Below are 45,934 nucleotides of genomic sequence, written 5' to 3' on the forward strand. Positions count from 1 at the left end.
AAAGAATATTTCTCTCTTTCCCCCGATATTTCAACAAGGGATCGAGATGGAATTCATAAAACATTTTCTGGTTTGATGAAAATACTTTTTCCTCACGGTGAAGCTACTAAGGAAGAGATTGAGGAAATTTTAAAATTTGCAATTGAAGGCCGAAAACGCGTTAAAGATCAGCTGATGAGAATCGACACGACATACGGTAATGTTAGCTTTTACTATGCTGACATGGAAGGAAATAAGAAGTTCGTTAGTACACTCGAAGAGGAAGAATATCCTAGTTACTACAATAAAACTATTGATGAGGATGTTACTGAGGAAAGTCCATATATTGAACAACCACCAGTTCCTTCAAAACCTTCGCCATCTGCCCTAAAAGCCCCCCTAGAACAGCATCTTATCATTAAGGAAAACCAAAAAGGTATATCTTTTGATTCTCTGCTAGGAGCCTACATAAAGGGAGCATCGGCCATTACCGTTACAGACCCTTACATTCGTCTATTTTATCAGATTAAAAATTTCATGGAATTTTTAGAAACATTGGTCAAGCTTAAAGCCCAGGATGAGGAAATTTCTGTTCATTTAGTTACAACCGAAGATGATTTCAAAGGGGAACAACAAAAAGAACATTTTGAGAAGATACAAGAATCTGCCAGTTCAGTTGGCGTGATGTTCACCTGGGAGTTCGCGGATGCTGGCTCTATCCATGCTCGTCATATCGTTACTAATCATGGTTGGAAAATCTCCATGGATCGTGGTCTTGATATATTTCAGCACTATGAGATAAACGATGTTTTCACCTTTGCTAATAGGTTACAGCAATATCGTCCGTGCAAGGCATTCGAAGTGACATTTATTAAACATATATCAGAAAGGGCTGATAATAAATAATTAAGCTTACACTGAAGGCTCTGGTTGTCACATTAGCTTTATTTCACCATGTCTTGCCAAGCTTCTACAATCATAACCATAGCTAATGTATCCAGCTCGCAATATTGTAATAAAGCTCTTTTGAGTTCTTCTCGTTCAAAGTTACTCATATGAGTGAACTGTAGTTTGGCATAAGCGATGGTTGCAGCTCCGCCTTCTTTTAAGTATTCATCATCAAACAATAAGTTAACTTCTTCTTCAGGTAATTCCTTATTGATGGGGGCCAAAAGAGAGTAAGGATCTTTTATGCCCTCATCCTCAAACACAATCCAGCACTTTTGATTAAAATTTTTGCTTATTATGCCTTGTTTGCAGCCATAAATCGGTTGACTATATTTTTGTTGAAGGTATTTTGAGCGATTCAAAATAGCAGGAAGCACTTTCTTGATTGAATTTGATCCATTGGTTAATGGATCATAATAAAATCGCTTAACGAGCTCACATAAATCAACCATACACCGCTTACCAATCCATTTGTTACGGCTATCTGACGGAGATTTTGTAATCGACTTAATAAACATCACCAGATCATCAAGATCTTCTGGAGGCTCTGGCAACTCGAGCAATTGCCCCAATATCATATTCAAATATGTGTTTTCATGATTGCTATAGCGAAAAATAGTTCCAGAGTCTTTTTCAAGTTCAGACTTTAGTGCGCGAATAAAATCAATTGAAGGGTCGATACCTGGAACAGTATTGAGGTATTCACCAACGTGCGCCACATTGCCTTTCTCATCCATGATATGGTGGGAGAATTGAAAAGCTATGCCTTGATATGGATGAGCACCTTTTTTAAAGGGTATAGGTAACATTGCTGTTTCAAAATCAATAAAATGTAAGGGGTATACCCAGGATTGCATTTCATCGCTTAAGCCCTGTTTGTCTAACCAAACGGTATTATCGTTGTTTTTAGCTTTTTCAATTTGCAGCCATTGGCGTTGACTGGCAGATAAACCTGGCTTGCCATCATCTTTGGTGGGTAAATCATCTTCATCAAAATCCTGTAGTTTTATTAACCCTTTTTGTAGGCATTTTTCCCTGTCACGAAAATTCCATAAATCCAAAACAGTAGCATCGAGAAAATCATTATCGTTGTATCCAAGTGCCTCGCGCCAACATTCCTTAAAACCTGAACGGAGTCCCTTTGCTTCATCGCTAGGTAATGTTTTGAATTGACAAGCAGCGCATTCTTTTTTAGGGCGAGATGGTGATTTTAATCCATTAAAATATTGTTGGCTGAACTCGTGGAAGCTATCAATAAAAGGCCGCCCAGAGGTATCATTTTCAGACCATATTTTTTCCGTTAAATGATCGACATTAATTTCTTTTAGCAGGCGAACCGATAGATCTTCAGAAGATAGTGGTTCTAAAATTTTAACCCTCAGTTTGCCGGATTTATCCTTGGTTAGAAAAAACTTGCGGTTCAAGCCATCGGTGGGGCAAATACTGTCTTTATCAACAAGCATTAGATAACTTGAAATACGGTAATTTGGGAAAGCATGCTGAAGAACCCATTTTTGAAAAGCAACATCGGCAATGTACGGCTTCCATTTTGCATTGATAGTTCCATCTTTCTTTACAATTGTTTGGATTTCCTCATTGCCAATAGATTTAGCTTTGATTTCTATTAACTTCAAGTGGTTCTGATGTTTTATCAAAATGTCCGTGCGAATTAAGTATCTTTGGTGTAATACTTCTGCCTCGAATAGGGTAATCGATTCTTTTGTCAGCAGTCGCTTTGTCGCATCTAAGCCTGATTCGCCATGACTGGTTTTAACAAATATACCTTCTGGGAAGTAACAGCGAGCAAGAGCTTCTACTTGATACCCACCTTCAGCCAACGCTTTTAGAAATGAATTTTCTGCCTGTTGGTTGGCATATTGGGGCTTATCTATATAATAGAGTTTGGTAGGGCACTCCAAGGCCAGTTTAAACTTAGATTTGGTAAGTTTGTTAGTCGACACTTTTACCCTTTGCAAAATTGCATTCAATCTAAGTATAGCAATTACAATTAAGCTGTGTGACACCAGTAACTAGCGGAAAGACCTGTGATTCAGTAGCTAATTTTCTGATGTTTTTTTGTGGTTAGTAAATGATGGGAATATACTATGCTGTTAGAAATCGAAACTCAACGCACAATATTGCGCTTGATTAGTGAAGAAGATCTAAACCTTGTGGCTGAATTAAATTTAGATCCAGAAGTTAGAAAGTATTTTCCTGATGGAGTCCAATCGAAGGAGCAAACTAAGAAAAGAATTAAACAGTTCATAGGTTTTTATAAAGAACTTGGACTTCCTTGTTTTGTCATCTTTAATAAGGAATCTAATGAATTTATTGGACGCTGTGGTTTTGGTCCTATAGAGACTGGCGAAATTGAAGTTGGATATCTAATCGCAAGAAAATTTTGGGGCATGAATTATGCCTCAGAAGCTTTAAAAGGCCTGCTTAATTGGAGTAAAAAAAATATTAAAGCTGATTTTATTATTGCTTTTGCTCCCATAGAACACAAAGCCTCACACCGCGTGATGGAAAAGTGTGGAATGCATTACTATAAAGATGGGACTGGGCATGGTGTAGAATGTAAATTTTATCGAATTAAGAACACTGATTAGTGTCGTTGCATTAGCGGGTTGAATGCGCCAAATTATTGATTTGAATAAACCGATTTCGATAGACTATGGCGGATACCGCCGGATACCGCCGGATACCGCCGGATACCGCCGGATACCGCCGGATACCGCCGGATATTGATTGCTCGTTACTTATTGATCAATTGCCATTTTGTTGTTCTAGCTTTGCCAATGGAAGTGACTATCCCTTTGATTTTTAGAACATTTAAATTTTCACGAATGGTTCTTTCGGCAAGCAATGCAGGTAGTTGTAATCTAATTTCTTTTAATGAAAGAGTGTCAGCGGTCTTTAATACTTCAATAATTTCCAGTTGGCGCAATGATAAATTAGAAGTTTCTTGTAAAGAAATCCCCGTATTCATTACTTCCTTAAAGCTAAAAATAACCGAAAAACCATTAGAACTGTCAGTGAATTCAGGTTCGGGGGTATTATTTGCTCTACAGTATTCTATCATTCGCGTTGTGCCTGTTCCCCATTTTTCTATCCAGCCTCTTTTATAGAATACGTTGGCAATCAATTCATTTCGTGGGTATGAGTTATGCGGGCCTTTGAGCTGATCCAGTTTGATAGCAGGGAGTAAACCGCCTGGATTCCATAGCTCTAATCGATCATCATAAATTGCAAAACTTGTTGTGGATGATCGAACATTATAATCTCTATGGCAAAAGGCGTTGATTAATGCTTCTCTTAAAGCCAGTTGTGGTACGGCTGGTTCATCTACTCTCTGTAGCTTTCCGGGTACAAAATAGCTCGCAATGGGTAAGTGGCGGTTGGCGAAATGGTGGGCAAGCGTGATGAGTTGAAAAGCATTGCCTCTTTCCATTTGGTTATCAATAAAGCCTTCCAGTTTTGTACGTCCTCTAAAACGAGCCATTTTAATTTCACATCGTGAAAAGATCTTTTCCGTGTTTTTTGCAAATAAAACTACTGCTGCATTGGTGAGTCGGCCATCTTTGATTAATTTAAAATTATCTAGGATTTGCTCAATACTATGTTCAATTGCCTCAGGGCTAATACGATTCTTGTTAATACCTTCTTTAACGGTGTTCATAATTTCTTGGTGATCAAGATCATCTATTGCAAATTCATCCGTTAAATGTACTTCCCAGTCATGATTGAGATAATTTCGTTTAATAATCAATTGCTCATACTGATGTTGAGTCATTCTTGATGTGGTTGAGGCAACACGTTCAAAAGGGCGGCCATCATAAATATAGGGAACATGTTTTCCTTCAGGAATATCTAGAAGGATTATCTGCTTTTCATCATCTAAGGGGAGGTAATGAATACCAATAGATACATGTGGCTCGATTTTCCTGATTTCTTTGGCAATTTCTTGTTTCGTATTGTCTGATACATTTTGGCCAATGAATTCACCATTGTTTTTGACTCCAAATATGATAAATCCACCCTTTAAATTTAAAAACGCACATGCCGTTTCAAGAGCAGGTTTAAGCTGGCTGGTAGAGTTTTTGAATTCCAGATGATCTGATTCGCCTTGTTTTACAAGTTGCCTTAGTTGATCGATGTTCACGGAATCGTATCCTTTGATTAGTTGGTTGTATGGTAACTTTTGTCCTCAGAAGAAACCAGATTTGCGATGAATTTTGCCCACTTATCCAATGCTTCCTTGCGCTCGGGTAGCATTTCATTTTTATTGTAGGTTGCCATGATCTTGGGCATTTTATGACCTAAACATTTCTCAATCACAACAGGATCAATTCTTAGCGTTTCACCCAGCTGTGTGGCGAAGGTGCGGCGTAGATCGTGAGGTGTCCATTTTTCGATACCGATTCTATCTTGTAAGCGGATAACAGCTTTGGGTAAGGCGCGGTCGGAAAGGGGGCTTTGGCCATCTGCGCCGCTTATGACATACTCACCCATGCTGCAGTTGTATAACTCTCTAAATAGTGATTTGACTATGTCCGTTAAATGGACTCGCATGGTTATACCTGTTTTGGTGTTGACAGCGGGGATCGTCCATAGGGAGTTTTCGAAGTCAATCTCATTCCATTGGGCAATCCTAAGTTCCCCAGTACGAACGCCTGTTAATAGCAAAATCTTGATGGCATTGGTTATTTGTAATGAGACATGATGCTTGCCATTGCTGAGAAATTCCCATAGTTGCTTAATTTCATCAATGGTTAGGTACCGCTCTCTGGGTTTTTCGATACCTCCGATGTCTCTGGCACGAATATAGATTGCTGGATTTATCTTAAGCTCGCCTCTGCTGACTGCATAATTAAATGCCTGCTTAATAGCGCTTAACACTTTATTCGCATGCACATTTGAACCGCGAGCAACAATTGTATCTAATGCTCTTGTGATATCTTTGGCTTCTATTTCATCAATGTATTTCTCACCTATAAGAGGAATAATATCGGCATTAATGAGCTGACGGATCTGCAGCGGTTGCTTTCTATGCTTGGAGATATAATTGTTATACCAACGATTAACCAGCTCTGTAACAGTATTTTTATCTTCTTCAATTTCGGGCGATAAAACTTGTTTAGGATTGATAGATTGTCGTTTTAATTCCTTTAATTGAATAAATTTTGTTTTGGCATCTGCCAGGCTCATCTGTGGATAATGACCTAAACTGACTTTTTCAGTTTTATCATTTATCTTATAGCGATAAATCCATGTTTTCGTTCCTGCAGGAGAGACCTTAATACCAAACCCTTGACCCTCGTATTCTTCATACTGCTTATTTGGACGAGGCTTTAAGTTTTTAATAAAGGTATTGGTAAAGTTGCTCATAACAAGAATCCGTTTTAGGTACACTTTTAGGTACACTTTTTTGTATTCTTGAATGATATTCGATGTTATCATTTGTTACAAGATAAATGAAATAACTCTTTGTATGTATGGACTTTCGAAGGGAAAAGATGTAAAAATGTAATTTCAATTAGTATTGATATCAAGAGAATGGGGTGCTAGTGGTCGAAGGTTCAAATCCTTCCGTCCCGACCAATAGCGGTGAGAGTTTTGGGCTCTTCCCCAAATCCGGGGGCACTAGTCAAGAACACAAAACTTTAACCCTTACCCTATAACTTTCAAAATTTCTAAATCCATAAGCACGACGTTGAATCAGTTTATTTGGGGTAGAGCCGTTTATTTTAAAGTAATTAAAAAAAGATAGGGATATAAGTGTTAAAAAATTCAATCATCAGCAAAGTGAAAAATCGGGCAATAAGTTTAATTACTTTTAGAAAAATTCGTGAAAAATTATATGCGCGAGATAAGGAACTGGAAGCGCTTAAGCTACAATTAAAAGCAAACGATAGAGAATTAGAAGCCCTCAAGTCCTTACATTCATGGTTCAGATGGTATTACAGTGAGTATGCCTCTACTCTAAGAATGATTCAGTACAATAAAAAGACACTTGATATTAATAATCGGTTAATTGATTATGCTAATGAATTTATACCCATCGAAGATGTCACTCAAAAATTGATAGTTCCTCCTCCATCTAACGGCCCTTTGACCAGAGAATATATTTTTTTTGCTGCAAGATATCTATTTCTGCCTGATAAAAACAATAACAGTATTCAACTCTATTCTATGTCTTATTTAGGTTATGCAGATTTTATTCACTCACAGCAAGTCTATGATGCTTTTATTGATTATTCTGCCCTTACTAGTTCTGAAGAGATAGTTGAACTGACTGATGATGCTGCTGGTCTTCTTACAAAGTTTGCCCAAAGTGATAGGTTTGAGGGAATGGAATATGTTTATTCTGGAGAAAGTAAATATTTTCGTCCCTTTGCTTATAATACGGGTGATCTTGACCAGGACGGCAAAGACGATTTTATGCTGGGAGGAAAGTTGCTCTTATCTTCGAATAATTATGATCCAGAGAAAAGTTACCATCTACCGCAGGAATCTATTTTTTTGGAAACACATAAAGAAACATTACTCGTATCTCTTGAAAATAGCTGCATAACAATTAATTGTTATCGTAATAATAAATTGCAACAAATATGTAGTACTGCCATAGATACAATAGTTTATAAAAATATCCCGCATGTACTCTATCCTTTACCTTTAAATACAGATCATCCTGCAATGTTTTCCATACGTTCAGAGCGAGGATTGGATATTTATATATTAAATGACTCCATGGTTCCGGAATTAAAGTGGTGGATAACAGGCTTAGTTGAAAAGGAAGTGCTAATCGGTGCTTTTGGAAATTTTATAAATAAGGATTTTAGCGATTTCTGGATTTCTCAAGTTGCAACTGGAACTGAAAGAAAAGCTTGTGTTGATCAATTGGTATTAATTTCTTCTCAGCAATTGCTTAGCTTTCCTCAAGGCGAGGTTCCACTAGGTGATGTGTTATATTTTACTGTAAAAGGAAGTGATAAGTATTCTGATTATGATGGAATATCTTCATCCTTATCACCTATTGCAGGGGATATTGATGCTGATGGAAAACCAGATTTATCATTTGTTGGCCACCGTCATATGAATGAAGCCGGAGCATTGTATATTTTGTTAAATGATAACATCAAAAAAGGAGGGGTACTTAATATTACGGATGAGAAGATAATTAAAATCCTAGGAAAGCCTATGAGCCAGCTTGCTCCTCCATATGTTCATTGGGATGCGACAGATCTTACTGGCAACGGTCATTGTGATATTATTGTTTCAGCAGATAACGATTTGTATTCGGGGCTTCATGCGGGTGCAATTTATATTTTAGATAGTAAAAAAATACTACAAGCTTGGCATGAAAAGTGTAGACCTTGAACTGTTTTATTTCCCTGTATTTCTATAGCAAGTGGCCTTGATGGGTGAAGCGCAATCAAGGTTTTCTGACGACTTTATCTTTCCAAGCTCACAAAGTTTTGCCTTTCATATCCAAAATAAAACCTGGTTACGCCTCCGGCTACACTAAAGTTTGCTGGTTCGCTATTTGTCTTAAATAGTGTTTGCGCATAGTTCTATTCAATCAATTATTTGTCCTGTCTTAGTTTAATGTTAGTTGAGTCAAAGAGAATCGTTATAAGACAGGTATATTTCTGGTATCTTTCTTGGAAGCATCATTAGTCAATGCTTAATAAATACACTCAAGATACATCTGCGAGTGTTGAAGCGTTCAATAGGTTATCCATGGTTACAGACGATTGTCCCTCACAAAAATCTGCGTGTAATAAATCCATCCCTTTGCATCCTGAACGATACCAACCCCGGTTAAATTATATCGACCCTCAATATTTCTTCTATGCCCCCGGCTGGTCAACCATTTCTGCACGACTTGTTTGGGAGGTAGTTTAAAACAGGCAATATTTTCCGCACCGCCTGCAAAGTCAGGAATACTGGCTTTAATATGGGTGACGCGCTTGTCAAAATCCTGATGACCAAATTTCATGTTCTTCTCAGCCATATCCAGACTATGTTGTCTGGCCTCTTTCGAGATATCTTCATTTAACGCTAGATTGTTCAGTCCTTTGGATGCACGGTAGTGGTTGACTTCATCCAGCACCATTTTCTGGAATTGCCTTTCTTTCTCAGGCGATAGGGGCGCAATCGTTGCGAATGATGGTAGACTTAAAAGGAAAGTGAGAATAATCGATGTGATGAGACTTGTAATTTTTTTCATAATACCACCTTGGTAGTGAGAAGGGATGTATTTTAACTTAGTGGTTAAGATATAACCACAGTGGACTGCTATATTTCTTGGATGTTTGGCAATTCTGTATATGAGACTTATCTTTCAAAATTACTGCCTTAGCAGGATTTTTAATTGTTTTAAGCAAATTAAAAGACATTAATTTTTAAAATCATCATAAAATACTGCTAAGGCAGTAATTTTATTCAATTTCAGCTATAAAGTAACTTGTTAAACCTTGAGTAACCTCTGCTACTCTACTTTAATTTCTCGGGCATGGCATTGTTTTAAAATATTAACAGCTTCCTGGGTTTGTTCTTCGGAACTAACCGTGACCCATAAAACATAGCCACCCTTTTTTTCTTGTTCGGTTACTTTTTTCAATTGATGTTTCCTCATATAATTTGCCAGTATGCCTCCGATAATGGCACCAACGATTGCGCCAAGTATCCCATACACTAAATTATCGTGAGGAGAGCGAACATCGCCAATAATAAAAATGGCAATCACAACACAAATAAATACCGGGATGGAAAAAGAAAATCCTAATACCCAGCCAAAGTCATCTCGGAGAAAATGTTCTTTTTTAGGGGGAACCTTACTCTCCTGAATGGTGTCAGGACTGACATAGGGGGAGCCAAATTTGCTGCTCATTTTTTCCGGAGAACCTTGAATACTGATATCATGACGGGCGACTGTTTTTTCAGTCAGTTTATTAATGACGAACTCGAGTCTTTTTTCACTGCCAACGATGGCGCTTACTGTTTTAGTTGGTGTGCTGGCCATTATACTGTCTCCTTGTATCCTGAGTGAAACTCAAAAGAAGAATTTCAACAACTATTTCAATGGGCTATATAGTAAGCATAGCTGTTTTTGAAGGTGTCAAGAGCCTGTAGTCTGGGTTACATGATTCATTTGATATAAGGAAGAGCCTCGTTTTTAGAAAATAGGCGACTATTATTAGATTATATCTGTCAATGGATTTCAGTGTTCCAAGGAGAGAAGATGACTCATGGAAATTACAACGTTGAGCGGCTAAACAGGGGGGAGATGGAGCACCTCATCGCATGGGCGACCAAAGAAGGATGGAATCCAGGGCTTTATGATGCTGATTGCTTTTATCAGGCTGACCCTCATGGTTTTTTTGCAGGAAAATTAGATAATCAAATTATCGCTATGGGCTCTGCAGTAATCTATGATGAACAATTTGCATTTTGCGGTTTTTATATTGTTGATCCAGATTACCGCGGGCAAGGCTATGGTTTGACTCTAACCAGGGCACGTTTGGCCTATGTTGGACAGCGAAATGCAGGGATTGACGGGGTCGTCAATATGGTTGATAAGTATGCTCGCCTGGGCTATAAAACCGCGCACAGGAATGCTCGTTATAGAGGATTCAAATCCCCTTTTATTAGAAAAAATAAATCGCTTGTGCCATTGGGTGAGGTTAACTTCAATTTATTAAGCTATTATGATCGGCAGCATTTTCCTGCGGCACGTGAAGACTTTCTAACATGTTGGATTAATCAGCCTGGAGGATTAAGTCTTGGTTATATAAGCCAGGGAAACTTGTCTGGTTATGGCGTAATAAGGGCTTGCCAAAAGGGGTTCAAAATAGGTCCTTTATTTGCAGATAAGCCTGCTATTGCAGAGGAGCTGTTTGTAAACCTGGTTTCTCACGCACAAGGCAAGGATTTTTATATCGATATACCAGAAAACAATCCACATGCCAGAGAGCTGGTCAGGCGATACCAATTAGAAAAAATATTTGAGACGGCTCGCATGTATTTAAAAAAGCCACCTCAGTTACCTGTTGAGCAGATCTATGGTATTACAACCTTTGAACTAGGATAAAATCATGGCTCGGGATATGGTAGGCTATGGAAGAAATCCTTCCCGGATTCAGTGGCCAGGCAAGGCAAAGCTTGCGATTAATTTTGTGCTTAATTATGAGGAAGGTGCTGAACTCACACCGCTTAATGGTGATAGGTTTTCGGAAGTTTATGGTGGTGAATTTCCTTTAGTGGCCAAACCAGAAAACATGCGCAACCTGAGCATGGAATCTTTGTTTGAGTATGGGAGTCGTGCAGGGGTATGGCGCCTGGTCCGATTATTTGAGAAGGAGCAGATTCCGCTGACTTTTTTTGTAACCGGGTTGGCGTTGGTAATGAACCCGGAATTTTGTGACTATCTAAAAAAATCAAAGCATGAAATTGCCGGACATGGCTGGCGGTGGATAGATTATTCTCAGTTAGCTCGCCATAAGGAAAAAGAGCATATAATCAAGTGCATAAAAACAATTGCAAAATACACAGGCCAGCCTCCCCAGGGTTGGTATACTGGCAGACGGAGTGAAAATACACGCCCGTTGTTATTAGAGATTGGCGGCTTTCTTTATGACTCGGATAGTTATGCTGATGATTTGCCTTATTTTGAGGCTGATCATTTGATTATCCCATATACGTTGGATTGTAATGATTTTCGCTTCTCTACTTCGCCTGGTTTTTCAACAGCCAATGATTTTTATATGCACCTGAAAAATACCCTGGACTTTCTCTATCAGGAAGGAGGACCCGCTCTGATGACTATAGGTTTACATCCCAGAATAAGCGGCAGGCCAGGGCGTTGTATGGCTATTAAACAGTTTATTGATTACCTTAGACAATTTCCTGACATCTGGTTAACTCGTCGAATAGATATCGCCAATCATTTGATTGCGACTTCAGCTCTAGCATAGTTTGGCCAGGCAGGGTTGGAAAGGCAGGAGAGTTTTGCCTTTCCAGATCGGGTTACTGTCCCGTAGCTGTACTGGCTTGTGTAGTTAATGTATCAGGTTGTGAGTTACGGACATTCTGAATGAGCAGCATGGTATTGGTGAGCAGGAGGCGCTCTTGCTGCTGGCGATTTAAATAGAGCTGGTAGTTAATTTCAGCAAGCAGGACGGCAATTTCTTTTTGCATTGTCGCAGCAGAGGCTTGATTAATCTGGCTTAGCCATTGTGTATTCTGTGTACGGTCAGGATTGTAAAGTCGCCAGGTTGCCATGGTAAATTCACTAAGTGCCTGACTTGTTGTGCTGGCTTGGTCCGGGGTGCCGCCAGGGATTGGTTGAGGCATTCTTTTTGACAGGATGTAATAGAGGTTGCTGATTCCAACAGAGCTTTGTGCTGCGTAAATTCTTAAGTTGGTAAGGTAGCTCGCAAGTATTGATTGAGCCCGGAATTGCTCCAGCCTGGTGTAACTGCCGTCTGAATTCAGTGCTTTTACAAACAATGCATCATACTCCTGGCGGTTAGGAAGCGCCATTGGCGCCACAATGCCGGTTGCATAACGGATAAAGTTAGCCGCTTGCTGGGCTTGATTTTGTGCTGTAAGGCCTGCTCCTCCAATAGCAGGAGTAGGGGAGGAGGTGGTAACAGTAGTTGTTTCAGTGGTATACATTAAAGGTGATATCAGACTATTTGTGTTAAGTTGTGAAATAAAGGGCTGGTTGTAATTATAAGTAAAATAGGTTTGCGTATCGGGGATGCGGTTGATGCCAACGACATTTTGCATGACCTGGCTCTCATTTTTGACACCTGATGGATAAGTGCAGGTGGCCAAGGCCGTACCATCGTTATTTAAGCAATAGCTGTAATCAGGCGTTGCTAAAATATTTAATACTGACTGACTGACCGGATCCTCCTGGTAGGTGGGTTGATCGATTAATGGCGAAATTGAAATCTGGGAAGCCGAGGGGCTGGAGTATGCGGAAGAATTAAATGTACTGTTGGCGAAAGCATTGATGGAAGTGTAGGCCTGAACGGTATTAGGGACGAATTGTGTGGTAATCTGGGCGGCGGTGGTGACAGGCAAGGCACCAAAGACACTGTCAAATAATGCGAGCATGACCCCTTGTACTGCTTGTGTTGTCGAGGGAACCAGGTTTTCGCTGACCGTTCTGCCTTCTGCTGGTGCACTGGGATCAACTCTCAGGTTATAGCCCAGATACTGGCCGAGGTTGAGTATGTAAGTTGTGAGCTGACTGAGCGAGTTATCCCATGGGTCATGTTGATTGTTGGGGTAGCCACCCTGTGAGGCAAAGCTTGATGTCATAGAAAGTAAAAGGCCAGATAAAGCCAGGCGTCGACCAAATGATTTCATTATTCTTCCCCTTCAAGAGCACGAGCGACAAGTTTCAAACGATATTCAGAAAAAACACGGGCAAGCAAGCGCAGGCGTTCAAAAACGATGTTTCTTTTGAGAAAAAAACCGGCAGGATCATGGCTGCCTGTGCTGGTTTCTTCTGCATGGATTAAAATTCGAGAAGCACTTCCGGGATGAACTGTATCAATGGCTTGTAGCAGCCGCAGACCCCTGCCGGATTTTATATTGGCAACCAGACGGATAAACGTATCTTCATGGCCTAACGAGCCGATATCGATTTTTTCAATATCGTCCAGCTCATTAGCTAATCGGGTAATTGCCTCTTCTAACTCAGGATTGCCATCCAATGTCCAGTCTTCTACACTTTCCATAAATGTAATGACACGATAAATCATCGGGTCGACATACTCATACCAGTATTGTGCTGAGGCTTCATGACTAAGATCAGGCATTTTTTACTCTTTTTTTACCATTAATGGACTGCGTATAAATAACTACTATAGTATAGTATGAAGAGTAAAAGTCCATTGCCTGAAAGTAAATTTTATGAAAATCAAAAAAAGCACCAAGTTAGTTGGTATTTTCAAACGAATTTTTAATGTACGCGCATGGTTTGATTTTGACCGTTTAAGCGCATTTACAGCTTACCTGGTCGGTGGTTTCAAGACAATGTTTATACCACAAAAACAAACTGGCCAGGGAGAAAGTTTTGAGGCTGCTGTAGCAAGAATGCACCTCAGCGAAAAAGATCTTATTGCCAAGCAGAAAGCGTTATATCGCTTGAGTATTTTGATGTGCGCTGCGGCTGTATTTATTTTTTCTTATTCTCTATATCACCTATATTACGGAACTTACAGGGCCGTTATCGTCAGTCTGGTGCTTACATTAGTTGCCCTGGTCTTAGCCTTTCGTTACCACTTTTGGTATTTTCAAATTAAAGAACGAAAGTTAGGCTGTTCAATAAGCGAATGGTACAGGCAAGGTCTTAAAGGTGATAAGTAATGAATAAAACAATAGTTAGCTTGCTGTGTATTTTATTTCCTTCGCTGGTGTTGGCTTCCGAGGGTACTTTTACCTTTGCACCCCCTCCGCAAGATTATTCTGTGGTTTTTCTGGGTAATATTTTTGGTGTTGTTGATGGGGTTTTACATGGAACAGGTAGCCAGATTATGGGCGCCATGTTTGGTGTCTTTAACTCGGCGGTTCTTGCGCTTGGCGGTATGATCATTATGTACACCCTGTTAGTGTCAACAATGAATACGGCACATGAAGGACAAATGTTGGGGCAAAAGTGGTCGTCTATCTGGGTTCCCATGCGCTCAACACTTGGTCTTGCCTTGTTAATCCCCAAAGCCTCCGGTTACTGTTTGATGCAGATATTTGTCATGTGGATTGTCGTTCAGGGCGTTGGTGCTGCAGACAAGGTATGGGAAGCAGCGTTAAGCTATTTGAATCGCGGGGGCGTTATTGTTCAAACGCAAATGGAATCAGTTAATAACATACTTGGCAATACGGGGTCGGTAGAGGCATCCACTGGAGCCGCCCATATCCTTACCGGACAAATTTGTATGTTAGGGATACAGACAATTTTAGAAAACCAGCGCCAAAGTTACCTTTCCAGTAAAGAAAAGAATTCAGGACCTTGTTCGGGGACTCCTTCTGATGCCATGCAAAAATTTTGTAATACCGCTGTACCTGATTTCCTGAGCTCTGTTAATGCGGTTAATATCCAAAGCCAAAGCACTGTTCCTCCAACTACCGCTACTGTATACGCTGCACCCATGCCCAATTTTGATTCCAGCTCACCTTATGCAATCCTTAATGGTATTTGTGGGCAAATCAGATGGAATCAATTTACCGCTGCCAATGATCTTCACGGCATTCAACTTTCTGCAGGGGAGCTGCAAACAGCGCAAATGTCGAGAGCCATAGCCATTCAGCAAATGTATATGGACCTGTCCAGTATTGCTCAGATTATGATTAGTAATGATCCTAGCCTTAACCCTAAACAGGATACTGACGATACGCAGACCAGGTTCTCAATAAATGCCGTACAGCAGTTTGGTGTTCCCCTAACGGCTGATAATCAACCTTGCGACAGTAATGCGGATGCGACATTCTGTAAGGCTACAGGCTGGGGGCAGGATCCTTCCGGTACCTCCGCACCGCTTTTCAATGGGACGGAATTCCAGGGTGCGGTTCTTGACTACAATGCAATCATGCTACCTACGTTAAACCTGGTCAGTCAGGCGAGTCATGCAAAAAAAGCGCAAGACGAACGCGATTTCATTGCAGAGGCAAATCGTTATGGCTGGATAATGGCAGGCAGTTACTTCTTTAATTTGGCGAAGCTTAATGCCTCTACGGAAGGCAGCGCAAACCAAACCGATGCTGGAAATGGTTTAAGTCAGAGTTCTTCCCTGAAGCCAAAGACACTGCAGACTATCTTTGCCAATAATCAATGCAGCGGAACCTATGGCTTTTTGTGTGAATGGCTAAATAAGAATGACAGTAAAATTCTCGCCTTGATGGGCTTGATTAATGGTGCCAATATGGGAACTGATACAACCAGTTTTCCCCAGCCGCGTGCCAATATCAGTGCTCCAGAATATAAAGTTGCCAGAGGAAGCCTTTCCTCAACAGTTTACGGGTTTATCAATAATTCCATGCTTGTCCAGTTGCCTGGCCAGCCAGGGACAAAACCCCCTGAATTTGATATCAAGTTCAATATTAATATCGATCTTGGGAAGTTTTCCTTACCTTCTATAGATTTTCCTTGTGGAAAACTAAAGATCATGACCTGGAGTACATGCCTGGGTTCAATGATGGCAGATATTTTTTATAACTTTATTATCAAGAATATGTTTAATTTTTTCTTGCATATGGTCACCTCTATTATCAACAGTGTGGTGATGTTGTTTCTCTCGGTGCCATTAATGGGCATTGCCTCTATCTTCAAGACAGGGGTGGCAATTATTGAGCAACCAACCGTTAATCCGGTGATAGCGCTTGCCAATATGGGGGTTAATTACATTAATTTTGCCAATGAGATATGGATTCTTTTATTGACTGTGGCAATCACAACCTCCCTGATCCCTATTTTTGGTTTATTTATCTATGCTCTGATCATGATGGTGTTCCCGCTTCTTTCAGCATGGATGAGCGTGATGTTAAGTATTGGTTTCATCACCGCTTATTATATTCCCTTTTTGCCCTATATGATCTTTACCTTTGGCTCCATTGCCTGGCTGATGGTGGTTATTGAGGCAATGGTTGCAGCACCGATTGTTGCCTTGGGGGTAACCCATCCAGAGGGTCATGAAGCATTCGGTAAGGGTGAGCAGGCGATTATGATCTTGCTGAATGTTTTCCTGCGGCCGTCGATGATGATTATCGGCTACATTGCAGCAATTGCCTTAACTTATGTTTCAGTGTGGGTAATCAACGCAGGTTTTGCCAATGCTATGGCTTTCATTCAGGGAAGTACGTCGGGTACAACCTTCTCAATTCATGGGGGCACATCAGATGCCATGAAGCAGGCTACCCATATTGATACAACCCAGGGTTATACAGGCTGGGCTGGAATTTATGGATTCTTTTTCTCTATTCTCATCTATACCACGATGTACCTTATTGTCGTTCAGCGTTCATTTACTCTAATCACGTCCTTGCCGGATAAAGTATTACGCTGGATTGGGGGGCAGGCTGAAAGTGCCGGCCAAGAGGCTGCTCAATGGGCTGAACAAGGTAAGGAACAGGTGCAGGCTGGTGCTAAATCCACCCAGCAGGCAGCTCAACAGATTGATTCAAAATTGTCAGGTTATGGCCAAAAAGCCATGAGTAAAGCAAAAGGCGCCAAATCTTCTGATATGTCGGCTAAAGGAGGAGGTTCCGGCACAGAATCTACTGCATCACTCCCTGAGGATGCGGCAGAATAAGCCATTAGCCAAAAAAAGAGCAGCTTAGCCTGCTCTTTTTTATAGATGGGGGGTTATATTTGTCAATTCTCCAGTATTGATAATCGAGAAATTTTTTTAAAACGGTTTCAATTTATGCCTGTCTTTCATGTCCTGCTTTACGAGAAGTACGAGCTTATTCGCGCTGGTATTCTTTGGTACCGGCAATGATCAGCTTATAGGTTCTTTCAGTGATTAACCCTTGCTCGAATTTACTGCGCGCATCAACAGTCATCAGTTGGCCTTTTTGACGAACAAGTTTACGGGTCATTGAAGTGACCTCATTGGGATCACCTTCTAACAGAATATCCCGGACTTCCTCATCAAAAACCAGATATTCACGAAGCGCTACACGTTTGCCATCGACTGTAGGAACCAGTTTTTGCCAGATGCAAAGACGAATTGTTTCCAGAATGTCAATCGTGCGGCCAAGCCGCTCTTCACCAGCAAAAGAGGTCACTAAACGACGCATGGTTTCTGCCACACCGGAGGTATGCAAAGTGGTGTAAACAGGGTGCCCTGTCAGTGCCGCTTCAAGTGCGGCGCTGATTGTTTCTGCGTCCCGGCACTCACCAACCATGATTAATCGGGGTTTTCGCCGCAGGGCATTTCGTACGCCATCAGCAAAATCAGGTAAATGGCGTGGTATCTCAGATTGGCTAACCACAGCGGAGATGGTTTCAATTTCATCATAAACAAACTCAATAGGTGCTTCATAGGTTAACACTTTTCGGTTTGACTCTTCTTTTTCTATCAGTTCACGAATAATCGAAGCCAGTAAAGTTGATTTTCCCGAACCTGTTGCACCGGTTATAAATACGATGCCTTCCTGGGGTGCTATTGCCTCGAGAATATTGTCAGGCAAGCCCATGGTTTCCAGTTTGGGGGGTGTAGTAGGGATAGTCCTTAAGGTAATTTGTATTGCATCATGGCCTTCGACAAGACAAGAGGTCGCATTGACCCTATACCGGTAACGCACGCCGCGGTTTGGACGGAACTCATAGTGGGTATCGATATCTTTACCGGATAAAAGCTGGGTGGTAGCGTTAGGGCCATAAATCGCATTAATTAAGTCCCCCAGCTCTGTATTCGACAGCCGCCGATTAGTCATTTTGATTAAACGGCCATAGACCTCCGCGTAAATGGGTTCGCCGGTTTGGATTGTAATATCAGAAGCGCTTAATCTTTCCGCATGCTCCAACATTTTATCCATGAAAACAGGTGAAAAACGGGTGGGTTCATCCGGCATTAAGTTAATGTGCTCACTATTACTGCTCATAGTTCTCTACCAATTAAAAAGTTATCTATTCAGGAGCCTTATGGGAATCCAGACTTATAGCAATCCCAGGGAATAAACACGGCGATTACCTTGTGCTATTCTCTAAAAAATTCCTGCAAATAGAGGGAGTTATTCATTAATCGGGGCAATGACTGGTTGCCATGCCTTACTTGTAATAGTAATTTTAGCGCTTTGTGCCAATTTTTCCATATTTCTGAATTGTTCCAGCGCATCTTCATCTTTGGCAACCGCAGCCACCCATTCCTTACTGTTAACATTAAGTGCAGGCAAGGCAGTTATTCGCAACACCCGGTCATCAATATGAATTTCAGAAGCATCTCCGGTGACCCCCAGGTCAGTATGGGAAACAAAAGGTGGGGATACCATATTCATAGCGAGCAACTTACGATAAAGAATCATACCGGCAAAATCTTCTTTTATACGCGCAACGCTTTCTTCAAGAATAATACTGGCCTGTTCAATACCGTTTCTCCAGCCTTTTTCGACATAATAACACCAGAGCTTTCTCTCCTGTTTGGTTTTTGGCAAAAGCGAGGTATGAGGTGTTTCGGGCTTTTTATAATCCATCCACAAATATTGTCGCCAATTAGGGGGGGTGGTAATAAAACGTGCCTGCTTGGCCACCTTATAGGTGCGATCGGAAATTCGGATGGTTTGCGTGTCAGCCAGATTCAAGGTGTTACGTCCCTCAAGTAACACCGGGGGCAAAATATTATGCTCCAGCACAAGGGCATTAAAATCAAAGACTGCATCAAGGTTGCGGGCCTGTTTAGTGAGGTGTTCGTCAATGATCCTGGCTCGCCAGGCCAATCCGGATTGAGCGCCCAGACTCAAGGCAGTTTCTTTCAGCGCCATTTCTCGAATTTTACCCATATTGGCTTTGCTGCGCGCTTTTTTGCTGTTGACATTGGCCATGGCTTTTAGCCCTGCAAGTGAGCTGGTATCGCCTGTCATCCGATGGGAGGAGCAAGCAACTAACAGAGCCATGCATGTAATTAAAACACTAAGAATAAATTTTGGCATAGCGCAATTCAACGACCTGACTGTTAGGGTAAACATAAATAGAGGCTTTTTTCCCAGCCTGATAATCAATATCACGTAGAATTTCAGCCAGACTTTGATCTTTTGCATTTATACTGATTAGAACTGGAACGGCTGGCTCCTTGCCTAATACCCGCAGACGAAAGTGGGCTGCCCGGGCGATACGTAACGATAATTCTTCAATAGGGCCGGACCAGTCAACAGAAGCACGGGCCTGTAAATTATAGGCATTAGGTATGGTTAATGTGTTGTCTTTCGTTTGTGGGATAATCACTTTTTCAACACGTGCCATTTCCAGCATTGAATCGCTGACAGAAGAGGCTGCCTGAGCGAGTTTAATTGTTGCATCGTCACTGGGATCATTAACAGGGGGTTTCATGTAGATGCCGCCACGACAACCTGCCAGCAGGACTGCTGCGGCAATGAGCACTGCAAATTTGTTGATCATTTCTTTGATTTTACGATGAATAGGCACTGCCTTGATTGAAACAGGAGCCTGACGCCTTGTCAAGGAAAAGAAGCGCCCCTTTAGTGTGTTAACTCTTTTCATAAAGGCCATAGCTCACTTGTCCTGCTTGTTTGAATTTTTTTTCTTTCCAGCAATCTGGATTCAATGAAAGTCTATCAGGGGATTCAGTATAAACCAAGCCACCCTGCACTAATAAATTTGAATGAGCCAATAAATTCAGGCATTCGGGAAGAATATTTTTAGCGAAAGGCGGGTCAAGAAAAATGATATCGAAAGTCTCTTTGCTATTGCGAAAGTAGTCTTCAGCTTGGCCATGAATAACATTTATTGTGGGTGAATTAAATAAGGCTGCAGTCTGTTTCAAATGAGCATAGACCTTTGCTGAGGATTCAATTAGGACTACATGGCTGGCACCACGAGAATGGGCTTCAAAACCAAGGGCACCGCTGCCAGCAAAGGCATCAAGGCAGTTTGCACCGCGAATCTCATGCATTAACCAGTTGAACAGTGTTTCTTTTACCCTGTCTGGGGTTGGTCTTAAGCCTTCGATATCGGGAAAAGAAATTTTCTTGCCCCGATACCTGCCACCAATGATGCGCACAGTCTGTTTCACATTTTCCCCACAGAGACTAATAACATTACGTCAGGTTGTACCTGTTCCTGAAACGCTTTTTTTATCTTCTCGGTGGTAACCGCACTGATATTTGCCATATAGGTATCCAGGTAGTCATCAGGTAAATGAAAAAAGGCGATGCGGAGCAACATGTTGGCAATGTTGTCGTTACTGGCCAGGGATAGTGGAAAACTGCCTGTCAGGTATTGTTTGGCAGCGATAAGTTCCTGTTCATCAGGACCTTGGCGAATAAATTTGCCCAGGGTATCTTCAGTAACCTTTAATGCTGTGCCTGCTTGTTTATTTTGAGTTGACAGGCTAATCAAAAACGGGCCGTCTCCTGGCATGGGCATGAATTGACTGCTCACCCCATAAGTCAGACCTCGTTTTTCTCGAACTTCATTAGCTAACCTTGAAACTAATGCTCCCCCGCCTAAAATATAATTCCCTACTGTCAAGGGAAAATAATCAGGTGTATGGTGGTCAATCCCTATCTGGCCTAATCGTAATACAGTTTGTGAGGAAGGGAAATGAAGTGCTATTTTCTCACTGGTTTTCAATTTTTCAGCTTTGGGAATTGCAGGCGCAGGCTGGCCTTTGGGTAAATGTCGTGTCAATTGCTCTGCCAACTGACGCGCTTTGTTTTCATCAATAGCGCCGACCATAACAATGACTGCATTGGAGCTTACAAAATAGCGTTTATAAAAGTTGCGGATATGATCTATTTCCAGAGCCTTGACACTTTCTTCGGTGCCATTTACGGGGTGTCCATAGGGGTGGTCGCGGTAGAGCGTCTTGAAAAAAGCAATATTGGCGACGTTGTCAGGCGACTCCTGGCTTTGAGCAATCGTCATTAACTGTTGGCTTTTTTCGCGTATAAAGGCTTCCTGGAGAAAATCAGGTTTGCTGATGAGAAGGGTAAAAATGTCGACTGACTGCTTAAGCGCTTCCTGGCTGGTGAGTGTTTTAAGGCTCAACATGACCATATTACGGCTGCTTTCGCCGTTATATTGAGCGCCTGTGTTTGCCAGTTTTTCAGCAATGGCAGTTGCGTCCAGTCCGGCACTCCCCTGGTTCAGTAATTCGGTAGTTAAAGCACTTAGGCCAAATTGCTTGCCATCATAGGCTGAACCGGCAGCAAAGGCTACCTTGATATCAAGCATGGGCACTTCCATGGCTTGGTAAAAAACGATGCGGGCTCCGTTTGCTGTCTGCCATTTTTTAGTGATAAAAGAATTGGCCTGTACCGTTTGTGGCAAGCTGATAATCAGCAAGACTGCGAATGCAAACAAATTTCTCATGCTCTTTCCTCTTGAGGGACAGGGATTAATAATGTTTCTGTTTCGGCATCCTCTTTGAAATATTGCCGGGCTGCCTGCTGTATCTGCTCTGGCGTAACGCTATTGATTCTGTCTGTATAACTGTATGCGGTTTGCCAGCCAAGTCCTATGGTTTCTACTAATCCCAGTTCCATGGCTTGACCGAAGATGGAATCTTTTTCAAAGGTTTTCTGAGCGATAATCTGGGTTTTGACGCGTTGTAATTCTGTTGGACTGACCAGGTTGTCTTGCAGGCTTTCTATTTCTTTGAGCATGGCTGTTTTAAGTTCATCCACAGTACGGGATTGGGAGGGTGTGCCATAAAAAACAAATTGAGTTTGGTAGCGTGAATATAAATTATAATAAACATCCACGCCGCTGGCCACATGGCTTCCACGCACGAGATTTTTGGCGAAGCGGGCGCTTTCACCTGCATCGAGGATGCCGGCAATAATTTCAAGGGCATAAGGTTCCCAGGCGTTTTTTGCAGTTGTCACGCCAGGAACAGTGTAGCCGAATATGAGCATGGGCAATCTGGCCGGAGCAGAAACCTGAACCGACTTCTTGCCAAGCGCAGGTGGCTCTGTTTGTAATTTGCGGACATGGTTAGAGTGCTTTGTTATCTGGCCAAAATAGTGTGAGGCCAGTTGATGGACTTCTTCAGCGTTTACATCGCCAACGACAACCAGGGTTGCATTATCAGGAGTATAAAATTGCTGGTACCAGGCTCTCAGATCATCGACACTCATCTGATATAAATCACTCATCCAGCCAATGACAGGGTGGTGGTAGGGCGGGGTTAGGTGGGCGGCAGCAAGATAGCGTTCAAAGGCCAATGCCTGTGGATTATCGTCTGTGCGTAAACGACGCTCCTCGCGAATAACTTTAATTTCCTTGCTGAACTCTTCCTTTTCCAGCAGTAAATTCTGCATGCGGTCAGCTTCCAGCTTAAAGGCAACAGGCAGTTTGGAAGCGGCTATTTTTTCAAAATAAGCCGTATAGTCATAATTGGTAAAGGCGTTTTCCTGTCCTCCGATAGCAGCAATCGTTTTTGAGAAGACACCGAGAGGATACTGAGGAGTTCCTTTAAACATCATATGTTCCAGTGCATGAGAAACACCGGTCAAACCACCAGGCTCATCCGCTGAACCTACATTATACCATATCATTGAGACCGCTACCGGTGCTCGATGATCTTCTTTTACCAGGACTTTTAAACCATTGTCCAGTTTAAATTCCTGGACCTGGCTGGCAACCTGACAGGAGAAGACAGCCAGGAAGATCATGAAAGCAACACGCATGGATTAACTCCGAAGCAAAAAAAGTGATAGAATTCCACATTTCCTTTGTTTTGTATACTTATGATTAAATGGTTTAAGCGAAATCAGAATGAAACGCAGCCGACTCCCTCATCGGTCAAAGACCCCCTTATACCTGTAGATGTCCCACAGCAGGATGAAGATAAAGAACCTGCCAGACAAGGTTTTTTTTCCCGTTTTAAGCGGGGTTTAACGAAAACACGCCAGCAGTTTGGCGACAGCATTGGCCGTTTATTATTGGGTCGAAAAGAAATTGATGCGCAGTTACTGGAGGAACTTGAAACCATTCTGTTAAGCGCGGATCTTGGAATTGATACCTCACAAGCTATTTTAAAACAGCTTGGTGAAGATCTGGCAAGGGATCAATTAGCTGATGGTAATGCAGTTTTCCAGGCACTTAAAAAACGGCTGGAAGAAATTCTGGCAGGCTGCGAGAAACCCTTGAATCCGCACACTTCTACTCATACCCCCTTTGTTATTTTGACAGTAGGGGTCAATGGCGCAGGGAAAACCACTTCCATTGGCAAGTTAGCCAAATTATTTCAACAGCAAGGCAAGAAAGTAATGCTTGCCGCCGGGGATACCTTTCGTGCGGCAGCCGTTGAGCAGCTTCAGGTTTGGGGAGAGCGGAATCAGATTCCTGTTGTCGCTCAACATACCGGTGCTGACAGTGCCTCGGTAGTTTATGATGCTTTACAGGCAGCAAAGGCTCGTGGTATTGATATCCTCATCGCCGATACTGCCGGGCGCCTGCATACTCAAGGGAGCCTGATGGAAGAATTAAAGAAAGTTAAGCGGGTATTGCAAAAAATTGATCCAGAGGCGCCTCATGAGGTTATGTTGGTTCTGGATGCAAGCATAGGACAGAATGCCCTTAACCAGGCTCGCCAGTTTCATCAGGCAGTCGGACTGACTGGTATAACGATGACCAAACTTGATGGAACCGCAAAAGGGGGTATCCTGTTTGCAATTGCCAATGAATTAAAAATACCCTTTCGATATCTTGGAATTGGCGAAGGAATTGATGATTTACGCCCGTTTGAGGCATCACAATTTGTCAGAGCGATATTTAATGATGATTAAATTTGATCAGGTGAGTAAGCGTTATCCTGGCGGCTTTGAAGCATTAAGTCAGGTTAACTTTGATTTGCAAAAGGGTGAAATGGCTTTTCTTACAGGGCATTCTGGCGCAGGAAAGAGTACCCTGCTAAAGCTAATCGCCATGCTTGAATCCCCCTCCTCGGGTCAGATCATTGTCAATGGCGTGCGCTTGAACCAGTTAAAGAAAAAAGATATTTGCGCTTATCGCAGCAGCTTGGGGATCACCTTCCAATCGCCTAATTTATTAACTGACAGGACAGTTTTTGATAATGTGGCCTTGCCACTCCAGATTCATGGTTGCAGCCCCCAGATGATAACTAAAAGAGTCCATGCTGCTCTTGATATGGTTGGCTTGCTAACCAAGGAAAAAATGCTCCCGGTTCATTTGTCTGGCGGGGAGCAACAGCGAGTGGGTATTGCTCGTGCCGTGGTGCATAAACCTGCCTTGCTTCTTGCCGATGAGCCCACCGGCAATCTTGACCCTGGCTTGTCAGCAGAAATTATGAAACTGTTTGACCAATTCAGCCAGGTTGGAGTCAGTATCCTGATTGCTACTCATGATTTGGCGTTAATTGCCGGTATGAAACGGCGCATTTTAATGCTGAAAGGGGGGCGGATGTGTTAAAAGAGCTTCGTTTATTAATTTCCTACCATATTCAGGCAGCAAGTAATAGCCTTAATCTGCTTTGCCGTAAACCGATGGCCACTATGATGACAGTCATTGTTATTGCCATTACCTTAACTCTACCGGCACTATTTTGGGTTTTCACCGATAACCTGCAGAAACTGTCGGGCAATTGGCAACGTAGCGGCCATATTTCCCTTTATCTTAAAACCTCGCTGTCTTCTGCAGAAGAAATCTCGGTGCTTGAGCAGGTACAGAACACAGAAGGAGTAGGAAAGGCCAGTTTAAAGCCTGCGGCAGAAGGGTTAGCTGAGCTGCAAGAACAGGAGGGAATGCATGATATTATGCGTTATTTGCCGGAAAATCCTTTGCCAGCGGTTATTGAGGTGATTCCTGCGTTAGCATTCAATAAACCCTTTCAGATAGAGCAACTATATATTAAACTAAAATCATATCCACAGGTAGAACAAGCCAAGCTGGATATGGAGTGGATAAGGCGCCTCCATGCAATCCTTGGTTTTGTGGCCAAGGCGGCACATGCTGTAATGACCTTGTTGGCTTTCGCTGTAATTTTAGTCATTGGTAATACTTTGCGCCTCGCTATCCACAATCGACATGAAGAAATTCAGGTATTAAAGTTAATCGGTGCAACCGATCCCTTCATAGCCCGGCCTTTTTTATACTCTGGTATCTGGTATAGTCTGGCTGGTGCCATATTGGCAGTGCTGTTTGTTAATATCTTTATGTTAAGTTTTGCTGTGGCGATAAAACAATTGGCTTCCGTTTATCAGATGCGTTATCCGATGATGGGATTAACAGTAAAACAGGCTTACTTGTTAGTATTGGCTTCCATTATATTAGGGTGGGTGGGTGCCAGGTTGTCAGTCAAGCGGGAACTTGCTTCTATTGAACCTTATAATTAGGTATAATGGCCTGCGTTTTTACTAAACTTGCTTTGATTGAAATCTTCATGGTGTTGGTAATTGGAGGATGTATATGAATCAGCAGTTACAATTGGCGTCATTTAATTTGCCTATCGGCAGTCTTGATGCTTATATCCATCGCGTTAATCAAATCCCGATGCTGTCTGCTGAAGAGGAATATAATTATGCTGAGCGCTTTCAGACCGAAGGTGATCTGGATGCTGCGCGCTATTTGGTTCTTGCTCATTTACGTTATGTGGTACGGGTTGCCCGGGGGTATTTAGGTTATGGTTTGCCGCTTAATGATTTAATCCAGGAAGGTAATATCGGCTTGATGAAAGCAGTAAAACGATTTGACCCGAAAATAGGTGTTCGTTTGGTATCCTTTGCTGTTCATTGGATTAAAGCTGAAATCCATGAATTTGTTTTACGTAATTGGCGTATTGTTAAGATTGCCACCACTAAAGCGCAACGAAAGCTATTTTTTAACCTAAGACAAATGAAAACCCGTTTAGGCTGGTTTAACAGCGAAGAGGTTGATGCTGTTGCCAAAGACTTGGGTGTAAGTCGTGAGGATGTTTTGCTCATGGAGCAACGCCTTAATGCTATGGATGCTTCTTATGATGCCCCGGTTTCTGATGACGACGATGAGGCATTTAAATCGCCTGCTCATTATTTACATGATGTGAATAATGATCCGGCTTATTTGATTGAGAAAGAAGTCAGTGGTGAACATGGACGGGAACAGTTATTTCTTGCCTTGGAACAATTGGATGAGCGTAGTCAAGACATCTTGCAACAGCGTTGGTTGGCAGATGAAAAGGCTACTTTGCATGATTTGGCGGATAAGTATGGGGTATCTGCTGAACGCGTCCGCCAACTTGAGAAGAATGCCATGAAAAAACTTCGCCAATATATGGAAGAAGTGGCTTAAATCAACCAAGGGCGCCTGCCCTGGTGTGAAGTTTAGCGGATAATTAAACTGCGGTTGAAGATAGTTAACGGTAGCCCGGATGGAGCGCCAGCGAAATTCGGGGCATATGTTTACTATCAAGCTCGGATCGCTGGCGCTCCATCCGGGCTACAATTTTCAGGAAAAAACCGCAGCTTTATTTGCCCCCAGGTTTAGGATAGTGGTTGGCTTTCTTGAATTCATCAAGGTCAATTTTACTATCTTCTGGTTCCAGCATGCCTTGTAAATTTCCTCCCCAATAAGGCATTTTCCCATTTTTACGAGAAAACAGACGAGGAGAGCTCAGAGAGGAAATACTTTTGTATTTTTCGGTCAATTGCTCAGGTTGTTGCCGTCGCTTATCCAGGCGCTTCTGCAATAATTCGCTTAAGTTAGGTAGCTCTTTTGAATCAAGGATAAAAGAAGTGAGGACTTCAGGGCTTCTAAAATCATTATCGCCCTCACTATCTACAATGATATCCCAAATGCTGTTCTCTTCTCGTCTTATGCTTTCATCCTTGGAGGATATTGGGTCACGATAATAAACTGAACTTTCCTTACCTAGCTGCCTGAACAACTCTATAACAGGCTTACTCAGGAAATTACTGGCCTCTTGTTGCCAGGCAATGGCTAACCATTGAATCAAATGAGCAAACTCACCATGCCGTGTATCACCAACGGCAGCGTCTTTTAACAACAAGCCATGTGCAATTGCGGCGCGGAAAATTTCTGGCCTGACGTTCTCGAGAGTTTTCCCAAAATGAGGGTTAAATCCATTTTTTCCCAATTCGTCTTCCAAGGTTTCTCTTAGTATTGATACAGAAAGTTCAGCATTGGGGACTTGTGACTTTTTTGTTCCCAGTAAATTATCAAGCGCCTTTAAATGCTGAAGTACGGCTTGCTTGTCCATGAGAAAGGCTCCAATCCTGGCACAGGCATGCATGAATTCCTCATCGGGTCTTACGGCTTTTACTTCTCCTAAGCTTAGATCGATTAAATTACTTTTAGTATTGTTATCAAATCGATAGTTAATAATATTCTCTACTTTGCTAATTTTTTCCTCATCAGGCTTCCATTGTTCAGGATTTACAGCTGTCGGTGGGCTAAATTTTCTATATCTTCGCATGGAATCAACCTTTACTTGTTAGAACAACTGGGTGAGAGCATTATCATATCACAAAAAGGTAAATATTTAATCAGATACGGCAATCAAGCAAACAGTTAGTACCGTTTCCATTTAGTTTTGACAGGTTGTTTGTCATTCCCGCAAAGGCGGGAATCCATTTTTAAGACGCTCCGTGCTATATCCTGCATGGATCCCCGCCTTCGCGGGGATGACAAGAAAAAGAACAATCTGCACAAGACAACCTGTCAAAACTAAATGGAAACGGTAGTAGTTTGTTCGTGTAGCCTATGTTTTCTTGTCAAATGTCAGAATTTTTTAATCCATTGATTTTTATCGAGAAATAATTAATAATCCTCGCTGCAAGTACCAACAGCATGAATCATCATGCTGGCTAAATGGATTAATACAGGTTCCAACCATTAAAATGGGGTGATCAGGATGAAAGCGCAGTTTCGTGTTAGTCAATACCTCAATAATTCACAGATTTTCATTAGGTTAAACTTATGGAAAAGGTTTGTCTGTTGTTTCTGTCTGGGGTTATTTTGTTACAGTGCGGCAAGTTATAGCCAGGAGCAATACTTTCTTTGCGGTCCAGATGAAGACGGTTGTTTTGAAGACGTTTACCAGTATTGTGCCTGTATTCCTTACAATGAAAAGGAAGCCAATAAACCTTACTGTCTTAACTTTGATGAATTAACATGCAATCCCTTGTCTCAAGTTCCAGATTGTGATCCAGGTTTTGTTTATAGGGATCAGGGAAGTTGTCTTGCGGTGATTTACCAAAGCATTGCTGAGCCTCCTTGTCCCCTCACCACAAAATCATTTTGTCTGGAGAATCATACTTCCATATGCAATGAGGATGGCCGCCCGGAAAGCTGTCATTAATCTGGATGCCGGGTTTCATTACAAGACGGAGGGATGGTGCAGCAAGCTACTTTTGCAAGGGTAGCTTGCTTTTTCTCTACTAATCTTCCAGATGCTTTTTAAGCTTTATTTTTGTTTCTTCATTAGCAAATGATGATTCAATTGCCATGGCTGTAAACTGTTTCATTTGATCATTAGTATATTGGTAGCTTTCCTGTACCCGTTGATATTCTTTAGCCAAACTGGTACGAAAAAAAGGTGGATCATCCGAGCCGAGGCTGATGGTAATATCCGCAGCCACAAGTTGAGGCAAGGGATGGTGTAATAAGTCTTTGAAAAGCCCAAGTGCAACGTTACTGGAAGGACATACCTCTAATGCGATATTACGATCTTTAAGTTGGGCAATCGTTTCCGGCGAATTAAAGGCTTGCACACCATGACCAATGCGCTGAATGGGTAAATGATGCATGGCTTCGAGCATGCCGCTGGCTGGAGAAAATTCACCGGCATGAACAGTGCAGCCAAGGCCGCCATCGGCAGCTATTTGATAGGCTTCAACAAATAATCCTGGGGGAAAGTTGATTTCATCACCACCTAACCCAAAGCCGACAATACAGGAAACCTTTTCTTTTAAAGCCTGTGTTGCTACCTTGACGGCGGCTTCCACACCAAAATGACGTACGGCAGTGACAATAATGCGGCCAATAATATTGTATTTTTCTTCTGCATCCATAATTGCCTGCTGAATGGCCTGTAAGTGTTCAGCCGATGGGATATCGCTCGACATTTCTGCATGATCAGGCGAATACATCATTTCCACATAGATAGCATCTTCTTTAGCACGGGCTTTCAGGTATTCAAAAGTGATGTCGTAATAATCATCTGGCTGTTTAATTACCGCAGCCACGCTATCATAAGCCTTCAGGAAATCGAGAAAATCAGTATAAGTATAACTTTCTCCATCTTTGGCTATTAAAGTCTCAGGCAAGGCTAGTTTATTGCGTTTAGCAAGCTTTATTGCCAGATCAGGCATGATAGTGCCTTCAAGATGAGTATGTAATTCCGCCTTTTTTATGGTCATAAAGTATTTTTCCTAATGCTGTAATTCTTGGATGGTAACTTATCATAAAACCCGATAAAATCGCATAATAAAAGATTATATACCAACCAGGATTATTCATGAGTAAAATTGATATCGACAAAGCCTATGTAAGTCCTTACGATAAGTTTCTTTTTGAGTTTGACTCAACTCATGCAAAGTCAGCATCGCAGATGAAAGAAATCAATAAGCATAAGCGTATTGCTTACCTGCGTGATAATGCTGAGCCTAAGGATTCTCGGGAGGAAATCTGGGAGGATTTTTAGCTTCTGATATAATGCTGTCCCTATTTGATGGTAATTAATGACCTGGATGGCGCGCCATCCAGGCTACCACTTTCAAGGAAAAACAGGGTTTTAATCGCACTTTCCAATATTAGCCTACAATAAGATGTAATACTTTGTAAGCTATTATAGTCAATAGTGATGCTGCAGGTAATGTCAGTATCCAGGATGTAAAAATATTGCGAATCACAATGAGGTTTAAGGCGCCAATACCTCTGGCTAAGCCAACACCCAGTACTGCTCCCACCAATGTTTGTGTCGCTGAGACAGGAATGCCTATACTGGTAGCAAAAACCACGGTAGTTGCTGCTGCCAAGGTTGCAGCAAAAGCTCGGCTTGGGGTCAATGCTGTAATAGAACTGCCCACGGTTTCAATTACTTTTTTACCATACATGAGGAAGCCGGTTACAACACCGGCACAGCCAAGCAAAATAATCCAGGCAGGGTAATTAGCAGGGCCTAACGGGTTTTCGCCATTCATGATCAGGCTATAAATGATTGTTAGAGGTCCTACTGCCAGCGCTACGTCATTAGAGCCATGCGCAAATACCATTGCACAGGCGGTTAGCCCCATAAGGACAGCAAAATATTTTTCCACCTGAATAAAACGTTCACGCCGTCGAATGCGGGGCATTTCGGGAATATGTCTCACTAAAACCATGCCAACGATGGTCAGGCTGATGCTGGATGCCAAGGTAACCGCCAGGTCCTGCTTCAGGTTAAGATGAATATTAAAGTGATTTAAGCCTTTAAAGACAGTAATAAAGGATAATATAGAGCCAACTAAAAAGAGATAAACAGGTACATACAATTTGGCTTTTTCCAATGGATCACTCTTAATAAAAATAGCTTGCTGGATACTGATAAACAACGCATAAGCAGTGATTCCTGCAATCAAAGGCGATGTCACCCAGCCTATGGCAATATAATAAACCTGTTGCCAATGAATGGCATCAATGCCCAGTACAATAGCACCGAAACCAACCATAGAGCCGACAAGCGCATTGGTGATTGAAACAGGAACGCCAATGAAGCTTGCGAGATTCATCCATACTGTACAGGCAACCAGGACACCTAACATGCCCTCAACAAGCACCAGCGGTTGATCCGATAATTGATTGCTATTAATAATCCCATCGCGCATGGTTTCCGTTACGTCCGTTCCACCGAGAAAAGCACCGGCAAATTCAAATACCACGGCAATGATCATTGCCTGGCGGACTGTAATGGCTTTAGAGCCCATGGTTGTGCTCATGACGTTCGCAAGGTCATTAGCACCTACCCCCCAGGTCATGAAAAAACAAAAGGCAACAGCCACAATAAATAAAACTAAAGGATAATCCATAGAAAAACCTGCTACCGGGCAATGAGAATTTGCAGTCGACCGCCCACTGTTTGGGCATGATCGGCCAAGTCGCCAATCCATTGAACCAGTTTATAGAGAAAAACTACATCTATTGCGGGCAGGTCCTTTTCCAGCTCAAATATACGGTGTCTGATATCAGCCAGTTTTTCGTCGCTATCGTGCTCAATTTCATCAAGGGTCATGATCATTTCTTCAACAATTTTTACTTCATTACCTCGAAAACCACTTTCAAGCAACTCGTCAAGCTCATTAATCGCCTTGCAAGCTTGTTTGGATGCATCCAGACAACGTTCTAAAAAAGACATAAATTCTGAGGTAAGTGCCTCAGGTATAATCATTTTGCGGCCGATAATTAATCCTGCAATATCCTGTGCCTTATTGGCAATACGATCCTGGGCACTTAATAATTCAAGCAAATCAGTACGGGATACGGGCAGGAACAAGCCAGTCGGCAGATGCAAGCGTAAATCCCGCTTGATCATATCCGCTTCTTTTTCAATCGCTGAGATCTTTTCTTTGATATTGTCAGCAACCTGCCAATCTTGTTTAAGTATGGCTTCAAAAAAAGGGTGCAATTGTTTGGCGCAATGATGCACCTTACGCATATGCTGTTCGATAGGCCGGATGGGGGATGGCCCAAACATGTTAAATATGCTACCCATATGATGTGTATTTGAAAAAGATGAGAGGATTATAAACCAAACTCACGTTTCTATAAACACCTGTACACTTAAATGACGATTAAAATTGGTTTTGATTATAAGTATTCTTCTTTAAAATCACTTTATACCCAAGCATTTTGATGTATCTTGGGTATAGTCCTGCTACACTCTAAATACTAACCAGGAGGGTTATTATGAAGAGATGGCTTATAGGACTATTATTTCTGGCAACCAATGTATTTGCACAACCATTAATCACCAAAGTCATCCAGCTTCATTATCAGTCCGCGGATAATGTCGTTAAATTAATTCAACCACTCCTGCAGGAAGGTGAGCAGGTAACAGGTACAGGACAAACACTGATAGTCAAGGTAAGCCCTGAAACCCTTACCCAATTAAGGATAGTCCTGAATAAACTGGATCAACCGCCGGTAACATTTGAAATTACTGTGTTTCAGGGAGATCCTGATTGGCTTAGCGCACAAAACGACAATACGATTGTGGTAAGTACTTCATCAATTAGCCAGCAACAACGGCGTCAATCTGTTCGGGTAATGAACGGTGAGTCAGCTTTTGTCAGTACCGGACAAGATCAGCCTGTCTTAAGTTCAGCAGGGATAGGTTGGTTTACCGGGGTCAGCTATGACCGCCGTTTGGTACAAAATGGCTTGCTTGTTGAGCCTGTGTTGCAAGGGCAACAGGTTAAGCTGACGGTTCGCCGGATTCGTGAGCAAGACAGTAATGTGAGTAATCAACAGTTTGATCAGCAACAGGTAGCCACTACGTTATTAGTACCTTTAAATAAATGGGTGCCTTTGGCAAGTGCTCAGGGAGATGCTCCTGCTGCTTCAGATACAGTGGTCATTCGGGCTGGGAACCAGTTTGCTCAAAATTCTACCTTATATATAAAGGTCGATGTTGTCCAAAAGACAACATCAGGGGTTCAAAAATAGATTTTATCGATTGGCAATGGCTTGAACTAAAAAAGCAGCTTGCCTAAAATCCCTAATAATTATTTTCTCAGTAAGGCATACCATGCAAATAGCTAATATCAAAGGGCGTGAAATTCTGGATTCACGAGGTAATCCAACAGTTGAGGCAGATGTTATCCTCGCGAATGGGGAATGGGGACGAGCCAGTGTGCCTTCTGGAGCCTCTACTGGAAGCCGGGAAGCTTGCGAGCTTCGTGATGGCGATAAGTCACGCTATGCTGGTAAAGGCGTTCGTCAGGCAGTCGCATCGATTAATGGTGAAATTAATCAGCTGTTAAAAGGTTTTTCAGTAAGTAATCAGGAGCAACTGGACGCGCGGCTTTGTGAGCTGGATGGAACTGCCAATAAATCACGCTTGGGAGCTAATGCCTTGCTTGCTGTTTCGCTTGCAAGTGCAAGAGCCTATGCCAATGCCCTGAAAAAGCCTTTGTATTTAGCGCTTAATCAGGGTGAAGCCATGTCTATGCCTGTGCCGATGATGAATGTACTAAATGGTGGTGCCCATGCTGACAACAATGTCGATCTTCAGGAATTTATGCTGATGCCTATAGGTGCTGTTGATTTCCCAATGGCGTTGCAAATGGGTACAGAGATTTTCCATGTTTTAAAACAGGTGTTAAAACAGCAGGGCTTAAATACCGCAGTAGGAGATGAGGGTGGGTTTGCTCCTGATCTTAAATCCAATCGGCAGGCATTGGATATTCTTGTTCAGGCAGTTGAAATGGCTGGTTTTAAACTGGGTAAGGACATTGTATTTGCGCTTGATGTGGCCGCGTCAGAATTATTTCAGCAAGGTGCTTATTATTTAGCCTCGGAAAATAAAAAATTGAGCAGTGAGGAAATGATTGGCTATTACAGTGAATTGCTTGATAGCTATCCAATAGTCAGTATTGAAGATGGTCTGGATGAGAATGATTGGGAGGGCTGGCGACAGTTAACTGCTAGCTTGGGGAGTCGATTACAGCTAGTGGGCGATGATCTTTTTGTAACCAATAGCCAAATTCTGCAAGAAGGGATTGCACAAAAGATGGCGAATGCCATTCTTATTAAACCGAATCAAATTGGTACTCTAACCGAAACAAGGCAGGCTATCCGTCTGGCGCAGGCGAATGGTTACCGTTGTGTCATGTCACATCGCTCCGGGGAAACTGAGGATGCATTCATAGCGGATCTCGCAGTGGCAACGGGATGCGGCCAAATTAAAACAGGCTCTTTATGCCGTACTGATCGGGTCGCAAAGTATAACCAGTTACTAAGAATTAATGAGGCAATCCTGCCAGGTTATGCGGGAGCCGGACTCTTTAATGCGTAATTTAAGGGCATGGGTAACTGTTTTTACATTTAGTTTATCTATGGAGCGGTATCGGAGATTCGCAAACATCGATGACAGGTATATAATAAAATAAATTCGACTTTCTTAGTGAGCCATGCGAACTATCATCGCTATCCTAATATTAGCGTTAATTGGCCTGCAGTATAAACTGTGGTTAGGCGATGGCAGTCTATTGCAATGGATTAACCTTGAAAAAAAACTGGAAGTTCAAGCCAGGGAAAATGAGAAGCTTCTTGTTCGTAATCGTGCCATGGAAGCAGATATCGCTGAGTTAAAAAGAGGGGAGCAAGCCTTGGAAGAGCAGGCTCGTCATGAGTTAGGAATGATAAAAAAAGATGAAACTTATTATCAATTTGTAGACTAGTACAACGTTTCACTGAATCTATCTCTCAGGTGAAGTGAGGAGCTAAATTGGGCTATGGATTCCCGCCTGCGCGGGAATGACAGTGTAAGACAGAATCAGTGAAACGTTGTACTAGAATTGCAGATGAATTATGCAATTATCAGCAATTGAAACAAACGTGGGGAATTTAGGATAAAATATAAGTAGAGCTAACAACTATTACTGATAGTATGCCGGATATAAAGCAGCCCCTCGAACATATTATAAATAATATTCAAAAGCGCATAGAAGTTGATCTTGTGATTGGCTCGGGAAATGTGAAATCAGATTTAATCAAGACGCAATTCTGGTCGGGCGAGGCTCTTGATCATGCGAGGATGAAGGTTGTTTATGAAAAACAAACAAAAGATTCAAAAAGCAGCTATCAGCACAAAACAAGCTTATTAAAAAAAGCACCTGATCTCAGTCAAAAAAACCCACTATTTCAATATGCAATATTTGGTAGTAATGGTTTGCTTGCCCGGGCTGGTAACTGTCAAGAATTTGTTGGTTTAGCAATCTATTATTTAATCCAACATCCCAAGTTCTCCAAATTTGAAATTGAAGTTATGGAAATGCCTGATTGTTTTGATCATGTCTTATTAAGAATCTCTGATGGAAAGACTACGGTTTATTATGATCCCTGGATGAAGATCTCATATCCAGAAGAGCTTTATCCCATCAAAATAAAAGAAACTAAAAATAGAATTATTGAAAATTTAGAATATGAACGAAAACAGGCTAAAGATGATGATGAGTCAGAAGAGATTTCTGGGATGATTTCTCAGTGCAAGCAAGAGTCTGAGATAAAACTGTCTAAGGGAGGTTCGTTGAATTATCAACAATTTAAGGACTATTGTAAGCTTTTTATTGAACAGTATTCTTATGGATTGAAAGAGAATTATCCTGGTTTTTCATTGAATTAGCTCTGAGGTTGATTGTGGTTTGATTTGAATTATCGCTTCAGTGAAGTGTCACCTCATATATTTTTTTCCCAGCGTTCATCTTTGTATCCCACCCTTGCTCCAGTTTGGTCTAAACTTTTATGATGAACAACTGAATTATTTATCTATTAGTACAAAAATCGGATCAGTAAACAGGATGAAATTACACAGGGAGATGAAAAATGGACTTGCTAACACATGATAACCTGATGAAACTAATAAATTATAACGAGCCTCCCTGCCTGTCTCTATACCAGCCGACTCACCGCAGCCATCCGAATAATCAGCAGGATTCTATTCGTTTTAAAAATCTTATAAAAGTAATGGAAGATTCGCTAAAGCAGTATTACAGCAAATCAAAAGCCAGGGATATTTTGCAACCATTTTATGAGTTGGCCAACGATTTCACGTTCTGGGAACATAATGACCAGGGATTGGCTGTGCTGGGTGCAGGGGATTTTTTTCAAATTTATAGATTACCAAGGCCTGTTCCTGAACTGGCGATTGTAGCAGATGATTTTCACATCAAACCTCTGATAAGAATTGTCCAATCAGCCGACAGATACCATATTCTTGGGCTTAACCGGCATGAGGTGAAACTATTTGAGGGAAATCGCGATAGCTTGCGTGAAATTGAACTTGACGCAGATATTCCTCTTACTATAGTAGACGCGTTAGGTGATGAGCTGACGACCCCCCATCAAACGGTAGGATCATACGGTCATGGGCCAAGCGGACCAGCTATGTACCATGGGCATGGCGGCAAAAAAGAGGAAGTAGATTCAGATGCCTCACGGTTTTTTAAAATTATTGATTCCAAAATTTTGAATTATTATTCACGACCCTCAGGATTACCTCTATTATTAGCTGCTCTTCCTGAGCATCACCATCTGTTTCATTCCATTAGTCGCAATCCATTCTTAATAGAAAAGAGTCTGGATATTCACCCTGATGCGGTTCCTGTAAATACTCTGCGCGAGAAAGCCTGGGAACTGATGAGGACAAATTATTTAAATAAGCTCAATAAACTTATCGAGAAATATAATCAGGCAAAAGCGCGGAAATTAGGCTCGGATAACTTAAGTGAACTAGGAAAGGCAGTCTTCGATGGTCGTATCTCCGCACTGCTTATTGCGGCAGAGACGCAGGTAGGGGGGCGTCTGGATCGAGGAACGGGTGACATTCAATCTGATGATTTACAAAATCCCGGTGTTAATGATTTGCTGGATGATTTAGCTGAATTGACATTAAAAACTGGCGGTGAGGTTGTCGTTGTTCCCAGTGCCAGCATGCCTACAGAAACAGGGGCTGCGGGTATTTTCAGATTTTAAACAAATAAACACACAGGAGCAGCAATGAAAATCCAGTTTAACACCAACAATCATATTAATGGGCATCTGCAACTGGAGAAAGAGGTTGAAAGCCAGTTACTGAAGGCATTGGGGCGATTTGATGCGTATATTACCCGCCTGGAAATTCATCTGGGTGATGAAAACAGCCATAAATCAGGACAGAAAGACAAACGCTGTTTGCTTGAAGCCCGTCTCAAAAATTACCAGCCCATCGCTGTTAGCGATCATGCGCCAAGCATACAACAGGCAATCACCGGTGCTATCGATAAATTAACGCGCATGCTTGATGACACAATTCAACGCCTGAATAAAAATTAAGAGCCTATACTAAAGTCAACAATATTGCTTATACACAAATAAAATCAACAGGTATGCTGGAGGGGGGACTATCCCACAAACTAATCACATATCCTCCTCCACCTGAACCGGTTGGTTTAACAGCCAGGGCTCCGGCGTTTAGCAAAAACTTCATATGATGTTGCAGGTTTTCACTGACAAGTCCCCACTGGCTAAAGCAAGCTGCAGCCTGTTCAATGGCTTCTGCGAGCCTTGGCAAGGATGAGGCTTCATCATTTTCTAAGGCCTGCTGTGCCGTTAAAACACTGGCATGCATTTGTTTATCAATCGAGGCCGCATGAATGGCATCCGTTTGCCATAATTTTTGCACCTGACTAATACAATGGGAAGTGATGCCAATTTGTTCACAAGAGGAAAGAAACCAGCAGGGATTCCAGCGCTGTTTTACGGCGGCGGTTGTCCCTTGTTGGAAATAAACGCCCGAATCAGCGGCCACGCCAGCGATATCTAATCCACTGCTTTGTCCGTGAAACAAATTTTCCAGGTTTTTGGCAAAGGAATAAACCGATTCATCGGCTAACAGTTCTTGCCATGCAAGCCAGCGTGCTACAGCAACACAAAGGGCAGCTGAAGCACCCATGCCAACACCGATAGGAATGTTACTTTGCAGATGAAAGTAGCCTGTTAAACCATGAAGGGATTTACCTAAAAACTGCAACCCTTGTTCTAATACACTCCAAAACAGTAAGTGCATATCGGAGCCGCTGCTTCCCTCGTAGTCAGCACTAAGCTGCGAATTTGAATACTTAAAGCTCAGGGTTAGTGTTTTTTCTGGGATAGGAAAAACAAGTGCACCATGCCCCCGTAGAACCGCATGTTCGCCAGCAAGAATCCATTTCCCATAAGTAGTGGTTTGAAAATCATAAGACATCATAGTTACCAATTAGATAGTCTTGCTTAAATTGCAATGCCATTTCAGTCTGATCCGGTCGATAAAGAAGATGAATATTGGGGCCTGCATCCATTGTCACAAGCGGACCATCCCCCTTACGGCTCCAAAGCTCCTGTAAGTTTCGCAGGGCTTGATGGGTTTTTTCGGTCATATAAGAAAATGGCTGTTCACAGCTGGTAAATAATTGATGTAAATCCTGGAATTCCCGCCAGCAAATCTGATAAGCACTCTGCCAATCCTGTGATTCCAATGCTGCTAAGAGGACTTTTAAATTGGCTGTCGCCCTTTGGCTGCGGGTGGGGTAATGGCTGCTTGTTTTTACCCGTTGATGTGCCTCACTGGAGGATACTTTTTTTTCCTCATGACTAATGACAATGACTTGATGCTGCAGTTCTTTATAAGGCAGCTCAATGGCTTTAATTTTATCATCCTCCCAGAAGGCCCATGGTGAAAAGAATGAGCGGCAGGATGAGCCTGATCCTAGTCGACTTAATTGCGCTTGTATTTCTACAGAAGGAAGGGGTGTGTTGGTTAATTCAGATAAGGCCAGGGTGGCGCACTTGGTGAGTGCTGCGAAACTCGAAGCGGAACTTGCCAGGCCGCTGCTATGTGGAAAATTGTTTGAAGAGCGCACAATAAAGGCACCATGATAATTAAAATAGTCTTTCAGGCGAACCAAATGTTTAAGGAAACGGGTCTGGCTGGCAGGGGATAATTCAAAACTTCCGCCGCCGGGGATTTCCAGCGGCTCCCAAAAATCTTTTTTACCATTATGGGCTTCAAGTGCGACGCTGCTTAAGAGATTATGCAACGTATAAGATAGCGATGCATTATCCGGTATATTATTGATGTCATCTTTTTTGCCCATATATTTGATCAGGGCAATATTAGACGGTGCTTGGGCGAACCATTGCATAGTCTGTTATCTCCTTAGTTAATGACCAGGGGTGTCATTCCATAAAATTTTATGTAACTGCAATTGAAAACGAACGGGCAATTTGTCGCTAATTATCCAGTCAGCCAGCAGAGTGGGATTTAGCTCATTCCAACTGGGGGAAAATAAAAGTTGAACCCGCTCTGATAAATTATAAGTGGTTATTATTTGGCAAGCCCATTCATAATCGTTGCGGTCACATAATACAAACTTGATTTGATCGTCTGGTTTAAGATAATCCAGGTTGCGAAATAAATTTTTATCTGACTCTCCTGAAGCCGGTGTTTTTAAATCCATGACGACCATGACCCTTTTATCGACCTGGGCAATATCACGGGCGCCACTTGTTTCCAGGGAAACGTTATAACCTGCATCGCATAACGCTTCCAGAAGCGTAATGCATCCTGGCTGAGCCAAGGGTTCGCCACCGGTGACGCATACAAACTTACATTGATAAGAGGCTACTGTGGCGATAATGCTGTCGACAGGCATGATACTGCCTCCGCTAAAAGCATAGGCAGTATCACAATACTGACAGCGTAATGGGCAACCTGTCAGGCGAACAAATACCGTAGGCAGACCTACGGTTACTGATTCACCTTGCAGGGAATGGAAAATCTCCGTAATGCGTAATTGGTTTTTGCCTTGTTTCATGAAACGCCTAAAGACTCCAGCTTGGTTACCGCCAGTTGTGCAGTTGGGGTATCAGGATAATTTCTTAAGACTTCCTGCAACCGTAACCTTGCCTCTTCTGGTTTTCCTGAGGCGGCAAGTGCGTAGCCGATTTTTAAGTTACTGGCTGCTGCCTTGCTTGATGAAGGGAACTCTTTGAGGACGACTTCAAAATGACTGATTGCTTTGGAGTAGTCATTTTTAACCAGATAAAGCTCCCCAAGCCAATATTGGGCATTCGCTGCATAGCCACCTTGAGGATACTGGGCAACATAAGTCTGCATTGCTGATAATGCTTCATCAAATCGTTTGTTTTTTACTAAGTCATATGCTGCAAGATAGCTGATTTGTTCATCAGCAGGGTTAGCACGAGAAACATTATTCATCGGCTGTATAATGGGTTTTTCTTCAGTGGCTGGTTTCACTGGCTGCTCAGAAAAATTGTTTTTCGCGACAGTTGGCGCAATGGACAATTGGGCAGACTGCTGTTCGGCAACAGATGGTGCTGAATGAGCCAGGCTGGAGGGATTACGCAAGCGTGCATCAAGATCTTTATAGAATGCCAGCTGTTGTTGCTGTAACAATTTTAAATCATGAGCCTGTACTTCCAGCTGGCCTCGCAACTCCTGGAGTTCTTGTTGAAGCCCTTGCAATTTATCGAGTAAACCTGCGTTAGCAGCATTGCTGTCGCGATTGTCTTGTGCAAGCGCTATCTCTTCTTCATTGCTTATATCATCTAACTGGGCTTTGGCAACAGGCTGTTCTATCACAGCCTGTTGTTCTTCCAAAATGGCAAAATTTTCGCTGTCGTCAACTACGGGTGCTTCGGCTAAAACCTGCAGGGGTAAAAGACAAGTAAAGCATAAGCAAAGCAGGAGTCGATGGGATCTAATCATCGGGTTGCCTCATAAGTTAGCTCGACACGACGATTTTGCATACGGGATGCCTCGTCATGACCAAACGTTGCGGGACGTTCCTTGCCATAGCTTACAACACGAAGTTGGTTCCTACCTACCCCGGCCATCCGCATAAGTTGAGCCACGGTGTTGGCACGGCGCTCGCCCAGCGCTATATTATATTCACGACTGCCCCGTTCATCCGTATGTCCTGCCAAAAGGACACGTGCTCCTGGATGGGACTTTAAATACTCTGATTGGGCATTAAGCGAAGCCGTATATTTAGGATTAAAAGAGCTGTCATCATAAGCAAACAGATAAATCTGGTTATGTGGTGCTTGGGTTGTATAGGATTCGCCAGGCTCCTGACCGGCAAAGCGGCTCAATTGTCCTAAACCATGAGCAGAAGCACCGCCATTTATTCCGATACCATCAGCACTGCCAGGGGTTCTTGAGCAGGCTGCAATTACTATCGCGCCGGCAGCAACAAGTCCCAACTTAGCAAACGATCTGGCTTTCATCCTCTTTTTCTCCTTTAATTCTTGATATTGCGTTATTTTTGGCAACTATTTACCGGCGATAAGCCATGTAGTGCCACTTTTAAACTAAAATGCCATAATGGCGGCTCATTGTACAATTGTTTTACCTGTTTCGCTATCTCTGGCTTTGGAGTAAAGATCCTTATTTTTGCGGTGCATCCTGCTTAACATGCATCACTATAAAATTAGTTAGCTCTGTAGTAAACAGTTCTGTTGCACGGTTTGCTGCCAGCACTCCGCCATAAGGCGAATCTATTGGACAGGTTACCTGAGGGCAGATAATCCGTGAGGCAATGATCCGATTGTCATCAACACGGGTTAACACCGCTTTGACAACCAGATGAATCCTGCTTGGTTTAGTCAAAAAGCTTTGCTGCAGTTCAATTAGTTGGGTATCTAGCCGATAATCGGTGGTTTCCGAGCTTGGGCTTGAGGCGACCGCATGAAAATAACCACTGCAATTTAAGCTCTGGACAATCAGGGGTAGAAGCATCTCTGCCGGCGGGTCTACCCAGGCATTATGGACAAACGGCATTAATTCGAAGGGTTTTTTGGTATATAGCATTTCTTCTGTTTTATAGCCCGCTGCTGCAACGGGTGTATTGACAAAAATAGAATATTTAGTTGCTTTACCTGCCATTTGCTTTTTGCTATAGGCTGCTAATTTATACTGGCTGGTAACCAGCGGTTTAACGGCGCAACCTATCAAGAGGAAATGAATGCAGAGTAGCAACCAAAGGTTGAATTTTTTCACAATCATTCTCCTGGTCCTGGTTTAGGTGGTTGGGTGCCACGAATAATTACAGAAGGATTTTGACGCATTTGTGCACTGATTTTTTCAAGATTGGCTGCAATGGTATCAAGTCGATGCAGCAGGGTTACTGTAGGAGGGACTGCCTGCTGTGAAATTTGATTGATGGCTGCTTTCCCGGCTTTCATGGTATCGGAGACCGAGTCTCCCGCTCTACTCATTACTGTTGTCATGGCGTCAAATTTTAGAACACTTCTCTTTAGGTCCATAACTACCTGGGGAAGGTCACGACTTGCTTTTGCTGCGTTATTCAAGAAGAGGTCAGCACTTTGCAGACTTCTATGAATATGTTCACTGTCTTTCGCAATAACATCAGTTACTGTCTTAAGATTGCTTAACGTTGTTTTTATATAATCTGCGTTTTCCTTGTCAAAAATTCGGCTTACTTCAATACTGACCTTGTTAACATTTTCAGAAACTTCCTTAAGAACACTATCGAGTTGTTTGAACAACGAAGGCTTTGAAGGAATAATAGGGTAACGATGGTGAGGGAGTCTTTTTAACGGTGTCAAATCGGAGGAGCTGGCTGAGAGCCCAACATAAGTAGTTCCCGTAATTCCTTGTGAGATGAGTGTCGCACTGGTACTTGTGGTAACAGGTATATTATCTTCAATACCCAGTAGCAGTTTCACTTGCTGCGGGTCTTGCTGGTTAAGTTCAATTTTTTTGACAAAACCTACCTGAACGCCATTGAACTTGACAGCGGCATCATTGCTAAGTCCTGAAACAGCTTCATGCATATAGACTTCATAAATAGTATATTTCTTTTGATCAAAGCCAACCGATAGCCACAAACCTGAAGCAATCAAACCTGCTATAAGGATTAATACGATTAAGCCGACCACAGTGTAGTTGGTTTTTGCTTCCAAAAAAGTGTGCTCCCGTTTTTGTCTAGTCTAAATAGCCAGTTTAAAGTTTACTAAAGTATTCGGCAATTAATGGGTGTTTATTCTGCATAAGCTGGTCCAAGGGGCCAATAGCTAATATTTTACCTTCACCAACAAAAGCAATCCGGTCTGTAGTTCGCCTTAATGATTCAATATCATGGCTAATCATAACAATAGTCAAGCCCAAGGCGTTTCTTAAAAAGAGAATTAACTCATCAAACTGCCTTGCACTGCGCGGATCAAGCCCTGTTGTGGGCTCATCTAAAAACAATAATTCAGGATCCATTGACAAAGCACGTGCAGCCGCTGCACGTCTTTGCATTCCACCGCTTAATTCTGAAGGAAATTTCCCCGCTGCTTCCTTGGGTAATCCGACTAAGGAAATTTTAAGCATAGCGAGCTCTTCCATAAATCGAGGCTCTAATGCAGTAAATTCTCTCATGGGAAAGATAATATTTTCCAGTACATTCATTGAAGAGAAGAGGGCGCTGTGCTGAAAGAGCATTCCCCAGCGTCGGCGTAGCGCATCGGCCTGAGGGCCTGATAAAGTGGAAATATCTTCACCGAAAACCTTCAGGCAGCCAGCAGTCGGCTTTAAAAGCATCAAAAGACTGCGCAAAATGGTTGTCTTGCCACTACCGCTACCCCCGATGATGGCTAAGATTTCGCCTTTTTCAACCGTAAGATTGACATCGGAGTGAACCCATTGCCCTCCCAGGTAATTTTTTAACCCCTTGATTTCAATAATTGGATTACTCATTTACAGGTTCAACCAACTGTAAATTATTGAGAAGACTGCGTCAGCAATGATAATCAGAAACAATGCCTGCACCACGCTTTTTGTCGTTTGACTGCCAATTGAGTCAGCCTCCACTCTAAATCCTTGAAAACATCCAACCAGGGCGATCAATATTGCAAAGGCTGGTGCTTTGTACAGGCCCAGTAACATTTGATCCAGACCTACAGAATCCCTTAAGCGCATCATAAAATCAGCATAACTGACATTAAGCATCCATTTTGACATAAATAATGCACCTAAGATACTAAAGGCATCAGCCCAGAATATGAGCAGGGGAAAGATAAAAAGTAAGGCCAGGATTTTAGGCATAACCAGAAGTTCGGTAGGCGATAAGCCCATTGTTTTTAGTGCATCAATTTCTTCATTGATTTTCATGCTGCCAATTTGTGCGGTAAATGCCGAGCTGGTGCGGCCTGCTACAATAATTGCGGTAATCAGCGGGCCAAATTCACGAAAAATAGCCAAGCCGGATAAATAGGCAATAAAAATATTGGCACCATAAGTTTGTAACTGTAATCCCATCTGGTAAGCAAGCACAATTCCAATAAGAAAAGCCAATAAAGCTATAATAGGCAGGGCTTGTATGCCGGCAGAGTGAATGTTGGAAATAATGCTTGGCAATTGAAAGCGCCGCCAGTATCCGAATGCTGCAAAAATTTTGCTACTTAAGTCACCAATCAGAATAATAAACCCATCAAGTTGATGTAATTTATTGATGCTCTCTTCACCGACCCGCTCCAGAAACGTCTTTTTCACTGGCGGAGGGGGTTTGTAGCCTAATATTTCCTGTTTTTTTTCAACCAGTTCCAACAGGGATTTTTGCTCTTCTTGAAATCCGGCAAGCGCCACTTGCGTTCCTTTGGCTTCCAGCGTGTTTATACATCGCATAAGGGTTAATGCGCCTGCACTGTCAAATTGAGAGAGTTGGGTTCCATCAATTGTCAGCTTCGCTGCCACAGGGGGGGGGGAACTCTGAAAACGGCATAGCAAATCATCTAAATGAAGAACAGACCAGGCTCCTTCACAAAGGTAACGATTGTTTTCTTTATCAAAGATAAATTTGGCTGAAGAGTTTACTTTGACCATAGGATGTTACTTAATAAGCAGTAGTCCATCATAATATGAATACAGATTTGCAGCAAAACACTTATATGCAAACTTGTCAATTATTTACTGTCCTGCCGCTTTGTAGATGACAAAAAACCGGTCATGCCCGCAGGCTCTCAATTAAAATTATTCTAGTTATATTACGCAATCCTGGATTATTTTCTTATCCTAAAAACTGCTAAATCTATTTTTCAAAAAGAAACTGGGTAGCTACCTTAGCTTATGTACTCAATTTTATGACTTGATTAGACCAGAACCACCTGAGGATGGCGTGGTCAAGTAAAGGTGGATTACCACTAAAATACTCGCACTGGAGGATGGTCTTGGCAACCGTGGCCGGAACGCTTAAATGGATGCGTTAGAAAATTGGTTCACAGAGCCTAGGCTCCGTGAACGAAATTTCTAACGCATCCATATCAGCGCTCCGGCAAAGTGAATAAACCCTAAAAATGCTGAAATGGTTTTATCGAAACGTGAAAAAACCCTGCGGAAATGCTTTATTTTTGAGAAAAAAGTTTCGATTAAAAACCGCTCTTTATAGACCTCGTTATCAATTTTTCTTGGACATTTTACATGCTTTCTCGATGGGATCACCGGACAACAATTCTGACTCTTCAGGGAGTTAATGAATGGCTGTGAATCATATCCTTTATCAGCAAGTACTAACGTATTGCGCTGTTCTTTTAGCAATTCAGCCGCTTGAG

The 45,934-nt window shown here is 42.2% G+C and carries 46 protein-coding genes (1 of these 46 running past the window's edge); 19 read left to right on the forward strand and 27 right to left on the reverse strand.

Translation table 11 applies throughout. The annotated features are described in order from the left end of the window. Positions 1–885, forward strand: the 3' portion of a protein-coding gene (brxL, locus tag E1O65_RS06930; RefSeq protein WP_133132867.1) for a BREX system Lon protease-like protein BrxL. The gene continues 1,179 nt to the left of window position 1, outside the view; only the last 885 of its 2,064 coding nucleotides appear in the window; its start codon lies beyond the left edge, outside the window; it ends in the stop codon at positions 883–885. Between the two features lie 38 nt (positions 886–923). On the opposite strand, the gene E1O65_RS06935 is transcribed toward brxL, so the two are convergent. Next, positions 924–2,888, reverse strand: coding sequence for a DUF2779 domain-containing protein (locus E1O65_RS06935; RefSeq protein ID WP_133132868.1), 1,965 nt, complete (start codon positions 2,886–2,888; stop codon positions 924–926). Between the two features lie 144 nt (positions 2,889–3,032). On the opposite strand from E1O65_RS06935, the gene E1O65_RS06940 reads away from it, so the two are divergent. After that, entirely contained in the window at positions 3,033–3,536 is a 504-nt protein-coding gene (locus E1O65_RS06940; protein ID WP_027222681.1) for a GNAT family N-acetyltransferase, read from the forward strand. 146 nt (positions 3,537–3,682) lie between these two features. Here the strand turns inward: E1O65_RS06940 and E1O65_RS06945 are convergent, their stop codons facing one another. Next, positions 3,683–5,089, reverse strand: coding sequence for an ATP-binding protein (locus tag E1O65_RS06945; RefSeq protein WP_133132869.1), 1,407 nt, complete (start codon positions 5,087–5,089; stop codon positions 3,683–3,685). A 17-nt stretch (positions 5,090–5,106) separates the two neighbouring features. Then, on the reverse strand, positions 5,107–6,315 hold the full coding sequence (locus E1O65_RS06950) for a site-specific integrase (protein ID WP_133132870.1): 1,209 nt from the start codon (positions 6,313–6,315) through the stop codon (positions 5,107–5,109). A 390-nt stretch (positions 6,316–6,705) separates the two neighbouring features. Here E1O65_RS06950 and E1O65_RS06955 point away from each other — a divergent pair, with 390 nt between their 5' ends. Continuing rightward, a complete protein-coding gene (locus tag E1O65_RS06955) occupies positions 6,706–8,307 on the forward strand; it encodes a hypothetical protein (protein ID WP_133132871.1) in 1,602 nt (533 codons plus the stop codon). Between the two features lie 367 nt (positions 8,308–8,674). Here the strand turns inward: E1O65_RS06955 and E1O65_RS06960 are convergent, their stop codons facing one another. Beyond that, a complete protein-coding gene (locus tag E1O65_RS06960; protein WP_242601553.1) occupies positions 8,675–9,160 on the reverse strand; it encodes a CAP domain-containing protein in 486 nt (161 codons plus the stop codon). Between the two features lie 261 nt (positions 9,161–9,421). Continuing rightward, on the reverse strand, positions 9,422–9,955 hold the full coding sequence (locus E1O65_RS06965) for a hypothetical protein (protein WP_133132872.1): 534 nt from the start codon (positions 9,953–9,955) through the stop codon (positions 9,422–9,424). A 219-nt stretch (positions 9,956–10,174) separates the two neighbouring features. On the opposite strand from E1O65_RS06965, the gene E1O65_RS06970 reads away from it, so the two are divergent. Beyond that, positions 10,175–11,023 (forward strand): GNAT family N-acetyltransferase, encoded by an 849-nt coding sequence (locus E1O65_RS06970; RefSeq protein ID WP_133132873.1) that lies wholly within the window; start codon positions 10,175–10,177, stop codon positions 11,021–11,023. Positions 11,024–11,027: 4 nt separating this feature from the next. Continuing rightward, positions 11,028–11,906, forward strand: a complete 879-nt coding sequence (locus E1O65_RS06975; protein ID WP_133132874.1) for a polysaccharide deacetylase family protein — start codon at positions 11,028–11,030, stop codon at positions 11,904–11,906. A 52-nt stretch (positions 11,907–11,958) separates the two neighbouring features. Here the strand turns inward: E1O65_RS06975 and icmX are convergent, their stop codons facing one another. Continuing rightward, entirely contained in the window at positions 11,959–13,311 is a 1,353-nt protein-coding gene (gene icmX / locus E1O65_RS06980) for a type IVB secretion system protein IcmX (RefSeq protein WP_133132875.1), read from the reverse strand. Then, on the reverse strand, positions 13,311–13,766 hold the full coding sequence (gene icmW, locus E1O65_RS06985; protein ID WP_133132876.1) for a type IVB secretion system protein IcmW: 456 nt from the start codon (positions 13,764–13,766) through the stop codon (positions 13,311–13,313). The genes icmX and icmW overlap by 1 nt, the downstream gene beginning before the upstream one ends. Positions 13,767–13,860: 94 nt before the next feature. Between icmW and icmV the strand changes: the two genes are divergently transcribed. Both icmV and dotA read left to right on the forward strand, forming a co-directional pair. Continuing rightward, positions 13,861–14,316 carry a type IVB secretion system protein IcmV gene (icmV, locus tag E1O65_RS06990; RefSeq protein ID WP_133132877.1) on the forward strand — a complete coding sequence of 152 codons (456 nt, stop codon included), beginning with the start codon at positions 13,861–13,863 and terminating at the stop codon, positions 14,314–14,316. Continuing rightward, positions 14,316–17,252 carry a type IVB secretion system protein DotA gene (gene dotA, locus E1O65_RS06995; RefSeq protein WP_133132878.1) on the forward strand — a complete coding sequence of 979 codons (2,937 nt, stop codon included), beginning with the start codon at positions 14,316–14,318 and terminating at the stop codon, positions 17,250–17,252. The genes icmV and dotA overlap by 1 nt, the downstream gene beginning before the upstream one ends. Before the next feature lie 154 nt (positions 17,253–17,406). On the opposite strand, the gene dotB is transcribed toward dotA, so the two are convergent. The 6 genes from dotB to E1O65_RS07025 all read right to left on the reverse strand — a co-directional run bounded on the left by dotB (position 17,407) and on the right by E1O65_RS07025 (position 23,313). After that, positions 17,407–18,519, reverse strand: a complete 1,113-nt coding sequence (dotB, locus tag E1O65_RS07000) for a Dot/Icm type IV secretion system ATPase DotB (RefSeq protein WP_165474926.1) — start codon at positions 18,517–18,519, stop codon at positions 17,407–17,409. A gap of 159 nt (positions 18,520–18,678) precedes the next feature. Next, positions 18,679–19,593 (reverse strand): type IV secretion system DotC family protein, encoded by a 915-nt coding sequence (locus tag E1O65_RS07005; protein WP_133132880.1) that lies wholly within the window; start codon positions 19,591–19,593, stop codon positions 18,679–18,681. After that, on the reverse strand, positions 19,574–20,161 hold the full coding sequence (dotD, locus tag E1O65_RS07010) for a type IVB secretion system lipoprotein DotD (protein WP_242601554.1): 588 nt from the start codon (positions 20,159–20,161) through the stop codon (positions 19,574–19,576). Before dotD ends, E1O65_RS07005 begins: the two co-directional genes overlap by 20 nt. Further along, the gene (gene rsmD / locus E1O65_RS07015) at positions 20,148–20,693 is read right to left on the reverse strand and encodes a 16S rRNA (guanine(966)-N(2))-methyltransferase RsmD (protein WP_133132881.1); all 546 of its coding nucleotides are present in this window, start codon (positions 20,691–20,693) and stop codon (positions 20,148–20,150) included. Before rsmD ends, dotD begins: the two co-directional genes overlap by 14 nt. Next, on the reverse strand, positions 20,690–21,994 hold the full coding sequence (locus tag E1O65_RS07020; RefSeq protein WP_133132882.1) for a pitrilysin family protein: 1,305 nt from the start codon (positions 21,992–21,994) through the stop codon (positions 20,690–20,692). The genes rsmD and E1O65_RS07020 overlap by 4 nt, the downstream gene beginning before the upstream one ends. Beyond that, the gene (locus E1O65_RS07025; RefSeq protein ID WP_133132883.1) at positions 21,991–23,313 is read right to left on the reverse strand and encodes a pitrilysin family protein; all 1,323 of its coding nucleotides are present in this window, start codon (positions 23,311–23,313) and stop codon (positions 21,991–21,993) included. The genes E1O65_RS07020 and E1O65_RS07025 overlap by 4 nt, the downstream gene beginning before the upstream one ends. A 60-nt stretch (positions 23,314–23,373) precedes the next feature. On the opposite strand from E1O65_RS07025, the gene ftsY reads away from it, so the two are divergent. From ftsY to rpoH, 4 genes are all read left to right on the forward strand, one after another. Continuing rightward, on the forward strand, positions 23,374–24,414 hold the full coding sequence (ftsY, locus tag E1O65_RS07030) for a signal recognition particle-docking protein FtsY (RefSeq protein ID WP_133132884.1): 1,041 nt from the start codon (positions 23,374–23,376) through the stop codon (positions 24,412–24,414). Continuing rightward, the gene (gene ftsE, locus E1O65_RS07035; RefSeq protein WP_133132915.1) at positions 24,407–25,057 is read left to right on the forward strand and encodes a cell division ATP-binding protein FtsE; all 651 of its coding nucleotides are present in this window, start codon (positions 24,407–24,409) and stop codon (positions 25,055–25,057) included. The genes ftsY and ftsE overlap by 8 nt, the downstream gene beginning before the upstream one ends. Then, entirely contained in the window at positions 25,051–25,980 is a 930-nt protein-coding gene (gene ftsX, locus E1O65_RS07040; RefSeq protein ID WP_133132885.1) for a permease-like cell division protein FtsX, read from the forward strand. Before ftsE ends, ftsX begins: the two co-directional genes overlap by 7 nt. 73 nt (positions 25,981–26,053) lie before the next feature. Next, positions 26,054–26,914 carry an RNA polymerase sigma factor RpoH gene (gene rpoH, locus E1O65_RS07045; RefSeq protein ID WP_133132886.1) on the forward strand — a complete coding sequence of 287 codons (861 nt, stop codon included), beginning with the start codon at positions 26,054–26,056 and terminating at the stop codon, positions 26,912–26,914. A 175-nt stretch (positions 26,915–27,089) separates the two neighbouring features. Here the strand turns inward: rpoH and E1O65_RS07050 are convergent, their stop codons facing one another. Then, positions 27,090–28,058: a LirA/MavJ family T4SS effector gene (locus E1O65_RS07050; RefSeq protein ID WP_133132887.1), complete on the reverse strand. Its 969-nt coding sequence runs from the start codon at positions 28,056–28,058 to the stop codon at positions 27,090–27,092. Between the two features lie 438 nt (positions 28,059–28,496). On the opposite strand from E1O65_RS07050, the gene E1O65_RS07055 reads away from it, so the two are divergent. Beyond that, entirely contained in the window at positions 28,497–28,943 is a 447-nt protein-coding gene (locus E1O65_RS07055; RefSeq protein ID WP_242601555.1) for a hypothetical protein, read from the forward strand. A gap of 79 nt (positions 28,944–29,022) precedes the next feature. Here the strand turns inward: E1O65_RS07055 and E1O65_RS07060 are convergent, their stop codons facing one another. After that, a complete protein-coding gene (locus tag E1O65_RS07060) occupies positions 29,023–30,003 on the reverse strand; it encodes an adenosine deaminase (protein WP_133132888.1) in 981 nt (326 codons plus the stop codon). A 98-nt stretch (positions 30,004–30,101) separates the two neighbouring features. On the opposite strand from E1O65_RS07060, the gene E1O65_RS07065 reads away from it, so the two are divergent. Continuing rightward, positions 30,102–30,287, forward strand: coding sequence for a CBU_0585 family protein (locus E1O65_RS07065; RefSeq protein ID WP_133132889.1), 186 nt, complete (start codon positions 30,102–30,104; stop codon positions 30,285–30,287). Positions 30,288–30,396: 109 nt separating this feature from the next. Here the strand turns inward: E1O65_RS07065 and E1O65_RS07070 are convergent, their stop codons facing one another. Both E1O65_RS07070 and E1O65_RS07075 read right to left on the reverse strand, forming a co-directional pair. Further along, positions 30,397–31,650 (reverse strand): inorganic phosphate transporter, encoded by a 1,254-nt coding sequence (locus E1O65_RS07070; RefSeq protein ID WP_133132890.1) that lies wholly within the window; start codon positions 31,648–31,650, stop codon positions 30,397–30,399. 11 nt (positions 31,651–31,661) lie between these two features. Then, positions 31,662–32,315, reverse strand: a complete 654-nt coding sequence (locus E1O65_RS07075) for a TIGR00153 family protein (protein WP_207384234.1) — start codon at positions 32,313–32,315, stop codon at positions 31,662–31,664. Between the two features lie 209 nt (positions 32,316–32,524). Here E1O65_RS07075 and E1O65_RS07080 point away from each other — a divergent pair, with 209 nt between their 5' ends. The 6 genes from E1O65_RS07080 (at position 32,525) to E1O65_RS07105 (ending at position 37,654) form a co-directional block, all read left to right on the forward strand. Further along, positions 32,525–33,286 carry a type II/III secretion system protein gene (locus E1O65_RS07080; protein ID WP_165474927.1) on the forward strand — a complete coding sequence of 254 codons (762 nt, stop codon included), beginning with the start codon at positions 32,525–32,527 and terminating at the stop codon, positions 33,284–33,286. A gap of 82 nt (positions 33,287–33,368) precedes the next feature. Beyond that, positions 33,369–34,637 carry a phosphopyruvate hydratase gene (eno, locus tag E1O65_RS07085; RefSeq protein WP_133132893.1) on the forward strand — a complete coding sequence of 423 codons (1,269 nt, stop codon included), beginning with the start codon at positions 33,369–33,371 and terminating at the stop codon, positions 34,635–34,637. A gap of 115 nt (positions 34,638–34,752) precedes the next feature. Then, a complete protein-coding gene (locus E1O65_RS07090) occupies positions 34,753–35,022 on the forward strand; it encodes a septum formation initiator family protein (RefSeq protein ID WP_133132894.1) in 270 nt (89 codons plus the stop codon). A gap of 209 nt (positions 35,023–35,231) precedes the next feature. After that, positions 35,232–35,966, forward strand: a complete 735-nt coding sequence (locus E1O65_RS07095; RefSeq protein WP_133132895.1) for a hypothetical protein — start codon at positions 35,232–35,234, stop codon at positions 35,964–35,966. Between the two features lie 200 nt (positions 35,967–36,166). After that, positions 36,167–37,315, forward strand: a complete 1,149-nt coding sequence (locus E1O65_RS07100; protein WP_133132896.1) for a hypothetical protein — start codon at positions 36,167–36,169, stop codon at positions 37,313–37,315. 24 nt (positions 37,316–37,339) lie between these two features. Next, a complete protein-coding gene (locus E1O65_RS07105; RefSeq protein ID WP_133132897.1) occupies positions 37,340–37,654 on the forward strand; it encodes an HPF/RaiA family ribosome-associated protein in 315 nt (104 codons plus the stop codon). A gap of 28 nt (positions 37,655–37,682) precedes the next feature. Here E1O65_RS07105 and E1O65_RS07110 read toward each other — a convergent pair whose 3' ends face one another. The 10 genes from E1O65_RS07110 to E1O65_RS07160 all read right to left on the reverse strand — a co-directional run. Further along, the gene (locus tag E1O65_RS07110) at positions 37,683–38,564 is read right to left on the reverse strand and encodes a mevalonate kinase (RefSeq protein ID WP_133132917.1); all 882 of its coding nucleotides are present in this window, start codon (positions 38,562–38,564) and stop codon (positions 37,683–37,685) included. Continuing rightward, positions 38,554–39,501 carry a diphosphomevalonate decarboxylase gene (locus E1O65_RS07115; protein ID WP_133132898.1) on the reverse strand — a complete coding sequence of 316 codons (948 nt, stop codon included), beginning with the start codon at positions 39,499–39,501 and terminating at the stop codon, positions 38,554–38,556. Before E1O65_RS07115 ends, E1O65_RS07110 begins: the two co-directional genes overlap by 11 nt. Before the next feature lie 18 nt (positions 39,502–39,519). Then, positions 39,520–40,173 carry a 7-carboxy-7-deazaguanine synthase QueE gene (queE, locus tag E1O65_RS07120; RefSeq protein ID WP_133132899.1) on the reverse strand — a complete coding sequence of 218 codons (654 nt, stop codon included), beginning with the start codon at positions 40,171–40,173 and terminating at the stop codon, positions 39,520–39,522. Beyond that, positions 40,170–41,087 carry a tol-pal system protein YbgF gene (gene ybgF / locus E1O65_RS07125; RefSeq protein WP_133132900.1) on the reverse strand — a complete coding sequence of 306 codons (918 nt, stop codon included), beginning with the start codon at positions 41,085–41,087 and terminating at the stop codon, positions 40,170–40,172. Before ybgF ends, queE begins: the two co-directional genes overlap by 4 nt. Further along, the gene (gene pal / locus E1O65_RS07130; RefSeq protein WP_133132901.1) at positions 41,084–41,608 is read right to left on the reverse strand and encodes a peptidoglycan-associated lipoprotein Pal; all 525 of its coding nucleotides are present in this window, start codon (positions 41,606–41,608) and stop codon (positions 41,084–41,086) included. The genes ybgF and pal overlap by 4 nt, the downstream gene beginning before the upstream one ends. Positions 41,609–41,768: 160 nt before the next feature. Then, entirely contained in the window at positions 41,769–42,380 is a 612-nt protein-coding gene (locus E1O65_RS07135) for an ABC-type transport auxiliary lipoprotein family protein (protein ID WP_242601556.1), read from the reverse strand. A gap of 2 nt (positions 42,381–42,382) precedes the next feature. Next, on the reverse strand, positions 42,383–43,306 hold the full coding sequence (locus tag E1O65_RS07140; RefSeq protein WP_133132903.1) for an MlaD family protein: 924 nt from the start codon (positions 43,304–43,306) through the stop codon (positions 42,383–42,385). A gap of 40 nt (positions 43,307–43,346) precedes the next feature. Beyond that, a complete protein-coding gene (locus tag E1O65_RS07145; RefSeq protein WP_133132904.1) occupies positions 43,347–44,084 on the reverse strand; it encodes an ATP-binding cassette domain-containing protein in 738 nt (245 codons plus the stop codon). Further along, entirely contained in the window at positions 44,085–45,209 is a 1,125-nt protein-coding gene (locus E1O65_RS07150) for an ABC transporter permease (protein WP_133132905.1), read from the reverse strand. Positions 45,210–45,632: 423 nt separating this feature from the next. Continuing rightward, positions 45,633–45,934: transposase (locus E1O65_RS07160; RefSeq protein WP_165474922.1), on the reverse strand; the 302-nt coding region annotated here is incomplete at its 5' end.

It is taken from the genome of Legionella sp. W10-070, assembly GCF_900640175.1.
Taxonomy (GTDB): Bacteria; Pseudomonadota; Gammaproteobacteria; order Legionellales; family Legionellaceae; genus Tatlockia.

Excerpts from the sequence above, each read along its gene's own strand:
- E1O65_RS06940 (WP_027222681.1), top strand. The coding sequence starts at position 3,033 with ATGCTGTTAGAAATCGAAACTCAACGCACAATATTGCGCTTGATTAGT.
- E1O65_RS06950 (WP_133132870.1), bottom strand. The coding sequence starts at position 6,315 with ATGAGCAACTTTACCAATACCTTTATTAAAAACTTAAAGCCTCGTCCA.
- E1O65_RS06960 (WP_242601553.1), bottom strand. The coding sequence starts at position 9,160 with ATGAAAAAAATTACAAGTCTCATCACATCGATTATTCTCACTTTCCTT.
- E1O65_RS06965 (WP_133132872.1), bottom strand. The coding sequence starts at position 9,955 with ATGGCCAGCACACCAACTAAAACAGTAAGCGCCATCGTTGGCAGTGAA.
- E1O65_RS06970 (WP_133132873.1), top strand. The coding sequence starts at position 10,175 with ATGACTCATGGAAATTACAACGTTGAGCGGCTAAACAGGGGGGAGATG.
- E1O65_RS06975 (WP_133132874.1), top strand. The coding sequence starts at position 11,028 with ATGGCTCGGGATATGGTAGGCTATGGAAGAAATCCTTCCCGGATTCAG.
- icmX (WP_133132875.1), bottom strand. The coding sequence starts at position 13,311 with ATGAAATCATTTGGTCGACGCCTGGCTTTATCTGGCCTTTTACTTTCT.
- icmW (WP_133132876.1), bottom strand. The coding sequence starts at position 13,766 with ATGCCTGATCTTAGTCATGAAGCCTCAGCACAATACTGGTATGAGTAT.
- icmV (WP_133132877.1), top strand. The coding sequence starts at position 13,861 with ATGAAAATCAAAAAAAGCACCAAGTTAGTTGGTATTTTCAAACGAATT.
- dotA (WP_133132878.1), top strand. The coding sequence starts at position 14,316 with ATGAATAAAACAATAGTTAGCTTGCTGTGTATTTTATTTCCTTCGCTG.
- dotB (WP_165474926.1), bottom strand. The coding sequence starts at position 18,519 with ATGCCGGATGAACCCACCCGTTTTTCACCTGTTTTCATGGATAAAATG.
- E1O65_RS07005 (WP_133132880.1), bottom strand. The coding sequence starts at position 19,593 with ATGCCAAAATTTATTCTTAGTGTTTTAATTACATGCATGGCTCTGTTA.
- dotD (WP_242601554.1), bottom strand. The coding sequence starts at position 20,161 with ATGAAAAGAGTTAACACACTAAAGGGGCGCTTCTTTTCCTTGACAAGG.
- E1O65_RS07020 (WP_133132882.1), bottom strand. The coding sequence starts at position 21,994 with ATGAGAAATTTGTTTGCATTCGCAGTCTTGCTGATTATCAGCTTGCCA.
- E1O65_RS07025 (WP_133132883.1), bottom strand. The coding sequence starts at position 23,313 with ATGCGTGTTGCTTTCATGATCTTCCTGGCTGTCTTCTCCTGTCAGGTT.
- ftsY (WP_133132884.1), top strand. The coding sequence starts at position 23,374 with ATGATTAAATGGTTTAAGCGAAATCAGAATGAAACGCAGCCGACTCCC.
- ftsE (WP_133132915.1), top strand. The coding sequence starts at position 24,407 with ATGATTAAATTTGATCAGGTGAGTAAGCGTTATCCTGGCGGCTTTGAA.
- rpoH (WP_133132886.1), top strand. The coding sequence starts at position 26,054 with ATGAATCAGCAGTTACAATTGGCGTCATTTAATTTGCCTATCGGCAGT.
- E1O65_RS07050 (WP_133132887.1), bottom strand. The coding sequence starts at position 28,058 with ATGCGAAGATATAGAAAATTTAGCCCACCGACAGCTGTAAATCCTGAA.
- E1O65_RS07055 (WP_242601555.1), top strand. The coding sequence starts at position 28,497 with ATGAAAGCGCAGTTTCGTGTTAGTCAATACCTCAATAATTCACAGATT.
- E1O65_RS07060 (WP_133132888.1), bottom strand. The coding sequence starts at position 30,003 with ATGACCATAAAAAAGGCGGAATTACATACTCATCTTGAAGGCACTATC.
- E1O65_RS07065 (WP_133132889.1), top strand. The coding sequence starts at position 30,102 with ATGAGTAAAATTGATATCGACAAAGCCTATGTAAGTCCTTACGATAAG.
- E1O65_RS07070 (WP_133132890.1), bottom strand. The coding sequence starts at position 31,650 with ATGGATTATCCTTTAGTTTTATTTATTGTGGCTGTTGCCTTTTGTTTT.
- E1O65_RS07075 (WP_207384234.1), bottom strand. The coding sequence starts at position 32,315 with ATGTTTGGGCCATCCCCCATCCGGCCTATCGAACAGCATATGCGTAAG.
- eno (WP_133132893.1), top strand. The coding sequence starts at position 33,369 with ATGCAAATAGCTAATATCAAAGGGCGTGAAATTCTGGATTCACGAGGT.
- E1O65_RS07090 (WP_133132894.1), top strand. The coding sequence starts at position 34,753 with ATGCGAACTATCATCGCTATCCTAATATTAGCGTTAATTGGCCTGCAG.
- E1O65_RS07095 (WP_133132895.1), top strand. The coding sequence starts at position 35,232 with ATGCCGGATATAAAGCAGCCCCTCGAACATATTATAAATAATATTCAA.
- E1O65_RS07100 (WP_133132896.1), top strand. The coding sequence starts at position 36,167 with ATGGACTTGCTAACACATGATAACCTGATGAAACTAATAAATTATAAC.
- E1O65_RS07105 (WP_133132897.1), top strand. The coding sequence starts at position 37,340 with ATGAAAATCCAGTTTAACACCAACAATCATATTAATGGGCATCTGCAA.
- E1O65_RS07110 (WP_133132917.1), bottom strand. The coding sequence starts at position 38,564 with ATGTCTTATGATTTTCAAACCACTACTTATGGGAAATGGATTCTTGCT.
- E1O65_RS07115 (WP_133132898.1), bottom strand. The coding sequence starts at position 39,501 with ATGCAATGGTTCGCCCAAGCACCGTCTAATATTGCCCTGATCAAATAT.
- queE (WP_133132899.1), bottom strand. The coding sequence starts at position 40,173 with ATGAAACAAGGCAAAAACCAATTACGCATTACGGAGATTTTCCATTCC.
- ybgF (WP_133132900.1), bottom strand. The coding sequence starts at position 41,087 with ATGATTAGATCCCATCGACTCCTGCTTTGCTTATGCTTTACTTGTCTT.
- pal (WP_133132901.1), bottom strand. The coding sequence starts at position 41,608 with ATGAAAGCCAGATCGTTTGCTAAGTTGGGACTTGTTGCTGCCGGCGCG.
- E1O65_RS07145 (WP_133132904.1), bottom strand. The coding sequence starts at position 44,084 with ATGAGTAATCCAATTATTGAAATCAAGGGGTTAAAAAATTACCTGGGA.
- E1O65_RS07150 (WP_133132905.1), bottom strand. The coding sequence starts at position 45,209 with ATGGTCAAAGTAAACTCTTCAGCCAAATTTATCTTTGATAAAGAAAAC.